Origin of the sequence: Bacillus sp. CR71 (genome assembly GCF_003429245.1) — a bacterium.
GTDB classification, from domain to species: domain Bacteria; phylum Bacillota; class Bacilli; order Bacillales; family Bacillaceae_G; genus Bacillus_A; species Bacillus_A thuringiensis_S.
This window is the reverse complement of the sequence record NZ_CP031748.1, coordinates 1757805-1815475: the sequence shown is the minus strand read 5'-3', so window position 1 is coordinate 1815475 and position 57671 is coordinate 1757805. Positions and strand designations below refer to the sequence as shown.

Here is a 57671-nt window from a genome sequence, read left to right as displayed (position 1 = left end):
TTCGTCGATTTCAATTCCATTCTGAGTACAAAAATAAAATTCAGGAAAAACCTCAACTGCAACTGTAGGTGCATTATATTCATTTATGATAATACGACCTTCACTCTTTTCCCAATGCATTATAGGAGACCAAAAATAAATATTGTTTTCTTGCATATTAATTCTCCTTTTATTAAAAATTAAACTCTGCCACGATATGTCTTTTTGATTTATTAAAGTTTTCTACTATTCTCATTCTCTCTAATTTAGTTAAAAGTTCAATTTCTTCAAGCTTTAACTTCGGATTTCCTATAATTTGTTCTATAATATTAACTAATCTTTCTAGCATAAGTTTTACTGTTTCTTTTTTATACAAATCCGTACTATATTCCATAGTAAGCCTGTATTCTTTTCTTTTTTCATTAATTATTAGATTTAAATCAAACATAGAAATATTATTGTTTATATCATATAAATTACAACTAACATCTAGGTTATCCATCAATTCATTTTCTAGAGTTAAATAATTTATCATCACATCAAACAGAGGCATTCTTGATGGATCTCTATTTATATCGAGCTGTTCCACTAACTTCTCAAATGGATAATCTGAATTCCCATACATTTTTATATTTTTTTCTTTAACTTCATTTAAAAACTCATCAAATTGCTTATTTCCTTTAGGATAATTCCTTAATGGAAGACTATTTACAAACATCCCTACTACTGAAAATAAATCTGGTTGTTTCCTACCATCTACGGGCACGCCAATAACAATATCTTCTTGATGTGAGTATTTCGACAGTAATACATTATACGCTGCAAGAAAAAACATAAATGGTGTTACTTGTTGTGCTCTTGAAAACATTCTTATCTGCTGTGTCATCTCCTCAGTGAGAAATAAGTCAACTTTTTCACCTGTTATTTTTTTTACAGGACTCCGATTAAAATCAGTAGGTAAATTCAATACGGGAACTGAATTTAAAAACTCTTCTTTCCAAAAGTTTAATTGTGAAGACGTTTTCTTTTTCTGATCAGGTGAGTTTCTCCATTCTAAATAATCATAGTATTGCAGCATATCTTGCTTTAATTTATTTCCTTTATATAGCTGTATTCCTTCTGTAATTAGATTTTTTATTGCTGTTCCGTCAGCAATCATATGATGAATATCAAAAAGTATTAAATACTTATTCGTATTAATTTTAATCAATTTTATACGCATTAATGGCGCGCATTTTAAATCGAACTCTTGAACAAAGTCTGCAATTAAATTATCTACTTCAGCCTCTTTGATTTCACAATATTCCACATATAAATCTAACTTGTCATTAATTATTTGAAACAGATTTTGATTTTCCCATAAAAATGATGTTCTTAATGAAACATGTCTTGCTATTAATTTTTCGCACACTTGTTGAAACTTATCATAATTTATCTTTCCTTCTATAAAGATTCCATGCGGTAAATTATATAAAAGTTTGTTGTCATACAACTGACTATGCATGTAAATCTGCTTTTGAGCAAATGAAGCTTCATATTTTTTTGCTCCCTTGTTAACTGTTATTCCCTTTGGAGAAATCACATCGCCCATACTTAACTTTATTACCTTCGACATCCCAATAATTGTAGGAGCCTCAAATAGTTTATTTATAGGGATATAGAGATTAAACGATTCCTCTATCATACTATTTAATAAATTTGCCTTTAAAGAATCTCCACCTATTTCAAAAAAATTATCTGTAGGTCTTAAAATAGTTTTATCGAAAACCTTTTCCCACAATGATTGCATTTTTCTTTCAACATAATCAATAGAATCAACTTGTATATTATCTATCAATTCTAACCCATTTTGCTCTTTTTTAATTTCTTCCAATAATAAAGTGTACATACCTTCACGATAACATTGTGCCAAAAAGAGTCTTCTTACTTTCCCACTAGTCGTCTTAGGTATTTTTTTTATGGGAATAATATTTTTTACAGGTATCGCAAACGTTTCTTGTATAATTTGTTTTACTTGGTGAAGTAATGGAATAAAACTTCTTATCTTTCCTTTATACAAAATAAATAGAATTAATTCATCTGTATGTTTTTGTTCATTAAACACTCCACAAGCTACAACTTTTCCCAATTCCATAGAAGGTAGTGATTCAATCATTCTTTCAATATCATGTGGATATATGTTCTGTCCATTTATAATTATTATTTCCTTAGCTCTACCAGTAATGACGATTTCACCATTCATCATAAAACCCAAATCCCCTGTTTTTAACCAACCATCACTAGTTATTGTTTCATTTGTTGCTTCTATATTGTTATAATATCCCTGCGTTACATTATCCCCTCTAATTTGAATATTACCAATATACATATCTTCCATAACATTATTTTTATTATCACAAATTCTAACCTGACAAGAATCTACAGGAAATCCTACTGCAACAAATGGAGCCGCATCTTCACTTTCACTACCCACTTCTTTTACTTTTTTACCAAAATTCAAATTTTGACGTTGTAAATAGATTGGATTGATTTCTTTATCTATTTTTGGGCCAGAAATACCGACAGTAGCTTCCGCCATTCCATATACTGGATACATAGATGTAGTTTTTAAATCATATGGTATCATACGTTTCAAAAATTCATTAACTGTATTAATAGCGATAGGCTCAGCGCCATTTAAAATTAATCGTATACATGAAAGATTCCAATTCTCTGCATATTTTTCTTTAAAATATTTTAAGAAATAATGATACCCAAAGTTTGGTGAGCTTAATATTGTAGTTCTATATTCATTTGCCTTCTTTAACCATAAAATCGGGTTGCGAATAAACAGCCATGGATTCATATTCACTTGGTTAATCCCCTTAAATATAGGCATAAGATGGCAACAAATTAATCCCATATCATGGGTCAAAGGCATCCAACTTAACATTGAATCCAATTCACCAACTTCTATTCTTTTAACAATATCTCTAATGTTTGTAAGTAAGTTATGGTGAGTAAGAATAACTCCTTTAGGTGCCCCTGTAGAACCCGAAGAAAACTGTATAAAAGCAATATCTTGTTGCTTAGAAGAATAAATTACCCCCTCCTTTACTACATTTATTAATTCTTCTATAAAGATAACCTTTTCACCAATCATCTTTTCTTCATTTTTTATATCGGAATTTCGTAAAAATAAACTTAACTTTTGGTGTGTTTTTTTATCGGTTACAATATAAGGATTCGAAAGGTTCCCCCATACATTTACTACCTTCATTTTATGCAAATCATTGTTCCCTACGGTAATAGGTACAGGAATCATCCCTCCTAAAATACATGCCCAAAACAAGTACATAAATTGTTCATTATCATCTATTTGAAAAATCACTTCATCCTGGGGCTTTAAACCTTTTTTTTGTAAATTATATAAAACGCCTTTTGACTTTTTGTATAAATTTTCAAACGATATAAATTTTTCTGTATTACTATTCATTATTATGGTAATACCTTTATTCTTAATCTCTCTCTTAGATTCTAGCATCTCTATTAATGTTTTCATTCGATTACCCCTAGATTATTTTTAATTGATGATAATTTTTTTCATCAATTAATGTGTTATTTATAATTTTGGTAATGTCCCCAACATGCTTATTTATAAAAAAGTGGTCATCATTAAACAAATGAAAAGAACATTGTTCAGTAGAAAATTCTCTCCATTCCTCTAATTCTTTAATATCAATTAACTGGTCTTGAATACCATTAAGAATAGTCATAGGAACTCTGACTTTTTCATTTCCATATATAAATCTATGTTCATAATTTTCAACAATTTTGAAATCTGATTTCAAAATCGGCATAAAAATCTCCATTAATTCTTCACAAGCCAACACTTCTTTAGGTGTTCCTCCCAAAAGAAGAACCTCATTTTTAAATTCCTCATCGGGTAATTTGTGCATAGAAGTTATAGATTTTTTATTAGGTGAATTTCTTCCTGAACAAAAGAGATGTACAGGAAGATTATTATCTTTCTGCTGTATAACTCTTGTTAACTCATATGTAATTAAACTTCCCATACTATGCCCAAATAAGGCATATGGTTTTTCTAGTAGCTGATTTCTAATTTTCATATATACATCATCAATTAACTCTTCAAATTCTTCATATAACGGTTCAGTGATTCTATTTCCTCTACCAGATAACTCTATTATTTTCAAATCAATCCCAGGATGCAAATACTTCTGCCATCGCATATAATAAGTTGATGATCCTCCCGCAAATGGGAAACAAAATAAATTTATTCCTCCCATCTCAACCCTCCTTTACACTTTACTTTGACTCTTTAAGATAGTTATTGTACATTGATGCGCAGGTAGCAACAAAATGCTCACTTGTAACATTGTTCATCTCATCATTTCCAATTGCCACCATATTGATTAAGTAGGTAAATAATTGACCATAAAACATAGCAGAAATCAATTTAAAATCCTTCAATGGGATTTCACCTTTACCATGTAATTTATTTAAATAGGTAACTAAGTGATCTATCAAGCGCATATTAATTTCATTAAATAACCCTTTCATTTCTTCATTTTGTCTAGCTTCAATAAGAACAGCCCAAATTTGACTAACCTTTGGTATATTAATTTCCATATAAATATTCCCTAATAAATTTAGGTCATGTTCTACATCTCCAGTTAGTTTGGTTGTTAAATCAGCTAGTATTGCAACAGGTGTAGTTTTCAAAATAATACCCTCTTTAAATAACTTCTCCTTGTTACCAAAATGTCTAAAAATAGTTACTTCACTTACTTTTGCTTTTTCTGCAATTTCACGGGTTGTCGTCGAACTATACCCTTTCTCACCAAACAAGGAAATTGCTGCTTCTAATATTCTTTCTTTTGCTGATATTTTTGTCATTTTAGTTTTTTATCCCTCCTTATTAGTATTATAAAACAATTATGTTAGTTAGTGTTTACTTACTTTCATTTTAGCACATTTTTTTCCAAAAACAAGATAAAAATGTAAAATAACTTTAGATCAATTTAATAATTACAAAAGCATAAATTTCATTTTTTATATAATTCTTTTTAAAAAGAACCCCCCAACAAAATCAAACTTCTCTTTGCTTACATCTATGAAATTGTGCAGATAATATGCAGATATAAATTATCATAAGTACACATATGATGAAATGAACGATAGGACAAGGAGGTATCATAATGTTTGCTTATACGTTAACTACCTTAACACTTTGCTGTACCTCAATTCTTATTGCATCCAATATTTCTAAACGTAAGGGTACCCTAATGGAGTATATGGTATTTATTATGTCTTTTAGTATGAGTATCGGTTTAAGTATTGGTTCTTATTTAGGCATTCTCTTTAAGGGGGAATTACTATATTCTACTTTACTTGCTATTTTAATTAGTGGTTTTATCGGTTTTTTAGTGGGTCTACGTTTTCACCTATATACTGCTTTAGAAGGAATGTTCTCTGGATTAATGGCAAGTATGATGGGAGCAATGATTACAGAAATGTTAAACGCTCAACAAGCTCATAGTATATTGTTCATTAGCCTTTTACTTACTATAACGATTACTATGTCCTGTGCGATTCAATTGTTATCGGAGAACTTTTCTACTTTTATCCAACAGCGTTTTTTGTTATTACTTTCAATTAGTGTAGTAATTATCGTTGCCGTATTCGCGACATTCCCAGATCATACTCCTGCACCTGGGCATAATCAACATATACATTAGTACTTGCAACAAAAATGAATAAGCAGCTATCCATAGGATAACTGCTTCCTATTATTCTGGCTTATTAGGAATATTTTGGTTTGGAACATAGTCAGATTTATAATCTGTATAGTTCACTTCCGTTACCATCCCTGCTGAAGCATGATGTAGGTCGTGACAGTGGAACATCCACTCACCGGGATTGTCTGCTACAAAGGCTACTTCATATTCTTCTCCTGGTTTTAAGTTCAATGTATCTTTTACAATTGGAGAACCTTTTATCGGTTTTCCATCTTTACTCAACACCTGAAAGAAGTGCCCGTGTAAATGCATTGGGTGATCATCCATTTTAGAACGATTTACCAACTTCACTTTTACTAAATCACCCTTTTTTACTTGAATTGGGTCAATATCCGGAAATACCTTTCCGTTAATTGTATATACCATTTCATTTCCATTCATTTGCGTATTTAAGTCCATATTATATGTGGCAGTATACTCTTGATTTAACGTGAAACCACCTAATTTTTTAGTACCATATTTCATTATATCTACTTTCGGTAATTTTTCTTTTTCGTCTGCTTTATCTTTCATCTCTTTGCTGCCATCATATTCAATAACAGCTTTCATTCCTTTTGCACCTTTATTTTTCGAATGGTCTTCAACATACCATTTCCCAGTTTTATTAGCAGTAAATTCAATATCATAACGTTCGCCCGGTGCGATTGAAATTACTTTATCCTTTATAACTTTTGGATCGTTTATTGGTTGACCATCTGTCGCAATTACTTTTATATCATGACCGTGAACATGTATATCATGTGATAGATAACCAGCATTAACGAGTCGAAAACGAACTTTATCTCCCTTATTCACTTTCAATGGCACTACTAAATCACCGCTTTTTCCATTAATTGTGAATAAATCATACATACTCATATCATGACCTTCCATCTTCATATTTCCATGGTCCATTCCTGTCATATTACTAGAGTCTTTTTGATCACTGTCCATGTCCATACCGGAATGATCCATGCCGTTCTTATCGTCATTCTTTTTCGTATTTTCATCACCTTTAGATTTATTACCTATTTGCCCTTTTGTCATTTCTTTTAACTGCTTTTTAATTTCTTCTTTATCTGTAACCCATTCATCCAACATTAATGTGTAATCTTTATCATATTTTTCCTTTGCATCTTCTACAATGAGCGCTCCATACAAACCTCTATCTAATTGATTTACAGAATCTTGATGCGAGTGATACCAGTACGTTCCTGGTACGTTCGCTTCAAATTCGTAAGTGAAACTTTTTCCTGGTTCAACTGCATCTTGTGTCACGCCTGGAATTCCATCCATGTTATTTGGGACAGGATATCCATGCCAATGAATAGATACTGGTACAGATAATTCATTTTTTAATGTCACTTTCACCTTTTCACCTTTTTTCACCCGAATTTCTGGACCAGGAGATGAGCCATTAAATGTCCAGACTGGAACAATAACACCGTTACTTAATTTTTGCTTTTCTTCTTTCGCTATTAAAGTAACTTCTGGTCCTTTTTCAACCTTCAATGGTGTTGTAGCTGTTTCAGTCTGTATTGTTTTTTTATCATTCATATTTTTATGATCATTTGTTGTATTTGTCGTCACAGAACAGGCAGCAATTAAAAATATTACATAGACTGTAACGGCTGCTAATACAAATCGCTTCATGGAAAATCCCCCCTTTTTCTTTTTCAAAATCATTATAGAAGTTGATTTTCAAGAAAATAAGGAGATGTAATTAGATCTTACGTAAGCTAATTGGAAGATTACTAAAAGCGGAGACATTACAAGAGGCGAATATTTTAGAAATACAAAATGCTTTCCTTGTAGCGACTATATTAGCCGTTCTCGTATTTGTTTTGACGTTATTTCTTAAGAAACAATAACACTGCTATTATTAAATAAGAAAAATGTAGCTAAAATGCTCTTCACAAAAGAACTTACATTTTTGTATAATAAGAACTAATGTTCCTTACAAGAAGACAATAGACTCAAATTACACAAATATATCAAATAGAAGAGGATTGATATACGATGAAAATTGATAGACCAAAAATTTCACCAGAGTTATCTTCAAAGAATTTTCAAGATATTTTTTATGAAGAAGATCCAACATTAGAAGTGTGTGAAATTATAGACTCCACTTTCGAAAATGAATCTGTAGATAGAGTGCGATTGTATGATGCAGTGATAAAGAATTGTAAATTCACTAATACAGACTTTAGCAATATCGATATTACAGATGTTTGTTTTGAAAACTGCGATTTATCAAATGTTAATTTAAGCAATTCTTCTGTTCATAGAGTCGAATTTAAAAACAGTAAATTAATCGGGGTTAATTTTGCAGAATCTAGCTTAGGAAATGTTAAATTTGAGAATTCAATTTTGAATTTAGCAGCATTTGGGAATTCTAAACTAGAAAAAATTATATTTAATGAAACTTCATTAAATAATGCAGATTTTTTTGACTGTAAACTTAAAAAAGTTGAATTCCAATTATGTAGTCTTGATGAAGCTAATTTTGATCAGACATCACTGAAGGGGATAGATATTAGTTCTTCTACCTTTGATACACTTACAGTTTCAGTGAACGATTTAAGAGGATGTAAAGTATCAACATATCAAGCTGTTCAGTTTGCAACTTTATTAGGATTAATAATTAAAGATTAGTATTTCGAAGATAAAAAGAACCCTATCCCGAATCCTGGATTTTTTAATTGTCCACGATTCGAGATAAAGTTCAAATAAATTAGTGATGACTTTTTTATTATTTAACTACAGCTTGGTTTCCTTTTACATGTTCATTATTTACACTCATAAATTCTTCAATTTCTTCAACTTCTCTAATGATATCTTTTGATAAGTTTTCATACCCGTCTTTCGTTACAAGAATATCATCTTCTATTCGAATACCAATCGACTCTTCCTCAATATAAAGACCAGGTTCAATTGTTATAACCATACCTTCTTCTAACACTCTATCTTTATATGTTCCTACATCATGTGTATCTAAACCAAGGAAATGGCTGACACCATGATAATAGTATTTTGATAACTCTTCATCTTCTTGAATTAAACCAATTGCTTTACACTCTTCTGCCAGTACCTTTTTTGTATGCTCATTTAATGCAGCGAACTTTAATCCTGGCTTAATAATCTCTGTTGTTTCTTTTAATGCTTTTAATACAATATTATAAATTTGTTTTTGGCGACTAGAGAATGTTCCATTTGCCGGGAATGTATAACTAATATCAGCGTTATAGTAGTCTTTTTGAGCGCCTAAATCTAGCAATACTAAATCACCATTTTGAATTTGTGCATCATTATCTTCATAATGAAGAACTGTAGCATTTTTCCCACTCGCCAAAATTGTATTGAATGCATGGTGCTTAATGCCAGATGATTTCAGTGTAAAATCAAATTGTGCTTCTAATTCATACTCCATCATGCCTGCTTTTGCATGCTTAAGTACGTTGTAAATACCGTCTTTCGTTATAGCAATCGCTTCTTTAATAATTTCAATTTCTTCTTCTGTTTTAAATACTCGTAATTCACAAATGTTCGGATATACATTACCAATTGTTACGTGTGGGAATTTTTCTCTTACATGTTTAGCAAATGCTAATGTTTTTGTCTCCATACCATTCCACTCACGACTTTCTATATCTAAATATAGATGCTTCGCATTTTCTGTAAAAAGTATATTTGACATTGTCTTTTCAAAGCTATCTAAATATACAACTTTCTTTATACCTGAAATTCCCTCTGCTTCTTCGCTAGAAACTGTTTTCCCAACCCATTTTTCCATTACTGGATCTGATTTTTCAATGAAAAGTGTCTCTTCTACACTATTCCCAAACTTTTTCAGCATAAAAATAACATTTGGTTCACCGATTCCCGTTAAGTAGTAAAAATTACGATTCGGTACAAATTTATAATGTGCATCGGCTGACATATGAGGTGCTTGTCCAGCAAATAAAATCGTAATGGATTCCTCTGGTAATGTGTTTGCTAATCGTTCTCTATTTTGAGCAAAAAATGTTGATTTCATAATAATCCCCCTAGCGTTTTATGTATAATTGTGAAACTAATTATTCAATACACTTCATTTTATTATTGTTATAATTTTTCGTCAATTTTTAACTAAATTTTAGATAGTATTGACACAGACAACTAAACAAGTTACAATAACTATAAATTAGTAAGTTACTAATTTAAATTTAAATAAGAGGTGAACAAAATGCAAAACATTTTATTCCGTATTAACGAATTGTCAAAAAAAGAAAAAGCAACTGGATTAACAGTTGATGAAAAACAAGAACAACAAATGTTGCGTCAAAACTATACACAAACATTTCGTGGAAGCTTAGATTCCATTTTATTAAACACAAAAATTGTTGATTCGAATGGTCTTAACGTTACACCAGCCGCATTACAAGATGCTCAAATACGTTTAAAATTAAGCAAATGAGTTCCGCGCTAAAGAATTTTAATAAAACATAAACAGAGCTGGATTTCCTATATAGAAATTCCAGCTCTGTTTATTGTCTTTTCTAATTTAGTAAACGAGCGATACATCGCAATTCTCCACGACACAATCATCGCAAATGCAAGTAAGAAAAACATTCCGCTTAACTCTGCCAAATCAATTGATTGGCTTAAATATGACTTTAATGCCACGCGTACAGCTAATAAGCCTACTAAAATGAATATGAATGCTTTTGACGGTTTCATAAATATATGTTCGCCTTTTATTTCGAACTTAGTTGTTTTAATAAGAAAAATAGAGAAAATAAGCCCTATACTAATTGCCTCGACTATTTCTAACGATGTTAATCGAAACTCTGGTAAAAAGTACATCATCGCGCCTGTACTCATAAAAATTGGCGGCAATATAATTTTCTTTTTCGTTACCGGCTTTTTCGCTGCTTTAAAACGTAGAAACATTACCCCAACAGCCATACAAACTGCTACGACACTTGATAAAAGTGCTATCATACTTTCCACTCCTATCTATTTAAATGACTTTTTTAACAAAACCATAAACCAAATGAGCCCTACACTTATAATAACGTGACCTACCCCAGCCATATGGCTTAAACCGTTAAAGTCAGTTCCGTTTACTTGTAATAGACCTCTAAATAGCATTGTTGCAATATTAAAAATTAATCCTACATTATAAACAATAAACCATGCACGAAAGCTCTTTGTTTCTTGTACATGAAACACTTTACATAAAGCGAAAGCAATTAAAAAAAATAAGAAACCAAGCACTAGTACATGTGTATGTACTAATTGCAACATTGTGGATCCTTTAATTCCTTGTGCTTTCGAATACTCTCTTGCAAATACTCCTGATAATAAACCGATAATTAAGTAAATGAATGATGCATTATATAAATTCTTCATTTTATTCCTCCTATTGTAAACTTTCCATATTCGCTACAATCATTTTACGGAAAGTTTATGAACGGAATATGAATAAAATATTACATCCTATTTTCAAATAAAAAACCATTTTGTTTATATTGGTTTACCCATTTCAAAATTACGGTGTCTCTTATATCAATAGCTTTACTAATTTCTCGGTAACTTTCATTTCCGTTCAAATAACGTTGAACGATGTATATTTTTTCATCAGTTGTGAATTTAACCATAGAAAAACTGCACCTCCAATTGTTAGACTGTGTCTAACAATTGGAGGTGCAATTTTTAATGGTGGGATGCTCTTTTATAATTTATTCATTATTGATTATTTTCCATCCTGTAAGTTTCTAGTTTAATTTAAACCATTGCTTCAGTTTCTATAATTACTAAAATTACCCTTTTCTCATAACCGTCTAATATTCCTAGAATTTCCGGGATTTTTGAGTTCATGCGGTTAAGCCCTCTCAATTATTTTAGAACTTAACTAATCTCAGTTTGCAACTCCATTCCAAACATCGACATCATTATCATCTAAAATGGCTTTGATTTTATCTTTCTCAAAAACTACCAGATATTCATAAGGTAAGGCTAAAACTTGAATAATTGAAGGTCTAATTTTTAGTAGCTGATATGCGTAATATGCTTCTAATTCACCGTCAGTTTCTTCTGTTTCATCGACAGGACCGATATACCAACCAGAATCACCTTTATCACAATCCCTAGCTCTTTGTAAATAAACCTCATCTAGTTGTAACACATTTTTTGAAGTCACTATTTTATCGCTAAACTTTATTGTTTCACCGTCAATATTTAACTGACGTAAACAATGTACTTGTTCTAATTGCACCCATAAAGCAATTGTTAGATCATCTGTAGTATCCTTAAATGGATTTTTTGTATAATCTGGGGCAATAATGTGATACCCATCTTCACGTTTGGATAGAACAAAAATAGACCAACCAACTTGCATAGAAAATCTATCAACTAATTTATTATCTTCTACTTTAGTTAGCAAATACAATAACTTTTCTATCTGGGGGCCTAAATGTTCTTCTGCTGTAGCTATTATCTTTTTACCACCTATATTTTTAACTATTGTTTTCAATGGGTTGTAACCTCTCTTTTATTGATTTTTTCAAAGCTTCTCTAGCCACTGCTTCACGTTCTAACATTTCTAGTCTTATAATTTCCGGAACCTTACCGTATTTAGGGTGCCCCGGCCATGTACTCCAATCTTTTGCATTCTTAGAAGCATTTGTTGGTAGGGTGTTTTTTAGAGTACGAAAGGTAATTCAATTATAAAAATAGCCTATCATCTTTTAATATTAATTGGGAATTTATATTGTACTTACACTACATTAATATTTAATTTTTAAAATTTCACATGTGGTAAAATAATAAATTGATGAAAAAGGGGACGAAATATCAGTAAATAATTCACCGCAATATAAAGTAAAAAAACTGCCCCTCCAATTGTTATGCGTTTCTAACAACTGGAGGGGCAGTTCACTTTTCAACTTATTTTAGATTTTCTATTGTGAAAGCACCTGGAAGTAATTGCTCAACAGTCACTTCTTTTTCATCACCTTTTACATTCGTTAGTAATACAGGCATTTTCGGATCACAGAATTCAACAATTACTTGTCTACACGCACCACATGGTGAAATCGGTCCATCAGTTTCTCCTGTAATAACTAAGTAACTAAAATCGCGCTCACCTTCTGATACTGCTTTAAATATTGCTGTTCTTTCTGCACAGTTACATAAACCGTAAGAAGCATTTTCTATATTACAACCAGTATAGATTTTCCCTTCTTTCGTAACTAACGCTGCGCCAACAGGAAATTTAGAATACGGAATATACGCTTTCGATAACATCTTGTTTGCTTCTTCAATATATTTTTTCTTATCCATATTATTTCCCCCTCAAAGTAAATGAAATAATGATTAGTCAGTAATAACTGTATGAACTAATTTAGGAGCCACTGCTGTTTCAGCGATAGAGATGTTCTCATAAATTTTTGCTTTTACATCTTCTACATTTTCACGATTTGCGTAGATTGTTACGAACGGCTCGCCTTCTTTTACTGCATCGCCAACTTTTTTGCGTAACATTAAACCTACTGCTAAATCAATTTCATCTTCTTTTGTTGCGCGGCCAGCACCAAGTAACATAGCTGCGATACCGATTTCATCTGCAACAATGTTAGAAATAACACCTGAAGTTTTTGCAGGTACATCAATTACATACTTCGCTTGTGGCATTTTTTCTGGATTGTCTACAATTGAGCTATCTCCGCCTTGATTGCTTAAGAACTCTTTAAATTTCTCAGTTGCTTTTCCGTTTTTCATCACTTCAATTAGCATTTCACGAGCTTCTTCTAACGTATTTGCTTTTTTCGCAAGTACGACCATTTGACTTCCTAATACAAGTACTAATTCTGTTAAATCTTCTGGACCTTCACCTTTTAACGTATCAATTGCTTCTTTCACTTCTAGAGCATTACCAATCGCAAATCCAAGAGGTTGTGACATATCTGAAATAACTGCCATTGTTTGACGTCCTACATTATTTCCGATACGTACCATTGCATGTGCTAATTCTTTTGCATCTTCTTCTGTTTTCATAAATGCACCAGCACCTGTTTTTACATCAAGTACGATTGCGTCAGCACCAGCTGCAATTTTTTTACTCATAATTGAACTTGCGATTAAAGGAATTGAGTTAACAGTTCCTGTTACGTCGCGTAATGCATAAATCTTTTTATCTGCAGGTGTTAAGTTTCCTGTTTGTCCAATAACAGCTACTTTGTCACGGTTTACAATATCAATGAATTGTTCTTTCGTAATTTCAACGTGGAATCCTTCTACCGCTTCTAATTTATCAATTGTTCCGCCTGTATGCCCTAAACCACGACCAGACATTTTTGCTACTGGTACGTCTAAAGCAGCAACTAATGGTCCTAATACTAAAGTTGTTGTATCACCAACACCGCCAGTTGAATGTTTGTCTACTTTAATTCCTTCAATTGCTGATAAGTCGATCGTTTCTCCAGACTCAACCATCGCCATCGTTAAATCTGCACGTTCGCGATCTGTCATATCTTTAAAGAAGATTGCCATTGCAAGTGCACTCACTTGATAATCAGGAATACTTCCGTCTGTATATCCATTAATAAAGAATTTGATTTCTTCAGTCGTTAATTCTTTGCCGTCACGTTTTTTCGCGATAATATCTACCATTCTCATTACAATCACCATTCCTTTTTATATTATATGAATCTATTAAAATAATAAGCCAACGATTGTTGCTGATAAGAAACTTACTAACGTTGCACCGAATAGTAATTTCAAACCAAATCTTGCGACTACATTCCCTTGCTTTTCATTTAAGCTCTTAACTGCACCTGCAATAATTCCAATTGAAGAGAAGTTTGCAAATGAAACTAAGAATACAGATATAATTGCTGTCGTTCTATCTGAGAAATTAAAGTTTCCTTGTGCTAAATCTGTCATTGCGACAAATTCATTTGATACTAATTTTGTTGCCATAATATTTCCGGCATTAACTGCTTCATGCCAAGGTACACCCATAATAAATGCAAATGGTGCAAATGCATAACCAAGAATTTCTTGGAATGAAATACCGATTACACCTTTAAATACTGCATTAATGAATGCGATAAGAGCAACGAAACCGACTAACATAGCTGCTACTGTAATCGCAACTTTAAATCCATCAATAATGTATTCCCCTAATACTTCAAAGAAGGTCTTTTTCTCTTCTTCTTGTACTTCTAACATATCTTCTTCCTCAGTAACTTCATACGGGTTAATGATAGAAGCGATGATGAAGCCACCGAATAAGTTAAGCACTAAAGCGGTTACAACATATTGTGGTTTTAATAACACCATATATGATCCAACGATAGACATAGAAACTGTAGACATTGCCGATGCACATAATGTATACATTCTTTTCTCTGGCAATAACCCTAGTTGTTTCTTAACTGATATAAATACTTCAGATTGTCCTAAAATCGCAGAAGCAACAGCATTATATGATTCTAGTTTCCCCATTCCATTTACTTTACTTAATGCTAGACCGATAGATTTCACAATAATAGGTAATACTTTAATATGTTGCAAAATACCGATTAAGGCTGATATAAATACGATTGGCATTAATACACTTAAAAAGAACGAAAACTCTTTTTGATTTACTAATCCACCAAATACGAAATTCACACCGTCAGCGGCATATTTTAATAACTCTCCAAAACCATCTGCTATTCCGCTAATTAATATATTCCCTATACTTGTATTTAATAATAGAAACCCCAAAATGAATTGTAATATAACCATCGTTATGATTGGACGATATTTGACTTTCTTTCTATCATTACTAGCAAGCCAAGCGATACCTAAAATCAATACGAGGCCAAAAACACCGATTAAGTATTTCATAAGCCGTTTCCTCCCATTCGTATCCGCTTACATTTTCTTTAATTGTTAAAGCAATAGATATACTTTAAACGTATATCTATTGCTTTAACCTTTTATCGATTAGTAGTTATCTGTAGCACCTTTTGCATCATTTAATACGATTGCAACACTAGCACTTGCTCCAACGCGAGAAGCTCCAGCAGCTACCATTTTATCTGCATCTTCACGTGTACGAACACCGCCAGATGCTTTTACACCAACGTTTGGTCCTACTGTTTTACGCATTAATGCGATATCTTCAGCAGTTGCTCCGCCAGTTGAGAATCCAGTTGAAGTTTTTACGAAGTCAGCACCAGCTTTTACTGATAATTCACAAGCGCGTACTTTTTCTTCATCTGTTAATAGACAAGTTTCAATGATTACTTTTACAAGAGCTTTTCCTTTTGCTGCTTGTACTACTTCATAAATATCTTTTTCAACAAGTTCGTTGTCGCCATCTTTTAAAGCGCCTACGTTGATTACCATATCAACTTCAGTTGCACCTTTTGCGATAGCATCTTTTGTTTCAAATGCTTTTGTTTCAGTAGTGCTTGCTCCTAATGGGAAACCGATTACAGTACAAACGTCTACATCATGTCCAGCTAGTTCATCAGCCGCTAATTTTACCCATGTTGGGTTAATACAAACAGAAGCGAATTTATATTCCTTTGCTTCTTCGATTACTTTCATAACATCTTCTTTAGTAGTATTAGCTTTTAAAATTGTATGGTCAATTAACTTTGCAATGTTCATTATCTTCACTCCTCATATCTTTTAACAACTTCATTCTAACTCTTAGTTGAACAAATGTAAATACACTTTTGAAATTTTGTTCATTCTTTTTTAAAAGGAATTTTCTTGTAGTAAATAAAGCGCATTCTAACTAAGAAACAATTCCTATTTAAAATCAAAACTTTTATATTAACAATGGTAGTATGTATCTCCATATCCATAATTATTTTTAAAAAGGCAATTTGTGTTCAAAAAAACACCTATCATTCATACATAACAAAATAAAAGGCGTTCTCAAAATTAACATTTTGAGAACGCCTTTTATTTCTAATCTTTTTGATAATGTAACAATTCTTTTGCTGTATGCTGATCGATAATTAATACATTTGCATACCCGCCACGTAACGCACCATCAATTGCTTTTATTTTTCTATTACCACCTGCAACTAAAATAGAGCGTTTCTTTAATTTCAGTTCCTCTAACTCAATTCCAATGGTCCGCTTATTAATTTCTTCACTACTAATATTTCCGTCTCCATCAAAGAAACGTGAACAAATGTCACCGACCGATTGTTTTTTGAGTAAACTTGTTTCCTCCTTATCGAAATAACCTAATCGGAATAATAGCGCTTCATCTCGCACTGTTCCTACAGTAAAAATTGCAATATTCGCTTGCTTCCCCATTTCGATAATGTGATGAATATGTCGATCCTGCTCTACTAATTCTTTTGTCACTGCATTATCAAATATAACTGGAAGAGGTAGATTTCTTGGCGTCGTTTGAAAAGCATCTGCAAATAAAGCTATCGTCTCATTCGCATATGTATTTACACTCGAGTGACTAATGCCACCTTTTAGCTGGACAACCTCTATCCCTTTTACATGTTGCGGTACGATTTTTCTAGCGATTTCATACATTGTCATTCCCCAGCTTACACCAACGATATCACCATTTTTAACCGTCTTTTCCATATACTCAGCTGCATATTTACTAATATACTCTGTAATCGTTGCATATTCTGGCACTGGAGAAAACACAACATGTGCCTCTAACAAGTTGTACTTTTCTTTTAGTAAATTCCCAACGTTATCTAAATCCGCAAATGGATCGGCGATGCTAATTTGAACAAACCCTTTTTCTTTCGCGTACTTTAACAATCTAGAAATCGTCGGTCTTGAAATATTTAATTTGTTAGCAATTTCTTGCTGACTATAATCTGATTGATAATATAATCTTGCAACTTCAACGCTTAATTGTTGTTTATCTTTTTCCATAGTAACTCATTACAAATCCCTTCCTGTATTTCCCTTTCGTTACAAGCATTATACAGCTTTATGCAAAAAAATTCGACTACCGAATTTTATCTAACTGAACTTATATTCCACTTATTATATACAATGAAACCGTTCAATAAGAAACATAAACCATCGTCTAAAAACTATTCAAATACCCCTTATAAACAGAAGATACTGGTTATAAGGGGTATGTATTCAATTTAATTTTATAAAAATTGGATGAAAACAATGCAAGTTCCCACTTATTTAGAATAAGTGAAAAGATGATGTTTTATTTGTTCAATAAAATAATGATGGTGTATATTATCGTTAGATACTCGACTTGCCATAATAGCCCCCTCCATTGAAGATGCAAGAAAGGAAGCAAGTGATATAACCTCTATATCTTCTTTAAGTTCTTGTTTCTCTATTCCTTCTTTTATGAGAGAAGCCATTAACATTACTGTATCATCATAACCTTTTGCTGCTGCTTTTTGTAATTCTGGAAATACTCCAGTACTTTCAATTGCGCTATTAAGTAATGGACAGCCTCCAGCAATAGGAGGATTATTAGCTGCATCTTGATATACAAGGAAAATTGCAAGGATTTTATCGATTGCTGTCTTTTTATTTTCCATTGCTTTATGAAAATGACTCCACATAATCTCACCACTTTTGTCGTAGGCAGCAAGGACAATTTCTTCTTTACTTTTGAATCTACGATAAATAGATCCTTTAGGTAGTTCAGTAGCTGTCATTATATCCTGGATGGATGTGCGAGTTATCCCATTAGTATTAAATAAATATAAAGATGTTTCAATAATTTTTTCTTTAACCTTATCAACTTTAGTCATGCTTTGTAATCCTCCTAATAAAAACGAGCTTAATATTCCAGGTGATATTTACCATCTATTTTCTTGAATTTTTTTGTAAGTATAAAGAAGTTTGAAGCGAAAATATCTTATCAACCCCTATATTATGTGAACCTCAAACAATACAGTTTGAAAAGAGATTAATCAAATTGTATTATCTATATCATTCAAATGAATTTTCTGTCAAAATTAACATGACCAATTATTTAATTCAGTCATGTTATACAACTAATTTCACCTAACTTCGTAGTAGGTGTAAAAATATATAGTTAAATTTAACGTATAGACATATGATTATTATATATAATTTTGATTAATATGTTTAGCTAAAGTGTTTGAACTATCCCCACTTTCACTTCATTCTATAAAAGGGTAATCATTAATGATTACTGGAATTAAATTGTACCAAAGAAACTGAGATATAAATATATTTGCTTTTTTTCCATTTGGATTTTGTTAATACTTTATAAAAAGGGTTTAAAAAACTAGAAACTTATAGTATCATTAGGTTCCGGACCGAACCGTCCGGTTTATAATCTTATATAAATATATTTAGAAGGAGAACGTTATGCAGAGAGAAAAATCAAAAATTATAGGTAATTTAATTATGGGGGCAATACAGTGAACTTTATAAAAATGAATAAAAAAGAAATCATTATGCTCATAATCTTTACAATGTTTGTACCATTTCAAATTGGCTTGTACATATTATTTGGCATATCACTTTTAGCTAATGTCAATTTAGTTGAATCAGAATTTGTTCTTAGTGCCATCGGTTTTACTGTACCTGCTATTGTAGGAATCATTTTCTTTAGGAAAGAAATTATTGAAAGTTTTACTTATTTTAAAGAGAAGACAATTTTGAAAATAGTAAGTATTCCTATGGTAGTTTTATTTACGGTAATTGTGGAACAGTGTGTTATGCGTTTTCTAGCAACTGGTCAACCAGAGAACCAAGAGCAGCTCCTTGAAACGGGTGCGGAGGTACCTCTTGTATTTACATTGCTTGTATTTGGTATTCTGGGTCCAATACTTGAAGAAATTGTGTTTCGTCACATATTAATAAATCGTTTTTCTTACCATATTGGTACTGCTATTGCATCTATCATTTCGATTATGATTTTTACACTTCTTCATACGAACCAACTTTCGGATATTGCTATTTATTTACCTGGATCGTTGATACTTACTGCGGCTTATCTTATTTCTAAAAGATCCATTGCATATGTTATAGCGATACACATGTTAAACAATTGCCTTGGTTTCATTCTGTAAGAAACTAGACTTGTTTCTGGTGCCAAAAATACTTTTTCTATGGCATAAGAAAGCTAATCAAAAATTATAAGATATTAGGAGAGTGTCAGTCATGATTGTAACAACAACTTCTGGAATTCAAGGTAAAGAGATTATTGAGTATATTGATATTGTAAATGGTGAAGCTATTATGGGTGCAAATATTGTCCGCGATGTATTCGCTTCCGTTCGTGATGTTGTCGGTGGCCGTGTTGGTGCTTATGAAAGTAAGCTAAAAGACGCTCGTGATATTGCAATGGGCGAAATGAAAGAACTTGCAAAAGAAAAAGGTGCGAACGCTATCGTTGGTATTGACGTAGATTACGAAGTTGTTCGTGATGGAATGTTAATGGTTGCTGTCAGTGGTACAGCTGTACGTATATAAGTAAATAAAAAAACGGTTCCCCTTGGAATTTATACTTTGAGGGGAAATCCTGGTTCTGTTGCAGATTTTAAAGAATAATAAGAGATGTTGATAAATCATTGTACGTCGAAAAACACAGTTTGAGTGTAAACTGTGTTTTTTTATATAGAGGCCCCATCCCATCACTATCAAGCTAAAATTTTTTAGTGCCTCTAGAACGAAATTTTGTATTAACTTGTAACAAAAAGTTCATTTTTATTTTGTTGATAATTCAGAATATTTCGGTTGATAGGTATGTGGCGGTACCCTGATACGGTACAAATTTTTTATAAACGGTTGTAAGATTCTACGTTTTTGACCATTCTGTACAACGATAACTTTGGTTTATTAATTTCGCCTGTAATCTGGTAGCCTATCCTCTGATACAATTTAATGGCAAGTTGATTCTCTTTCTTTACCGTCAGAGAGCATTTGGCAAAGCCTTGCAGGGAAGCTTGTTCCTCGGCAAACTTAAGTAGTCTGGTACCTATCCCTAGTCCTCGACTTTCGGGCAATAAGGCAATTGTTCCGATGTGAAACTCGTCATCTTCTCCCTCCTTCAAGGTAAACATGGAATAAAGCATTTTGATATTCAAAATGTTATAAATAACAAAACCCAGCTTTCGGAATGAAAGCAGCTGTTTAAAAGTGGACCAGGCAAGACGGTTTAAAACGGGTATGGGATAGCAAGTAATCATCCCTAAAGTTTTCCCGTCCATTTGAGCTTCATAAGCGTATTGATGACTAAAACGGTTGTTCTCCTGCCGCCAGAGCTTACAAAATGTCCCTTCGACTGTGTTCTTCTCCTCAGATCCTGCAAGTGGAAACGCCATGTATTCCAATGCCATTACATTTAACTGGGCGCCGACCATGGATTGATGAACAGCCTTTACAATAGAGATTTGATTCATTTCCCAGTCCTCCTTTTCGCTTTCTGTATTATTGATATTAATTATCATGGATTTGAATCAGTTCACTTACCTCTCAAATCATCCTTAGCTTTAAAACCATAATAAAATGTATTTAAAACAAGCTCTGCAGCAGATTTTTTAGCCACATTTCCTTCATGTACCTGTTCCCAAGTATGGAAAAGCAGAGCATAAAGCGTATTCAAAATCCATTCGCTGCTAACCGTTTGCTGAAAATAACCTCTTTGTTGTAACAGCTCAATAACGCGTCGTAAGGGTTCCCTCAGCTTCTCTTCTGCTTTACCTAATTCTTTGTTGTTAAATACAGATGCATCATGACCTAGAAAATAGATTTTGTCACCTAAAGGGATTAACGCTTCAATGAGTTCCGGGATATAGTTTTCGCTTCTTTCCTCATCCAGTGGAATCTGGTTTACAGTATCACTTACCAGTTGTATAGCCCGATGGCCTAAGAACAGCATCAATTTCTCCCTGCTTTCGACGTAGCGATGGAGTGTAGCAATTCCAATTCCCGCATATTCCGCAATTTCATTCATCGAAGCAGTAGGATTTTCAACAAGCAATATAGTAGCCGAATCAAGAATTGCATTAAATCTCGCTTCCTTCAACGCTGACAAGTCTTTCTTCATCGTCAATCTCTCCCTTTTTCTGTATAAATTCGTCATTTTTGATAGAAAAATATATCATTTGATATTATAATAAACAATCTCAAATAAAGTGTCCAGATGCTGAATGTAGCTTTTCAAAAAGAATTATATTACTGAAACTGATAGTACTTTGAATGTTTCATTTTTAGCATTTCATTATTTAGATAACGATGAAGAAATTAAATTATTTAATGTAATAAATACAAGAACCAAAGGAAATGGTTCGAATCGCTTTCTTAGTAGAGAAATTGATTACCTTATCTAGGTTTTTTAAACTATTTTTCATGACGCATTAATACTTATAGTAATTTTTCTACTTTTATTAAATCCGGTTGCACTTCATTTAATTACTGAATGTTTTATAATGAAGCTTCTTTCTGCATAAAGTTATCGGTTTACTTTAAAATTCACTTCCGGGTATTTGGTCATCAGCCTTTTAAGGGTTGAGCCGTCATCCTTCTGTTTTACATACTGGTCAAAAAATGCCAGGCTGAATTCGTTGATAATACGATGAACTTCCTTTGGATTTTCACCTGGGCTCTGCAACAGAGGGGAGAACAAATGTAAATCAGTGAGGCTTGTATGATCCGTATGAGGTATGACCATTGACATACCACCACCAGCTAACCCACGTCCATATCGCTCCCTCACTTCATAGGGATCTGCTTCATCAGGCTCTTCTGCACTCATGAGTAGAAATGGTTTTCCAATTCCACTTTCAGGAAAGATTTCTCCATACAATGTACCATCCATATTGATAGCTGCTTTGACACGAGAATCTTTTGCAAGTATTTGTGCTGCGGTAGCTCCACCGTAAGAGTGACCAAACATTCCAATTCGCGAAGTATCCATTCTTCCTGTAAAGAAGCCGGTCTCATCGTTTTGATTAAGTTTCTCTATCTGATTAAGGACAAAGCTGACATCTTCCTCCCATAATTTTATGTGGCTATCCCCTTCATCAGTTAAATTGATGGGCTGTACGTAAGCAGTTCGACCATCTGGAAAGACGGTAGCTGCAGCATCAAAGGTATGATCGATACTTAGAACAATATATCCTTGACTAGCCAACTCCTCAACTTGAAACGTGTTTTGATTACGAAAACCATTAAAACCATGAGAGAAAAGTAATATGGGATAATGATTCTCTGAATCTGAGAGTTGTAAATCCATAAACGAATGAGATTTTACCAATTCCATGTGGCTGAATGCAAATGCAGGAATGGACAATGTTTTTTCCAATCCCTTGGAAAGCTCATTTATGTTACGAATATAAGGTTCTGGATCCCCCTTACTTTTTTCAGCTGTAGGATACCAAATTTGCACCATCAGTTCGCGCCGATCGGTTGGATTTTTCGAATATGGTTCATTTCTCTGATGATCAATCCAATGATATACCTTCGTACCGATCCTATGTGGGCCGGTTGGTTCTTCAAATGAAAATACTGGCATAAGTAAGGGTAGCGCCACTGCTACAGACAAATAGATACATAGCAACGAGGTCTTAACTATGAATATCCCCCAACTTCTACAGCCCTTTTTCCGCCCAGTTAATAAATAGCATAAAATTAAGATAACTGGGGATACATATGCCGGAATCATCTGCCACCTAAAACCTTCTGCCAATAACTGAACTGTAACCATTACAACGGCAATCAAAGTAGCTAATTTAGACCACTTTTTCGTTTCTCTGCCTATTAACAGTATCCAACTCAATAGACTAAAATTCACTACTATCAAAACAACTTCCCAGAAATTCATTGGCCTATCTCCTTTGAATGTATTTTACTTCTAATTAAAGAGGTAGTTTTCAGCCTAAGCAAAAGCAGATGAACCCCCTATATAGTTGCACCAATTATGCTTAGTAACCGTTTCATCCACTCTACTCCTTTCTTCAAATTAAAAACTTAAAATGCCCAGCTACCTTTACGGAAAATTGGTTCTACAGTTCCATCTGGTAGAATACCGTCGATGTCCATCTCACTGCTGCCAATCATAAAATCCTCATGTGTTACTGAAATATTTGCACCTAACGTTTCAAGCTGATCGTTTTCTAAATCTCTTCCATCCTCTAAGCAAGTTGGATAAGCTTTACCAATCGCTAAATGGTTCGATGCATTTTCATCAAACAATGTATTAAAATATAAAATTCCCGATGCTGAAATTGGTGATTCATTTGGTACAAGTGCTATCTCACCTAAATAGCACGAGCCTTCATCCACATTAATAAGCTCCTGTAATAAATCATGTCCTACCTGTGCTTCAGCTTTAACAATTTTTCCTTCTTCAAATGTCAGTTTAAAGCCGTCGATAATATTCCCTTGATAAACTAATGGTTTTGTATTGCTTACATAGCCATTTACACTTTGTTTCATCGGTAACGTATAAACCTCTTCGGTCGGCATATTAGCCATAAAGATAGTATCATCAGGAGTTTTACCACCTCCAGTAATCCATTTATGCTGTGGTGCTAATGCAATTGTTAAATCAGTACCTGGCGCTGTATAGTGAAGCTTTATATATTTTTTATTGTTCAGTAGGACCGCACGAGATTCTAAATTTTTTACATGTTCACGCCATTTTTCAATAGCACTGCCTTCACCAATACGAACAGCTTTAAAAATAGCCTCCCATAATGCTGGTACTTGATCCTCAGCTGCTAAATCCGGGAACACCTTCGATGCCCACTTTGGTGAAGGAACTGCTACCATAGACCAAGCTACTGAATCCTTCATTACGGCGTTGCGATTGTTGCTCAGAGCAGCTCCTGCTACCTTTTGATAGGTAGCTAGACGATTAGATGAAATACCTGTAAATTTATCAGGATCTGTAGCATCTATCATTAATAATGCTCCTTTACATTCGATCAGCTCATCATTCATTTTGACTATCCACTCTGGGAAGCGATTAAATTCTTCATCTGAGGCATAATCAAAGTAAGCACGTTCCATTTCTTCATCCGAGAAATTAACATGAACACGCCCTGCCCCAGCCTTATAAGCCTCTTTCACAACTATACGGGCGAAATCCAATGCATCCACTGATGTATTGACTAATAAGTATTGCCCTGGTTGAATATTCACACCGATTTTCACCGTAAGTTCTGCATATGCTTGTAATTTTTCTTCAAAAGTCATATTATTTACCTCACTTTTATCAAATTGGTTTTGAATTCCCATCACTAACTTGCTTTCATACCATACTTTCTGAACAGGTTTTCTCAGAATTTTTCTTGCCTATTTTTTATGTTTTTCATCAAGACATGATAACAACTAATGGCTTTTTTCTACTACTCATATATTTAATTTCTAAACTTTGATTCAATTAATATTGGTTTGTTTTTTAAAAAAATCTAATCAAAGGGCATCAAACACTACATAAAGTTATAGAGTTCTTTATTGTGAAAGCTCACTCATTTCTTCCCAATCTTTTCAATGTGGTTGCACCTAAAGGCTTACCATCAATGGGGCGTTTAACATTCTCAATCACTCCTTTATCTTTACAAAAGCATTTTTGATAGATAAATATATCATTTGACATAAGATTAAATCATTTTAAACGAATTATCAAGCCGTAAAATTTAATTTTTAAAAAATTCGGTAAAAAACCTATGTGAAAATGGATTCTATCAAAGGGAGCGATAACAAAAAGATTTTTTATACACACATGGATAAAACACATGAAAACTTATATATAAAATTACAAGTTCAACTCTCACAAAAAAACGGAATAAAAATAAACAGCGGAACTAGCCCACTGTTTACTTTGCCACACCTTCATGTAATTTTTCTGTATAATCCTTTACATCTTTCCAGCTATCTTTCGCTGTATGTAAATCTTCTTTTATAAACGTAAACTCTTCCGGACTAATTCCTTTTACGTTTTGTAGTAAATTATTATATTTTGCACCTACTGTATACCATTGGTTTGATATGTTTTGTAGTGCTGTAATTGCTGCATCAATTGTTTCCGCCATGTTTGTTGTTTTATTTTTTACATCAGTCAAAATTACGATTTCTGCTTGTGCTCCTGAAATTCTATCTTTTAAATTAGCTATCTCTCTTTCTGCATTTGCGATATCTTTTTTTGCAACCGCAATCATCGGCCCGCCAGCAAGACATGTTATTAGCGCTACGCAAAGTACGCCACCAGCAATGACCATATCATTACTCTTTTTAATCGAATCGTTATATGTATTTATTTGTTGCTCTAGAGCTGGAATACCAGCATTCGTACTTGCCAATATCGCTGTTAACTGATTTGTATCCTCTTTGAAACTATTTGTATCTTTCGCCATTCTATCGCGAAAACTTTTCAAATTTCCTAATAATCCATCTACCTCATTTTGATTCTTTACAATATCCGCATACAACTTTTCTAAATCCGCTTTTAATTTTCCGCTATCCTTTTGATCAATCGCTATTAACATGTCGTTATAATACGATTGAAAAGTATTATTGTAATTTATAATATTTTGATCCGTTTTCATAATTTGAGGCTTCATATTATTTAACCAATATGCTGCATTAATTTTTGCATCTCTTTGATGCTGAATCATATTCCCTTTAAATTCACTATTAATCGAACTTATTTTACTTAAATCCGTCTCTTGTTGATTTTGAATTAATTTTGCATATGAATCCATTGCAAATATACTCGATGTCGTTTGTGCCATTACATCTTGGAATCCAGCTGGTCCAAGAGAATAGTTTTTCACATTTTCTTGTAGTACCTTTACATTTTGTTCTGCTGCAAAAGGATGTAAAGGAGATACGTTACTCGTTGCCACCCCAGCAATCATTACCGCTAAAAGACATTTTTTATAAAATCTTTTCTGCATACTTTTCACCTATTTTCTTTATAAGAGTATAAAAAGCTCCTGCTCACAACTGAACAGGAGCTTCAAATCATTCATCAACACTTAACGCTCTAACGATTCGTATTCAATTATGCTTTTTTCGTATCTACTACTTTAATATCTTCAGCATAAATCTTTTCTGCATAGTCTTTAATATTTTTCCAGCTATCTTTCGCAATGTTTAAATCTTCTTTAATGAAAACAAGGTCGTTTGGACTAATTGAATCCACATTTTGAAGTAAAGAATTATATTTTGATCCCATTGTGTACCATTGGTTTGAAATATTTTGTAACGCTGTAATTGCAGTATCAATTGTATTTGTTAAATACTCTGTTTGTGTTTTAATGTTCGTTAATCCAGCTACTTCTAATTGCGCAGTTGTAACTTGTCCTGTTATCTTTTGAATTTCTGCTTGTGCATTATCAAGCTCTTTCTTCGCTAATACGATTCCAGCTGTACCACCGCCTACAGCTGCTGCACCACCTGCAATTAATGCTACTCCTAGCGGTGTTCCTGCGCCCGTAGCAATAACTACTGCACCACCGATAATTGCAATTGGTCCTAGAGCTGTCGCAACAGATGAACCGATAATAATTGCATTATATTTACTAATTGCTTCATTGTACGTTGTAATTTGATTTTGTAATAGCGGAATTCCTGCATCTTGACTAGCTAATATAGATGTAATTTGATTTGCATCACCCTTGAAGTTTTGCGTATCCGAAGTCATTTTATTTCGGAATTTCTTCAAGTCTTCTACTAACTGATCCACTTGTGCTTTATTTTCATTAATACTACTTGATAATCTAGTTAAGCCTTTCGTAAGAGTCGCTTTATCCTTTGCATCAACTGCAGCAACTAAAGTATCATAATAGTTTTGGAATTTCGTATTGTAATTAATGATATTTTGATTCGTTGAAATAAGCTGTGGTTTTAATACATCTAACCATTGCTTCGCATTTCCTCTAGCTGTATCTTGGTGCTGAATTACTTTCCCTTTTAAAGCCGCATCAACAGACGATACATTTCCAAAGTTAACATTACCTTGTTTAATAATTGTTAAAGCGTACAGATCCATTACTAAAGCATTTGAACCTGTTCTTTCCATTGCATCTTTTAGGCCTTCTGGTCCTAATGAATATTCTTCATAGTCATTATAAGCTTTTGCTACCGCATGAACTGGAGCTTGTTTCACTGTACTTTCAGCTGCATACGTATGAGCCGGCATAATATTTCCTGCTGCAAATACTGCCATAAGTGCTGATAGAGCCATTACTTTATAAGGTTTTTTTGTCATTTTTCTTCTCTCCCTATATCGCTAATTATTTTTCTGTTTAATGTACTTCAACGTTTGTAACGTAATCTTCAAATTGATTTGTTTGCTTATTCATTTCATCACTTACTTTTTTAATTTGATTGAAATGTTTTTGAAGTAAACTACTGTCTGTATACGTGCCTTCTTCGACATTTGTTTGAATTTGAATCATATTATTATTTAAAACTTTCCAATCCGTTAATAACGTTTCTAAAGTTGTAATTTGACGATCAATTAATTCTGTAAAGCTATTTACTTGATCTTCAACGAATGTAATTTGAGTCGCCTCTGCTTCAGTTTGTGATAACTTTTGAATAAGTGGCAATAACTCCTTTTGCTTTTGTTGAATGCGAAGAGCTGCTTCCCTCGTTTGACTATCTGCAGCATTTACAATTTCATTACTTAAAGTACCGATAGAAACAAAATCGATTGTTTTCGTTTGTGCAGTTTGATTTGTGATTGTAAATACTTGTTTACCAATATTAATAGAACCTTTAATGATTTCTTGAGGTCTATTCAAAATAGTAGTTAATTCAGCTTGAATTTCACCTTGAATTCTTTTAATATCTTCTCTTAATTTCACAATATCTCCACTTGATCCTTGCAGTGTTTTTATTGCTTCATCGGCTTTAATTGATAAGTTGTTACTATCTTTGTCTAATACTGTTTTAAATCGATTTAACTCTAATAAATCTTGCTCCATACTCTCTTGGATGCTTTGTACTTGCAATTGTAATTTTCCATATGCACTCATAAAATCTGCTTTTGCTTGCTGATCTTCATTTACGTTTCCTGCTAATTCATAGAGCTTACTATAATAGCTATTAAATCTAGTGCTGTATCTCATCATCTCTTGATTTAAGTCAATTAGCTTCGGATTATATTCATCAATCCATTCTCGTACATTCGCCTTTGCAAACTTTTGATGATTCGTTAAGCTACTCATCGCATTTACCTTAATATCTGGCTGTTGTAAAATAATTAATCCATATGCTTGAATAAGCGGTGATTGTGATCCTAACATTCTAATTGAATTGGATAATGTATTTGGAGCAATTACATTTTGTGCATATACTGTTTTCACTTCCGTTTGCCCCTCCTTAGCGTAAGCGCTTACAGGAATGAAGCAACTCGTAGATACTGCTGTAACCAATAACCCTGTAATTAAAGTCTTTTTCACTTTAACTCCTCCTATGTATTAGCAACTATTACTATCGCATTTTATTATTCTATTTTCTTACCTATAATTTGAGATGGTTAAAATAGAGAACGTTCTCACCGCGATCCATGTACGAACCACCTCTCTCGTATTGCTACAGTACTTACTTATCGTCACAAAACATTTTATTATTTTTCATATGTGTTTAGTATGAATAATATTGTATAAATTTTCTATTTCATCGAAATCCCCACATTCACACAGTGAATATATTACATAAAAATATTATTCATTTTAAACTAAACAATATACGTAAATATGAAATTTCGTTTTGTTTTCATATATGTTTTGTACTGTAAGGTCATTTAAACACAGCTGTTTATATAACGTAAAGAAGTATTTTCATTCCCTTTATTTTCAAGCTTTCGTGTCCTTATTTCAAAATATAATCCGATTCACTTTATAGATTGAAATATCTACATATCACAACAGAAAACACTACTTGAAAATAACTGATAAAATTATATAAATATAATTTTCGAGCCCGTATGCAATTATGCATAGCATATACACAAAAAGGATAGCTTCATTTTCACGAAGCTATCCTTAAAAAATCTTCTTATTTTTTCAAATGATATGGAACTGTCGTAATAACAACATTTCTTTTATAAAGTAAATACGCACGTATGAGTAAACTGGATTGATTATGAAGAATGTTATGCCAACCTTTTTTCGGAATGAACTGTGGTATAACGACCGTAACGCGGTAATTCGATTCACTTGCCTTATATTGCACTGTATCGATGAACTTCGTTAGCGGCTGGATAATACTTCTATAATGAGAATGTAATGTAACAAGCCTAACTTCAGGTTGCCACTTTTTCCATTTCTCTTCAAATTTCTTTTCCTCTTCCCTGTCAAAAGCAACATATACAGCAATAACTTGATCTGCCGAAAGAGCCTTAGCATAGTTCAATGAATTTTCTACTACGTGAGTCATACCAGCTACCGGAACGACGATTACATTTCCCTTAATCGGAACAAGTGGTTCACAAGTTTTTAAACTTAACTGATCACCTACCGCATCATAGTGCTTCTTAATTCTGTGGAATAAGAATATGATTGCAGGTAAGAAAATAAGTATCGACCAAACTTGTGCAAATTTAGTTAAAAAGAACATACTCATTACGATAAAACTAATAACTGCACCAATTAAATTAACCGTTAATCTTAAAGCCCATCCTTCAGGTTTTTCCCGAAGCCATTTTAATACCATCCCTGTTTGAGAAAGTGTAAATGGAATAAATACACCTACTGCATATAGTGGAATTAAATGTTCTGTTTGTCCTTGGAAAGCTACAATTAAAATAATCGAAGCAACTCCAAGTATAATAATACCGTTTGAGTAACCTAAACGGTCTCCTCTAATCGTAAACATTCTCGGTATGAATTTATCTTTTGCAAGGTTAACCGCTAATAAAGGAAATGCAGAATAGCCTGTATTAGCAGCGAGAATTAATATTAAAGCTGTTGTACCTTGTATGAAATAGTACATGAAATTACGTCCAAATGTTTGTTCAGCAATTTGAGAAACAACTGTTACTTCTTTACTCGGAGTCACTCCGTAATAATAAGCTAAAAATACAATTCCTGAAAATAACACAGCAAGTAATGCACCCATTGCAAGCAATGTTTTTGCAGCATTGTTTGGCGCAGGATCTTTAAAGTTCGGAATTGCATTTGAAATTGCTTCAACACCTGTTAAAGCAGAACTACCTGATGCAAATGCTCTTAGTAATAAAAATAAACTAATTCCTGCAACTGGTGTTCCAATCGGCGCATGTAAAGTAGGTGAAACATGACCAGTTAAAATATTATATATGCCCACACCAATTAATATAAATAGTGCTAAAACGAATAAATAAACAGGATATGCTAGCACGGAAGCTGATTCCGTTACTCCTCTTAAATTTAATATCGTAATTAATATAACAAATATAACCGCAATAATTACGTTATGTGCATGTAAGCTAGGAAACGCAGAAGTAATTGCATCTGTACCCGCGGACACACTTACCGCAACAGTTAAAATATAGTCAACTAATAAAGATCCTCCAGCAATTAAGCCTGGATTCATCCCTAAATTTTCTTTTGATACAACATACGCTCCCCCGCCATGCGGATAAGCAAAAATAATTTGACGATAAGATAAAATAAGGGCTGTCAATAATACTAATACCCCAACAGCGATCGGAATGGAATACCAATAGGCGATCGCTCCAACACCTGCTAAAGCAATTAAAATTTGCTCTGGACCGTAAGCAACTGATGACAATGCGTCAGAAGATAAAATAGCTAAAGCTTTCGTTTTATTAAGCTTTTGTTCTCCAAGCTCCGTTGATTTTAACGGTCTTCCAATTAAAAATCTTTTAATAGATGAAACCAATGCTGTCCACTCTCCAATAATTTTGTACGAACTTTTCTGCTTGTTACAGCCAGTAAACTATTTCTTCAGAAAACAAAAAATGTCTACAAGCCATAGCGAAATAGACTTGTAGACATTATTTTTTTTGTCGCACAAGCTCCACCTTCCTTCTCAATATAACGCTTACGAGGTTAGCTGTCGGATTCGGGCCTATGAGTAGCCCTACCTTTTTCAAGGATTCACCCCATCGGATTATGTACTAATCCGTAAAAACGGGTCCCCCGTACCATGCGGTTTCAGCGATTTAGAAAATTGAAACTGTGGATTATAATACTCCTTTATTTTCAAAAAGTAAACAAAAATTTTTAATAAGAAAAAAATTAAAATGATTGCGCATAATCCGCTGAGAAATATACATAATGAATACTAAAAAATCCACAAAGGAGACCCATATGTCTAAAGAAAAGAAGCCTATTTTTTCCGATTCATATTTAGATGCAGTAGCAAATGAAATTAATCAGTTATATGGTAAACGTGAACAGGAAATAAATTTGACAGATAGAACGAAAAGAAATAAATGATTTGTCATACAAAAAAAATAAAAAAGATAGCAATACACTTATATATTGCTATCTTTTTTATTTTTTCATACATCTAATTCTATTACAGATTTGTTAAAGGTCATCTCTTCATACACCTTTAAATTTTGATATATAGTTCCTAATAATGGTGCCGCTATAGAAAATTTCTCTGCTACATCCAGTAAATATCCTTGCAAGTGCTTCCCTTCAATAAATGAACCCTTTTCCATATCACGCTGCATCGATGACTTCATATCATACGAAATTTTATCAATCGTTTTCATATGTTCCTGGGCAATATTTTCCTTTACTGGAGCTCCTAATACTCTCATGATTTGTACAGATTCCTCAAACACATTACGGATAAAATCACGGCCGCCTTCACTTTCACGGATTGGTCCAATTGGTGCACGCATTAACGTTGTCACACCTGACATTACAGTAATAAATAAATATTTATGCCACATATCTTGCGTAATATTTTCACTTAAAACAAAACTAGACTTCGTACCTGCAAATGCTTTAGAAATATGCTTTACTCTTTCTGAATTTTGAGACTTAATTTCTCCAAACACAAGTCTGTTGGCAGCACTAGTTTGTACAATTTCTCCTTGATCGTTTAACGTCGTCTCGATAAAGCATAAACCGCCAATTACTTTTTCTTCGCCGAATTCTTTTTGTAGTAGTGATAAATGAGCGATACCATTTAACAATGGAATGATTACAGTATTTTCGCCAACAAACGGCTTCAAATCTTGAATAGCCTCGTTTAAGTGATACGCTTTTGTTGAAAATAAAATGACATCAAATGGAGAAGTTCTCTCTTCTTTCGTTATTAATTTCGGTTGGAAGGAAAAATCCCCGTTAACACTTCGGATTACAAGTCCTCTTTCCTCTAATTGTTTTTTCCGTTTACTACGAACAAGAAATGTAACATCTTCTCCCTTTTCGACTAATCTGCCACCAAAAAACCCTCCGACTCCACCAGCGCCTAATACTAAAATCCGCATACAGCATCCCCCTTTTCAAAATACAATTTTACAACTTTTAGTATACATAACATTATACATGTCCTCTGCTAAATAAGCTGAATTTTCACTCTCAATTGAGTATAAAACAGTGGTTATTTTCAAATAAATTTGGGCATGTTGTTTCTATAGCATATATGGAAAGGAAACAATGTAGATGGAGGCAATACAAACAATTGAGGAAAAAGGTGTAGCAACAGCTATATTCCAATTTATATTCCCGTTTTCGTTTAAAACTGGATATGAACAAAATATGTTCCCTTTCTTACAAAAAAACGATTTTCGTCCTTTTCGGCTCGATCATCTCGATGATGAAAATACATATTATGGGGAGTTTAAAGTTTCACATCAAAATATGGAAGCATACTATCTTTCATTTACAAATAAAATTCTCTTTCCTCACTCAGAGCATCAAAAGGGCTTGCAACGTTATTCAAAAGATCTTAACTTAACTGGACATTTAACAACAAACCTTATTTCAATTCCATTCAAGATACACTCTATTGATGTAACACTTTGTCCTTATGAACTTGGCTTCTTAACAATTCGAACAGAAGTAAACACTGCTCCAAACATGACTTTATCTGAAGCAATCGAATTCGCAGATCGCTTCCGTGTACTTGAAACTAAAACTGATACAAATGAGTCTATTTGTATTGAATGTAACGGAAAAAAGTATTCCCAAGTTGAAAAATTCATTTTTGGTTATTTATTTCATGGCGTAACTGATTTCTTTGAAAAGAAGAGATTAAGAAGTTCATACTTTCAAACCTTCCCTTTCTTTGAAGACCAGAGAATGTACGTCCAAACTTTATTGTCACTAAAAGAAGGTATGGAACTTAATGAAGTGGATGTTTATCGTACTTCCAGTCTTTCCGGATTAACAAGTGATGGTAAGCCATATGTGAGTGCAAGTAACCTTCCTTACATTCATAACTATTTAAAAAAACACGCTTACCAGAGATGGGCTCCAAATCGTTATTTCATTATGGAAGAACATATTTTTACATGTGTAACAAATGAAGGAGAACGCGAAATCGATAAACTTGCTAGTCAAATGTACGGAGAATTTTATTACGCTTTATTATTAAACCTATTCCATAAAATTGTTTTATTAAAAATGGCAAACGCCTATGCTGAGCTAAATATTGAACAAGATACTAATGAAATAGAGAAATTAATTTATTCGATTAATTCGTTCACTGCTAATTATTTTTCTTTAGAATTAGTATCTCAATCACAAAGTGAAGATATTTTCTTCCGCTTAAGAAAACTTTTTAATATTGAGGTTTTATACTCGAACGCGAAACAAAATCTTGATAGTTTGTTTAAATATCAAGAAAATGTCGCCTCAAAAAAAGATAGTCTCTTATTATTAATTTTAACGCTCTACTCTGTAGTTGGCCAAATGTTAGGGTTTACTATGATCGATCTTCTAAGAAACACCGATTCAAACAAAATATCGTCACCTCTTGAATTTTTCGCTCTATTAATTGCGATTAGCGGCATTGTCATTTCACTTATTTTAGGCGCTCAAGGGTTATACCAATGGGCTGTGCAGCACAAAAGAAGAAAAGCATGGGTAAAACAAACTGTACTGTCTGCTGTAAAAGAAAAAGAGGATAAAAATTAAAGAAGGTTATTTCCAAATATGTGGTACGCTGCAGTAAATGAAATTTTTATCAGCGATTTTTCAAATATATCGACTTACCGACAAATGACAGAACCGTATAACAAAAAAGGTACTCCAAAATAAAGCTTGGAGTACCTTTTTATTATACGAATTCAGCTTACTTCCCTGCTTCGATTTTCTCTAATGCAGCAGCTACTTGCTCTTCCGTTAATTCATGTTGTATTACGTAGCGGTTACGTGGACTTACACGACATTTATGAGAACATGCACGTAAATATTTCGCTTCGTTTTCTTCAGAACATAAAATTTTCTTATTACATTCTGGATTTGAACAGTTTACATAGCGCTCACATGGTTCACCTGTAAAGTGGTCTTTACCAACGATAACATGTTCTTTTTGATTTACTGGTACAGCGATACGCTCATCAAACACGTAACATTGTCCATCCCAAAGCTCACCTTGTACTTCTGGGTCTTTTCCGTACGTTACAATTCCGCCGTGAAGCTGACTTACATCTTCATAACCTTCACGAACTAACCAACCTGAGAATTTCTCACAACGAATTCCGCCTGTACAATAAGTTAAAATCTTTTTACCTTCAAGTGTTTCTTTGTTTTCTCTAATCCAATCTGGTAATTCACGGAATGATTCAATATCAGGTTTAATCGCACCTTTGAAGTGTCCTAAATCAAATTCATAATCATTTCGTGCATCAATGATAACTGTATCTTCTTGTTTCATTGCCTCATAAAAATCTTTTGGCTCTAAATACTTCCCAGTTATTTCGTGTGGGTTAATGTCATCTTCTAGACGAAGTGTAACTAATTCTGGACGAGGACGTACGTGCATTTTCTTGAATGCATGCCCTTCTTCTTCATCTATTTTAAATACGATACCATCAAAACGTGGATCATTGTTCATTGCTTCCATGTATTTTTCTGTTTGCTCTACAGTTCCAGAACAAGTTCCGTTAATACCTTCTTTTGCTACAAGAATTCTTCCTTTTAATTCAAGTGAATTACAAAATTCTAAATGCTCTGCCGCGAATTCTTCTGGATTTTCAATTGTTGTGTACATGTAATATAGTAATACTCTGTATGGTTTTGTAGTTGCCAATGTATTTCTACCACCTATCTAATTTTTAAAATCATGTATAAGTTAACGTTCATATCAAAACATATATAATAAGAAAATGAATCCCATTTTCTTTTCTTTATACTATTTTCTATCAGTTAACAAAAATAAAAAAACAAGATTACACATCAAAACACTATGGTTATGTTGTAATCCCAATATATTATATATCATACAAATGCAATTCCATCAATTAATATGCTGTATTATCGGCTTTATGTTCACATAAATTTCAAAAACAGCCCTTTAATTCACTATGTTTCCCCATGTCATCACACCATAAACTCCCAATTCATTTTACATTATCACACCATCCATTGCATAAAGGCATATAATTTGCATTAAGGAAACTTTCGTGTTCAAATGAAATTATCACATAACATATTTAAATGTATTGAAATAATGAGTAAGAATAAATACAATAATTTCATCAAGTTAACATTTTAAAGGGGAAAACTACTATGAATAAAGATATAACAAAAGATGAACATCTCCCTTCTGAAAGTACAACTGTACAATCAGCTCACTTAGCTTTAAGTGGAGAAACAAAAGGCTGGAAAAGACTGTTACCATTTTTAGGGCCCGCTTTTATCGCGTCCGTTGCTTATATTGATCCTGGCAACTTTGCTACAAATATCGCAGCTGGTTCACAATATGGATATTTACTATTATGGGTTATATTCGCTTCTAACTTAATGGCTGTATTAATCCAAACTTTATCGGCTAAATTAGGAATTGCTACAGGAAACAATTTACCCGAAATAGCTCGTGAAAACTTTCCAAAGCCTGTGTCTATCGGCTTATGGATACAAGGTGAACTCGTTATTATGGCTACAGATTTAGCTGAATTTATCGGGGCAGCACTCGGATTGTATTTATTATTTGGAATACCTATGTTACCAGCTGCTTTAATTACAGCAGTCGGATCATTTATTATTCTTGAGTTTCAACGCAGAGGATTTCGCTCACTAGAAGCTATTATTACAGGGATGATCTTTATTGTAGTAATAGCATTTGGGATCCAAGTTTTTTATGCAAAACCAGAATTAAGTCCCCTTCTTTCAGGACTATTTATTCCGAAATTCCAAGGTGTAGACAGTATATTACTTGCAGCAGGGATTTTAGGTGCGACAGTTATGCCGCATGCAATATACTTGCATTCTGCATTAACACAACGCCGCGTGGTTGGAACAACTGACGAACAAAAGAAAAAGATTTTTCGTTTCGAATTTATCGATATTATTATTGCAATGGTTATCGCTGGAGCAATTAATGCAAGTATGTTAATTGTAGCAGCTGCACTATTCTTTAAAAACGGTATGCACGTTGAAGATTTAGATGTTGCTTACACTCAATTTACCAACTTAGTAGGTCCTGTATCGGCTGCATTATTTGGGATTGGACTTTTATCAGCAGGTTTATCAAGCTCTTCTGTCGGTACAATGTCAGGTGATATTATTATGCAAGGATTCATTCGCATGCATATTCCGTTATATTTACGTCGATTTATTACAATGATTCCACCACTAGTTATTATCGCTTTAGGTGTAAATCCAACTTACGCTCTCGTTATGAGTCAAGTTGTCTTATCATTTGGTATTGCATTTGCACTAGTGCCACTTATTATGTTTACAAGTAATAAAAAGATTATGGGTGCACTCGTTAACCACCGTATAACAACATTTATCGCATGGATAATTGCAGCACTCGTTATCATTTTAAATATTTTCTTACTGTATCAAACGTTTGTAGGGTAATGAAAAAAGGGTATTCCAATTTTAATTTGGAATACCCTTTTTCAATTCATTATTTGTATTAATCCTATAAAGTCTTTTTAAAATAAATTATATAATTTATTTCCAGCCAATAATTTACATACAATTTGAATAATCTTTATTTTCAGATTAAATTATATAATAACAAATACATTCTATTTTCATGTGCAAAGGAGCGAAAATATGTTTCCTTTATTAAAAACTGAAAGACTTATTTTAAGAGAACTTACCGAAGAAGATGCACCGCGTATACTACAATGCTTTTCTAATACTAATGTACTGCGCTATTATGGCCAAAAACCGTTACAAGATGTTGATCAAGTGAAACAAATCATTCATAACTTTAAGCTCAGTTACAATGCAAGAAACGGTATAAAATGGGGAATCGAATTAAAAGACAAGAAAGAACTCATCGGTACCATTGGTTTTCACGATTGGTCTTCTGAGCATAAACGAGCCAATATAAGTTATGCCTTTTTACCTGAACACTGGGGAAAAGGATATGCGACTGAAGCTGTTTCTGAGGTTATATCATACGGTTTCCATACGATTCATTTAAAGCGGATCGGGGCAATTGTATTTCTTGAAAATGAAGCTTCCAATAAAGTACTATTAAAATTAGGCTTTGAAAAAGAAGGCGTTCTAAAAAATTATATGTATCAAGATGATATCCCATATGATACGAATTTTTACGCTTTATTAAAATCGGTTTAATAGAATTCATGTGTAAAAAACCTTACTTTTAAAAAGTAAGGTTTTTTGTATTTATTCATTAGCAATATAAGCATTCTTATAAGTATAAACACCACCAAATTGATGTTTTTCAATCCCTTTTACATACTCCTTTTGTACATACGCTGAGCCAATATGATAAAGCGGCGCCACCGCAGCATCTTCTAATAATACCTGCTCGGCTTCTCGCAACGCTTCCCATCGTTTTTCCCTATCTAGTACAAAATCCGTTTTCGCTTTCTTTATTAATTCATCGTAACGAACATTAGAATAATTCATTTTATTATTCGGATTCCCTGTCGTAAATAACTCTAAATAACTAATTGGGTCTTTATAGTCAGGTCCCCAATTTGCCATAGTTATATCGTAATCACCTGTTTGTTCTAACTGTAATTTTTGCTTAAATGGCTGTTGTTTAATTTGTATCGTTAATCCATGCAAATACTTTTCTAAGTCACCTTTTATATATTCTGCCATACGTTTTGCGTTATCTTGTTCAAATGTTAGAAACTCAAGGTTTACTTCGCCTACTCCAAGTTCTTTTTTCGCTTCTTCCCAAATCTTTTTCGCCTTTTGTAAGTCATATAGAGAAAGATCTCCGTTTTCTTTTCTAAAATCTTTGCCAGTCTCTTCATTTACATGACCAACTGGTACAAGTCCACTTGCAGGTTTTGCTCCGTTATTAATAAAGTGAGCAACGAAATCATCTTTATTTAACGCTAATGAAATAGATTGACGCACCTTTTTATTTGCTAACGCGGTATTTTTTTCATTAAAACGAAGCATAGCAATTCCAGGATCACTCGACATATGTAATTCCTTATTCCCCTTATACTTGTCTACAACTTGCGAATTAATAGGTACCCGGTCCAAATCTCCGGCTTCATATAAATTTACAGCTGTCATTGTATCCTTCACGATATGAAAGTTTATTTCGTCTAGTTTCACTTTCTTTTGATCCCAATATGTAGCATTTTTCTTTAATTGAAACTCTTGTTCATGCTTCCATTTTTCTAATACAAATGGACCGTTATATATGAGATTACTAGGTTCCAATGCATAATTGTTTCCTTGTTCTTTCAAAAATGATTCATGCTGTGGTAAATATATAGGTAATGCTAACAACTGTAAAAAATACGGAATTGGCTGTTCTAGTTCAACTTCTAACTTATAATCATTTATAACCGTAACTCCAAGTTCATCTAGAGACATTGCTCCCTTATTAATCTCTTTCGCATTTTTTACATAAAAGAGCATGGACGCATATTGAGATGCTGTTTCAGGGTTAATTGCACGTTTCCACGCAAACATAAAATCATTTGCTGTTACATTATCCCCATTTGACCATTTTGCATCTTTACGCAAGTCAAATGTATATTTCTTACCATCTTCACTTCTTTTAAACGATTTTGCTATGGCTGGAGTAGGCTGATCTTGATCATTTAATACATATAACCCTTCAAATATATTCTGCATAACGTGCGCTGATGTACCATCTGTTGTTTTCACAGTGTCCAGAGAAGGAATTTCTTCTGATACTGTTACATTTAACACTTGTTTTTTAACCTCTATGTCACTTTTATCCGCTTTATTATTACAAGCTGTTAATAATAAAGATGTAACAAGTGCCATTACCATTAAATGGCTCTTTTTTCGCTTCATGAGTTGTTCTCCTTAAATATAAAATATTATAAAGCGTAATATATTATAGCAGAAATATGAACAGAAAGATGCGACATTCTTTTGAATATTTATTCGTTCGAGAAAAAAGCTATCCTTTTAAAAAAGGATAGCTTTTTCAACTGCCACATAATTATCTATCTTTGTAAACCTCGTTTATAACGACTCGCTTCAAATATAATACGCTCTTCATCTAACGTTTTACATTCGCCATTCCAAACGACACGCTTTCCGTTAATAATTACATCGCTTATATCTTTTCCACTAGCTGCATATACCAGGTGCGATAACACTTCATCTGCTGGTTGTAAATGCGGCTTATTAGATGGGTCAATCGTAATAAAATCAGCACACTTTCCAACCTCAAGTGATCCTGTTTGTTTCATCCCGATTACTTCAGCAGCTCCTTTAGTCGCAAGTGTAAGAGCTGTTTCAACTGGTAACGCTGTTGCATCTTGGTGAATACCTTTTTGTAGTAAAGTCGCTATGCGCATTTCTTCAAACATATCTAAATTGTTGTTAGATGCCACACTATCTGTTGCAATTCCTACTTTCATTCCTGCCTCTAGCATCGCTTTTACATTTGCTATACCAGAACCTAGTTTTAAATTACTATTTGGGTTATGTGCTACTCGAACATCATGTTCTGCTAAAAATGCACGCTCATTTTCATTTAATACTACACCGTGTGCAATAACTGTTGGGCGTTTAAACAACCCGCAACTTGCTGCATATTCTACTGGACGTTTCCCGTACTGCGCTTCAATATCACGTACTTCACGCTCTGTTTCCGAAAGATGAATATGAACCATCGTTTGATTTTCTACTGCAATACGAGCGCACTCTTCTAACAGTTCTGCACTACATGTATATGGACTATGTGGTGCAACCATCGTAGTTAACATGCCACTTTCGTTATAGTAACGCTTCACATATTTCTCAGCTTCTTCGATTGCTTTCTTTTCATCGTCTTTCGTTCCGAAGCTAAATAAAGTTCTTGAAACAGCAGCTCGCATCCCACTCTTTGATACCGTTTCCATAATTGCATCTTGATCTACTCCAATTGGATTAAACATGTCAGAGAATGATGTTGTACCACTTTTCACCATTTCAAGTAATCCTAATTCCGTACTAGCAACCGCAAGCTCTGGAGTAAACTGACTTTCAAGTGGCCAAATTCTCGTCTCAAGCCATGGTTGTAATAACATATCATCGCCAATACCTCTTAAGAGACTCATTACAACGTGTGTATGTGTATTTACAAGCCCTGGTAAAACCCACTTTCCTTTCATGTCAATTACTTCATCTACTGCAAAATCATTAGCGAATTCTCCGCTCTTTACATCTATAATTTGATCATTTTCTACAATGATATATCCATTTTCTATCACTTCGTTTTGTTCATTCATCGTTACAATTGTAGCGTTTACATAAGTTGTTTTCAAAAGTATTTCCCCTTTCAACTCTATGAAGTTCCCTTTAATAAGTTACCACCATTATAGTAACTTATTAAAGATTAAGAGTCAAAAGATAATTTTAATTCTTTTGTTATTTTTTCCTTCAAAATGCTATATTGCTTTTCATTTGTATCTGCAAATGCTTCTTCCCGATTTGACTTTTCATCCATATAATTCAATTTCCCATTGAATTGAGTCTCTGTAAAATCAAATCTCTGCCCATCTATAAAGTTATAAAAGTGCCATACCTCTCTTACTTTTGTCTTTTTAATTTCTCCTCCGTATATGTCTTGAACGACAAGAGCTGTAACACCACATTGTCCCTTTGCTGGATTTTCAATTGTCCACTTTGAACTTGTTTCAATCGACCACGATTTTATTAGTGCTTCATATATTCTTTTTTCCTTTACATCATCCATTCTAATCTTCCCCTACTATTAATAGTTTTACACATCATATTTCAAAAGAGGCAGTAAACGACCCTTAAAGACAGTTGATGGTGTCTCTCCTATTAACTGTGCTCCCATTTTTAAGTAATATCCTTTTGCATTCGGATCACTATCAATTGTAAAGCTTTTTATTCCTAGTTCCTTTGCTTACTCTATTACAAACTTCCACATTATTTTTCCATACCCCTTTCCTTTGTAACGAGGATGAATGTATAAGAAATCGAGAGCTTTATCGTTATGTAAAAATGAGAAAAACCCAATCTTCGTATTATCGTTTTCTAAAACATATACAAAATTATTTTTTATGTACTCTTCCGTAATTGTTAAATCTTCCTTACAGGCAAGTATGAATTCTTCACTATAATTCCACGTTGCTTTTGAATGTAGTGCGAATTCACTTAATTCATTTGCTTCACTTAATAACGCTTCTCTTATCTTCATGATTCTTTTTCCTCACTTTCAATATGTAAACTACTAAATTGATTCGGAAAGCACTTCAAAAAACCTTTTATTTTCATAAATTAGAAATTACTTTTATAAATCTTTATTATAATCAGTACGATTTTTAACAATTTATTTAAAGAAAAAGAACGCCATCCCTAAAAGTCGGCGTTCTCTTTTTCTAAAATTTAATCTTCAAGCTCACTCATTCGTTTTACTATTTCGTACGATACACACCTATACAGTTTCTACTACCGCTTCAAGCATTGTTCCATTTTTAGCATAGTTCGTATGCCAAGAAAAAGCTTTTTCTAAAATATGAGGAGTTTGTCCACCTCTTGTTTTTGCTTCTTCGTAATAAGCTCGTAGCTGGGCACGATACATTGGATGTACGCAATTCTCAATAATAAGTTCCACTCTTTCTCTTGGCGCAAGTCCCCTTAAGTCAGCATACCCCTGTTCAGTGACGATAACATCTACATCATGTTCAGTATGGTCTACATGAGAAATAAAAGGAACGATGCTTGAAATGTTACCACCTTTCGCAATCGATTTAGTAACAAAGATAGCTAAGCGAGCATTTCTTGCAAAATCACCAGACCCACCAATACCATTCATCATTTTTGTACCTAAAACGTGAGTAGAGTTAACATTTCCGTATATATCTAATTCTAATGCAGTATTAATTGAGATTAATCCAAGGCGACGAATAATTTCAGGATGATTGGAAATCTCTTGTGGACGCATCATTAATTTGTCACGATATTTTTCAAAGTTAGAAAATACTTGTTGCATTTTCTCTTCAGAAAGCGTGATAGAACAACAAGAAGCAAAATTGACTTTTCCAGCATCCATAAGATCAAAAACTGCATCTTGTAAAACCTCGGAATATACTTCTAAATCTTCAAATTCTGAATCTAACATTCCGTGCAATACTGCATTAGCCACTGAACCAATTCCTGATTGTAACGGCGCTAAACGATTTGTTAATCGGCCTACTTTGACTTCTTCTCGAAGGAATTCTATTAAATGCTGTGCCATAATAACAGTTTCTTCATCCGGAGGAACAATTGTCGATGGCGAATCCAATTGATTCGTAAACACAATTCCCTTTACTTTTTCAGGATCAATTTGAATACCGATTGTTCCAATTCGGTCATCTGTTTTCACAAGCGGAATTGGCAGCCTCTCTCCTTGTTTACCTGGTTCATATAGATCATGTAGCCCCTCTAATTGCGCGGATTGAGCCATATTCATTTCAATAATAATAGACTTAGCATTTAAGGAAAACGCTAAGGAATTTCCAATTGAAGTGGTTGGAATAATCATTCCGTCCTCTGTAATCGCAACCGCTTCCAAAATAGCGAAATCTATATCCAGAACGTCAGCGCGGAGTAACTCTGCTGTATGAGACAAATGTTGATCCACAAATAAAAAGTCTCCGTTATTAATTCCTTTTCGCATAGTCGCGTCAGCTTGGAAAGGTAATCTTTTCCCTAAAATTCCTGCCTCAGCAAATAATTTGTCTACATCCGAGCCTAAAGAAGCCCCAGTATAAACATTTACTTTAAAAGATTCATCATTCTTAACTCGGTTTACAAGCGCAAATGGGACTGCTTTTACATCACCTGCACGTGTAAACCCACTTAAGCCTAAAGTCATTCCACTTTGAATCCAGGAAGCTGCTTCCTCAGGTGTAACTACCCGATCTTTTAGACGTTGATCTCTGATTCTATCTAAGTTATTCTCCATATGTAATCCCTCTCTCATTGAATATTCATAATTATTTTACACATTAACACTATCAAAATAGGGATTTTAGTATACAATGCCGAAAATTCAGACAGAACAGCAAATCTAGGTTCTAAAGCAGAAAAACTTAGAATCCTAGAAGCTTACGGAAATAACTAGCGTACGATTGACTAACTGGTACTCTCTCACCATTATCCATTGAAAGTACAAAAGTAGAATGGGTATCAGGATAAATCGCTTTAATATGATTAACATTTACAATAAACGAACGATGACATCTAATAAATGAATCTTTCGGAAGCAAGTATTCGAATTCTTGCAGAGAGTATTTATGTGTTCCTGATAACTCTTCTGAATTCACATACGTCTTTTTATCTTTAGCCTCTAAATACATAACCTTTGAAAAAGGAACCGGAATCCAGCCGTCTGTTGTTTTTAAAGTAACAACTGACTTTCCATCCGTTAAAGCTGGATAAATTGCCGTTACGCACCCTTCAAGCTTTCCATTGTTTGAAAATGGTACAGCCATTCCATGATAAGGAATACCAAAAACATCCCGATTAATAAACTCAGAGGTTTTTTGGTTCATCACCATCGCTTTATGAGCAATCGTTCCTTCCTTTATAGGATCCCCGACACTAATCTTTAAATCAATTCGTTTACTTGGCCGATAGTAAATATATTCTTTCGTATTCGAAACAGCAATTGAAATTTCATCTGAAAATAATTCCCCAACAACATCTAGTAATAAACCTAACGTTCTATCTTCCATTCTATTAACACCTCATTCACTATTATACTACTATTATGAACAGGCATCTGTTGCTTTATAAAAAGGTTGATTTTAAGTTACTTTTAAAATTAGTTTTATTCACTATTACTTCGTTACTACAAAAAACCTCACTTCAGAAAAGTGAGGTTTCCTCTCATACAATATTTCTTTATTTTTTGAACGACTATAGAATAAGATTTATTTTTTATTAAGTAAAGTGAATTTAAGAATTTATTGCCCCTATTTCTGTATAATAAATAATCCCAAACTACAAACAGTTTGGGATTATCTTTCTCATTTATTATGCGCATCTAACCACGAAATTAAATCTTTAAATACTTCATCCTTATTTACTTCATGAAACATTTCATGTCTACCATTTTCATATAAACGTAGTGTCACGTCTTTCACACCACATTTTTTATAGTTTTCATATACTTCTTTTACACCTTTCCCCATATCCCCAACAGGATCACGATCTCCTGAAAAAATATGTATCGGAAGGTTTTTCGGTGTTTTTTTGAACTCTTCTAGTTTATTTACTTCTAATACACCAGAAAATAATTCTCGATAAAAACTCGTTGTACAAATGAATCCACATAATGGGTCCGCAATATATTTATCTACTTGACTGTTATCTGAAGATAACCAATCAAATTTTGTACGATTTGGTTTAAAGTGTGAATTGAAGTTTCCGAAAGATAAAAAATTTAACATTGGACTTTTCGTTTTTTCCCCGCGTAATTTCATCTCAATTGTCGCTACTTTATGACCGATACTTCCTAAAATCCCTGGATTTCCACCAGTTCCTGAAATAAGGAATCCATCATATAATTCACCTTTCAGTTGTACAGCACGTCTTGATAAAAAAGAACCCATACTATGTCCAAGTAAAAATAACGGGCATGTCTGCTCTTTTCTTATCGTTTCTGATACAAAAATAACATCAGAAACAGCCTCATTCCAACCTACATTTGGTTTAAAATGACCATAATCTTCTTCTCTTTTCACTGTTTTCCCATGACCTTTATGATCATGTGCATAAACACCATACCCTGCTTTTAATAACGCAGCAATAAAGTCTGTATAAACACCTGCATGTTCTGTCATACCATGTGCAATTTGAATAATTCCTCGCGGATCTCTTTCTGGTAGCCACTTACGTAAATAAATTTCCGATCCATCCAATGCCGTAACGAAACTTTCCTGTACGTTCATTTCGTCAGCCCCCAACTCTATTATGTATATCAAAAAATGAATATCCATTCATTATTCTTATTATGTATTATATGCAATTGCTTTCATTATGACAAATGCCGCACTTTTCCAATTAGCTCAATAACTATTATGTTGACGAATTTGAAATAAGATTATATAGTTACTTACATAAAGTAATTATTATATTTTTTGGGAGGTTTCTATTATGATGCCATCATTATTTTTAGCACACGGATCACCGATGCTTGCTATTCAAGATACAGACTATACAAGGTTTTTAAAAACACTTGGAGCAACATATAAACCGAAAGCGATTATTATTTTCACTGCTCATTGGGAAAGTGAAGCATTAACGATTTCTTCATCAGATAACGAATATGAAACAATTTATGATTTTGGAGGTTTTCCTCCTGAGTTATACGAAATCAAATATCGTGCGAAAGGTTCTTCTAACATTGCATCTATGTTAGAAACAAAATTTAAAAACAAAGGTATTCCAGTCCATCATAATATGACGAGAGGTTTAGATCATGGCTCATGGACTCTTCTGCACCGCATGTATCCAGAAGCAAATATTCCTGTCGTCCAAATTTCAGTCAATCCATTCCTTCCTGCAAAAGAGCAATTTAAGATTGGAGAAGCACTTAAAGGGCTTGGACAAGAAGATATTTTAATAATCGGTAGCGGTGTTACTGTTCATAACTTACGAGCTTTGAAATGGAATCAAACGACACCCGAACAATGGGCAATTGAATTTGATGATTGGATTATTAAACATATGCAGACTACTGATAAAGATGCATTATTTAATTGGGAGAACAATGCCCCTCATGCACAATTAGCAGTACCAAGAGCAGAGCATTTTGTTCCTTTATTTATCGCTATGGGAAGCGGTGAAAATAACGGTGAAGTCATTCACCGCAGTTATGAGATGGGTACATTAAGTTATCTTTGTCTTCAATTTTAAAGAAAAGGATGAAGCAATCGTTGCTTCATCCTCTTCTTTTTCATTCACTTAGTTAACTAACTTCCAAATGTCGTTTCTCTGATACCTCTTCGTTCTTATTATGAAAATAAACCCAAATGCACGCAATAAATAATAGTGATGATGTAGAGAAGAAAACATATTGGAAGCCCGCATGTGCTGCAATTTGTCCACCAAGTACTGGTCCAATCATATTTCCTAAAAACTGAAACGATTGATTATATCCAAATATTCGTCCCGTTACATGGGTTGGTGTATGTTGTTTTAGTAGAGTTTGTACGGAAGGTAATAATCCTGCTTGTGCGATACCTAATAAAAATCGAAGAATTAATAGTTGCCAAGCTGAGGTTACAAATGCTTGCGGGATAAAAATAATTCCTGCAGCAAACAACGCTACAACTAACGTTTTTTGAGGACCAATTTGATCTGATAATCTACCTAGCTTAGGAGCTGCCATAATAATAGCTAAACCTGTCGCAGACATGACTGCACCTGCAATCATTTCAATATGAGCTGTTCCTGGGCCTTCTAAATTCTTTACATACAATGTAATAATAGGTTGAATTGACATGTTCGCAAGTTGAATAATAAATGTTGTTACAAATAAACTAATAATTAAATGCTTTGCTGGAACCATCGTCCATACTTTTTTCTGTTGTACTTTTTTTGCTTGAGCGGAGTGATTCTCTTCATGTAGGAAGAAAAAAACGATGAGAAAAGAAAGGAATAAAAAAGCTCCTGTAACAAGAAAAACATGGCGCATTCCAATTAACTCCGACAAATAACCACCAAGTAATGGGCCAAGTAAAGAACCGCTCACGCCCCCAGTTGAAATTGTAGAAATTGCCCAACCTGAATGCTCTTTCGGAGTTTCTGCTGCAATAAATGTCATCGCCGTTGAAAGGAAACCAGATACCGCTCCCATCAAAAATCTTAGTGCGACTAGTTGATACACATCCGTTACAAACCCCATAAGCGTCATAATAATCGCCATACCAAGGCTCGCACGAATAAGCATCAATTTCCGTCCATGTATATCACCAAGCTTTCCCCATATTGGTGATACGATCGCACCCATTAAAAATGTTATACCAAATGCAAGTCCCGACCACTGTGCAATACTAGAAGTGCCAGTTACTCCTAATTCCTCAATATAAAAAGATAAAAAAGGAATTACTAAACTCATACCGGCTGCAGTGGTAAAACAACCTAGCCAACAAATCATCAAATTTCGTTTCCAGCTGGCCATTTTCACACCTTCTTTCTTTAGATACCCATTCTACACCCTTTCTTGTAAAAAGTTTAGTAATTTGCTTTATTTGTAAAATCCACTACAAAACCCGCTATTTTCTAGTGAAAATCACTACATCTCTACATTATTTTCATAAAAAAACCAACTCCCATATATGGAGTTGGTTAATTACTCTCTACCGGTATTAAACGTGCATTACAACATCGCTCATAAAACTCAACCGGACCTGCTTGTCCAATAATTGCGTATTCATATCCTTCTTTCTTCATACTATGTAAACAACGATATAACAATTGCTTCCCTACACCATTCACACGATTTTTTTTCGCTGTGCCCATTGGACCAAACAATCCCTTCTTTCCTCTCACTACATCATAACAAGCGAAACCTACTATCACTTCTTCTTGTTCTGCTATATAAATAGGTAAATTATCTTTATATGTACGAAATCCATACTCTATTGAATGTAACCAACGTTCACCAAATTCCTCTTTAACAAAACTTGCTAATTTTTCAAAATCAGAAGGGCTAGCCTTTCTAACAGTACAAATTAAATGATTATAAGTAGGAACAAAACATTTTAGATCGACCGCTAAATCTCTTGGCTCAGCTATAATACGTAATATATCTTTTTTTATTTGTACATTTCCAATAAACGTATCTACATGAAATAGTGCATATATAACATGTCCTTCATTCATTATTACTTGCTGGAAACGTTCCATACGTTTCTTCGCTATTTGTAAAATTTCTAGCACCTTATAAGATACCTTATATTGTCCTATTTTTTCATACTCTTGATACGGTGAGTCGTATTGTTTTCGTATTGAAAGTTTTTCTGAAAACTCTATCCCCACTTTACGGAACAAATACATATACAACTCGCTACAAACTCCAGTACCTTCTTTACACATACCGATAAACAGATGAGCTGGTTGAATGATATTACTTTCTGCCTCTTCTGCTGCAATCTTCAATATGTTATGAACACGTTTTGTAAATTTATACTCCTCCATATGTATCTCCATCCTCTATTACTTTACTAGTAAACCGTAACCATAAATAAGTGAAACGATTATTCCAACTACCAATATACCTGGCAATAAATTTGCCACCTTAATTTTAATAACACCAAGTAAGTTCAATCCAATAGCGGCTATCATAATACCACCTGTAGCTGTCATTTCCACTATAAATTGATTCATTAATTCTTTCGGGACCAAACTATTAATTTGTGTTGCAAAAACCGCAATCCCTCCTTCGTATAAAATAACTGGAATCGCCGAAAATACTACACCAATTCCTAAAGTTGTCGTTAATATAATAGAAATAAATCCATCGATAATCGCCTTTGTAAATAAAATATCATGATTGCCACGAATCCCGCTGTCGAGTGCACCAAGTATGCCCATCGCACCTATTGCAAAAATTAAAGTAGCAGTTACAAAGCCTTCTGATATGCTCCCTTTCCCTTTTGATCCAACTTTATTTTCTAGCCAATCCCCTAAATGTTTTAACTTTCTCTCTAATTGTAGCCATTCCCCGATGACGGTACCAATCACTAAACTTAGTATGACAACAAGAAAATTTTCACTTTTCAATGCCATTTGAAGCCCAAGCACAGTAACCGCTAAACCGATTGCATGCATAATTGTTCCCTTCATACTTTCTGGAATCCTACTAAATAATTTACCTAGTAAAGTACCAAATATAATACAAATCCCATTTACAACTGCTCCTAATATAACCATTTCTTATTCTTCACCCTTCGAATTCTTTATTTCTATATTTTGGTTTATACATTGATTTACAGGTTATCTATATGTTAACTTAATATTAAGAATATTAACAAATGTTTTCCACAACATAAACCGCAATTTTTTTTGTAGTAATACATAATGTGAAACTTTAATTAACGTGAGTTTTATTGCCCACAAATTGCGGTATAAATTCAAAAGGGACGGTATTTATGAAAACTTTACTAAAACGATTTCTGTTAATAGCCTTTTGCATTACACCAATTGTTTTATTAATTAACTACTCTTTTACTTCAAAAGCGAAAGACAAACCCGATTTGCAAAACAAATCTAGTAAAACCGCTTCAACAAGTGAAAAGAAAATAGAAGACCCGGAAATTACACTCACTTTCTCTGGTGATACAATGTTCGATTGGCAATTACGTCCTGTAATCGAAAAAAATGGGGCTGATTATCCATTCCAACATGTAAAAGAAGAAATAACAAAAGCTGATATTTCTTTCGTTAATTTAGAGTCAGCATTTACAACGAGAGAAAAGAAAGCTCCTGGACAACTGTTTTGGATTAAAAGTGATCCATCCACGCTACAAGCTATAAAAAACACTGGATATGACATCGTAAATATCGGAAATAACCATACACTTGATTATGGGCAAGATGGATTATTAGACACGATTTCTCACGTAGAAAAATTAAAATTCCCTTATATCGGAGCCGGAAAAAATGCAAAAGATGCATATACAGCACGAGAAATGACTGTAAAAGGGAAAAAGTTCAAATTTCTTTCCTTCGTTCGATTTATGCCTGATACGAACTGGGTAGCTGGTAACAATAAACCTGGTGTTGCAAACGGATATGATTTAAATCTCGTAACAAAAACAATTAAAGAGCAAAAACAAGATGCAGACTATTTAATCGTCTATATGCATTGGGGCGTTGAAAAATCAAATCGTCCGGTAGAATACCAAAAACAATATGTACCTAAAATGGTTGAAGCAGGAGCTGACGCGATTGTCGGGAGTCACCCGCATTGGTTACAAGGATTTGAGTATTATAATAAAGTTCCTATCGCTTATTCATTAGGTAACTTTTTATTCCCAAGTTATGTGAGTGGGAAAAGCGCCGAAACTGGCGTATTAACTTTAACTTTTAAAGGAAAGGATGTACAAATGTCATTCAATCCTTACATCATTCGTAACAACCAAGTTTCCCCTGTAAATGAGGAAGAAAAGAAAAAAGCTCTTCAATATTTACAAACAATTTCAACTGATGTAGAAATTGATGCTACAGGGAAAATAAAAAACAAACGAAACTAGACAGCTCAAGATCTATTTCTCTGTAACATACATTACAGAATAGGTAATGAACATGCTGAAAGACTTAATAGAAAATGTAAGTTTGTTAGAGAATATTTATAAAATATCTATAGCCGTTCTACTTTTATGTTCAATTTTCTCTGTTAGACTTCTAAAAAAAATAAAACGCAAACGAAAACTTACTACCTTTGAATTTACTATGTATGTAATCATTCGTATTGCGATACTCTTTTGGTTAACTAGCTTTATCCTTCTTGAATATGGAAAATATTTAGTTTAACTATAAAAAGATAGATACAAGTAGCGTTTCTACTGCTTATATCTATCTTTTTTATTTCTAGTAAAACCGTATGTTATCCCTTTCCTTCTATTAAATAAGTAAATCAAACAAGATGGGATTTTTATTAAGCTCCATAAATTGAATATTATTTTCTTTAAAGCGAGTAATTAATTGCTCATAATCTTCTTTATGTTTCAACTCTACGCCGACTAACGCTGGACCATTTTCTTTATTATGTTTCTTAATGTATTCAAAGCGCGTAATATCATCTTCTGGTCCTAATCCTTTATCAAGAAATTCTCTTAGCGCACCTGAACGTTGCGGGAATTCAATAATGAAGTAATGTTTTAATCCTTCGTAAATGAGCGAACGTTCTTTCATTTCTTGCATTCTATCAATATCGTTATTTCCACCACTTAGCGTGCATACAACTGTTTTACCCTTTATTTCATCTCTATATAAATCAAGCGCTGCAATAGATAGTGCACCAGCCGGTTCAGCTACAATTGCATTTTTCTTATACAGTTCTAAAATCGTCGTACAAACTTTTCCCTCTGGTACTAAAACAATGTCATCAATTACATCTTTACAAGTTTCAAATGTTAACTTTCCTACTTTTTTAACAGCTGCTCCATCAACAAAACTATCTATTTTCTCTAATGCGACATTTTCATTTTGAAGAAAAGCCTCTTTCATAGATGCAGCTCCCATCGGCTCTACACCAATAACCTTTGTAGCAGGACTAACACCTTTCACATATGTACCAACACCTGATGCTAACCCACCACCGCCGATTGCCGTAAAGATATAGTCAACCGATTTCTCCATATCATGCATAATTTCAACTGCAACTGTCCCTTGACCAGCAACTACATACGGATCATCAAACGGATGAACGAACGTCATTCTATTTTCTTCACAATAGCGCTGTGCTTCTTGGAAAGAGCTATCAAATGTATCACCAACTAATACGATTTCCGCAAAATCACCACCGAAAAATTGTACTTGTGATACTTTTTGTTTAGGTGTTGTCGTCGGCATGAAGATTTTTGACGCAATCTTCAATAAATTACACGTATAAGCAACTCCTTGCGCATGATTACCAGCGCTCGCGCATACAACACCGTTTTGTAATTGTTCTTTTGATAAACTTTGAATTAAATTGTACGCACCACGAATTTTGAAAGAGCGAATCAATTGTAAGTCTTCTCGTTTTACATAAACGTCACAATCATATTTCTCAGATAAAACTGTATCACGTTGTAACGGTGTTTTAATAACGATATCTTTCATGCAATTATGAGCCATTAAGATATCTTCAATTTTCACTCTCTCCTTTACCTTCTGCACCATTATATATCATCCTTATCTCTTTTAAATTGGCTCAATCAAAATCCGGGATTTTTAGAACTGCACCTGTATTCGCCGATGTTACCATCTGTGCATAACGTCCAAGCCAGCCAGTTTTCACTTTCGCTTCTGGTCGTTTCCATTCTTTTTTACGCTTATCTAATTCTTCATCACTAACTCTTACTTCTAGCAAGCGTTCTTCAACATCAATACATACAATATCCCCTTGTTCAAGAAGTGCAATCGTTCCACCCGCAGCTGCTTCTGGTGAAATATGTCCTACTGAAATACCACGTGAAGCACCCGAGAAACGACCATCCGTTAATAGCGCAACATCTGCACCTAATCCCATTCCAGCAATCGCTGAAGTTGGCGCTAACATCTCTGGCATACCAGGGCCACCTCTTGGTCCTTCATAGCGAATAACAACTACATCGCCTTTCTTCACTTTTCCAAGCATAATGCCCGCAAGCGCCTCATCTTGTGAATTAAAAATAACGCAAGGTCCTTCAAAACGCTTTACCTCTGTTGCACCGCTTTTAATAACCGCTCCATCTTTCGCAAGGTTTCCTTTTAATATACGTAATCCCCCTTCTTCACTATGAGGGTTTTCGAGAGAATGAATAACTTCCTTATCTTTAATCTCTGCATGAGCAATGTTTTCTCTTAACGTCTGCCCGGTAGCCGTTATTCGGTCTAGATGAAGCACCCCTTCTTTTCGGCTCATCTCTTTCAAAATTGCACTAATCCCGCCCGCTCGATCAATATCTTCCATGTGCCAATTGGAAGCAGGGCTTACTTTACATAAATGTGGTACACGTCTTGAAACGGCATCAATGCGATTCATATCGTAATCTAAACCCGCTTCTTGTGCGAGAGCTAATGTGTGCAATACTGTATTCGTTGATCCACCCATTGCCATATCAAGCGCGAACGCATCATCAATCGCTTCTTCCGTTACGATGTCTCTTGGTTTAATATCTCTTTCAATTAAAATTTTTAATTTCTCTGCTGCTTGTTTAATTAACTCTTCACGTCTTGGATCAATTGCTAAAATACTCCCGTTACCAGGAAGAGCTAAACCTAACACTTCACATAAACAGTTCATAGAGTTCGCCGTAAACATTCCGGAACAAGAACCACAAGATGGACAGCCATGATCTTCAATATCCTTTAATTCTTCTTCTGAAATTTTCCCAGATTGATAAGCTCCTACTCCTTCAAAAACAGAACTTAAATCGACAACTTCTCCTTTAGATGTTTTTCCTGCTGCCATCGGGCCGCCTGAAACAAACACAGTCGGAATGTTAATACGTAGTGCAGCCATCATCATACCAGGTGTAATTTTGTCACAATTTGGGATACAAATCATACCGTCAAACCAGTGTGCATTTACAACCGTTTCTACTGAATCTGCAATAATTTCACGACTCGGAAGAGAATAACGCATACCGATATGTCCCATCGCAATACCATCGTCAACTCCAATCGTATTGAATTCGAATGGTACCATACCTGCCGCGCGAACTGCCTCTTTTACAAGTTTCCCAAACTCGTTCAAGTGCTTATGCCCTGGAATAATTTCAATAAAAGAATTACAAATCGCTATGAAAGGTTTATCAAAATCTTCATCTTTCAAACCAGTTGCTTTTAATAAACTACGGTGCGGCGCTTTATCAAAACCTTTTTTAATCATGTCACTTCTCATCTTGTCAAATCCCCTCTTACGTATTTTTCACTTACAATCACTTACTCTATTTTTTCACTAATTCTTTCGGTGCATGAATCCAGCTCATCATTTCACGAAGCTCTGCCCCTACTTTTTCTAACTGATGATTTCGCTCTGCTTTTTTCATCGCATTATACGTTGGACGCCCTGCTTGATTTTCTAAAATCCATTTCTTCGCAAATTCACCTTGCTGAATTTCTGTCAAAACACGCTTCATTTCCTTCTTCGTTTCATCTGTAACAATTCTCGATCCTGTTACATAATCTCCGAACTCTGCCGTATCTGAAATAGAATGGCGCATATTCGTTAAACCGCCTTCGTACATTAAATCAACAATTAACTTTAATTCATGCAAACATTCAAAGTATGCAATTTCAGGTCGATATCCACCTTCTGTTAATGTTTCAAAACCAGCTTTCACAAGCGCAGTTACCCCGCCGCAAAGCACTGCTTGCTCTCCGAATAAATCCGTCTCTGTTTCTTCTTGGAATGTCGTTTCAATTACGCCTGCACGTGTACAGCCTACACCTTTTGCATACGCAAGAGCTAAACTTAATGCTGTTCCTGTTGCATCTTGATGTACTGCCACTAATGCCGGAACACCATTTCCTTCTTGAAATACACGACGAACGAGGTGACCTGGACTTTTTGGCGCGACCATCGCTACATCTACGTAACTTGGCGGGTTAATTTGTCCGAAGTGAATATTAAATCCATGTGAGAAAAGTAACATTTGTCCTTCACGAAGATTCTCTTCTACCTCTGCTTTATACACATAAGCTTGCTGTTCATCTGGCAATAACATTTGTACAACTTGTGCGGTTCGAACCGCTTCTGAAACAGACATTACTTCAAATCCATCTGCTTTCGCTACTTCATACGACTTACCAGGACGAACACCAACTACAACTTCTACACCAGAATCACGTAAATTTTGTGCTTGCGCATGACCTTGTGATCCATAACCAACTACTGCAACAGTTTTTCCTTGTAATAACTCTACATTTGCATCTTTCTCATAATATGTTTTCATATTCCATACACTCCTTATAATTTATTTACTTGCAGTACATCAATTAATTTTTTCAACTGACTAACAAGTAATGTCGCTTCATTTTCAGTACAAACTGCTGTGAGTTTCATTTCAGAAACACCACTTGTATCTCTTTCATTTAAATGTAAAGAAGAAATATAATAACCACGCCGAGCAAAAATCCCACTTATACGTAATAAGACGCTTGGCTCGTTATGAATAACGAGTGAAAAAGTATGACTCATTCTTCCCACCTCTTCATAATCATTTCGTTATTCCCTTTGTTTGGCGGAACCATCGGAAATACGTTTTCACCTTCTTCTACACAAAAATCAACTACGGCAGGACCTTCATGAGCAAATGCTTCTAACATCACTTGTTTCGCCTCTGTTGAATTTGTCGCTCTTAATCCCTTCACTCCATAAGCTTCTGCCACTTTCACAAAATCTGGCGATCCAATTTTTGATTCTGATAAACGATTTTCATAAAACATTTCTTGCCATTGCCTTACCATCCCTAAAAATTTGTTATTTATGATAAATACTTTTACAGGGATGTTATTTTCAGCAATTGTTTGTAGTTCTTGAATGTTCATTTGAAAAGAAGCATCACCTGCAATACAAATGACAAGTTCTTCTTTTTTAGCTAGCTGAGCACCAATTGCTGCTGGAAAACCAAACCCCATTGTTCCTAATCCTCCAGAGGTAAGGAACGTCCGAGGTTTTCTTGCTTTATAGAAGTGAGCAGCCCACATTTGATGCTGTCCTACTTCTGTTGTGACAATCGCTTCACCATTCGTTAATTCACTTACTAAGTTGATCACATGCTGTGGTTTTAACTCAGATTCTTTTTGCTTATAAGAAAGTGGATATTCTTCTTTCCATGCCTTTACTTTCTGAAGCCATTCGTCTGTTTGTGTATAAATAGACATATGTAACAACATGTGTAACGCTTTTTTCACATCACCAACAATGGGATGCTCTACAGTTACATTTTTATGAAACTCAGAAGGATCAATATCAATATGTACTTTTTTCGAGTGCGGAGAAAAAAGTTCTAATTTTCCTGTTACACGATCATCGAAGCGAACACCTAATGCAAGTAGTAAATCACATTCTGCTACCGCCATATTAGCAGCGTATGTCCCATGCATACCAAGCATCCCTAAAAACAATGGATCTCCCGGTGGATATGCACCAAGTCCCATTAAAGTTGAAACGACTGGAATACGGTTCTCCCTTGCGAATTCAAAAAGTTCATCGGATCCACCTGAATGAATGACACCTCCCCCAATATAAAGAAGCGGACGCTTTGATTTTGAAATTGCTTTAGCTACCTCTCTAAGTTTCATGCTGTCTGGTACAAGTTCTGGTTTGTACCCCGGAATATCAACTTCTTCATTAAAGAAACTGGTGACTTTTGCATTTTGAACATCTTTTGGAATATCGATTAATACTGGTCCCGGGCGTCCGCTTTCGGCGATGTAAAAAGCTTCTTGCACAATTCGTGATACATGATTTACATCACGAACTTGGTAATTATGCTTCGTAACAGGTACTGTAATTCCGACAACATCCGCTTCTTGAAATCCATCTTTACCAATTAAAGGCGTTGCAACTTGGCCGGTAATGACAACTAAAGGAATCGAATCCATATAAGCGTCTGCTAAGCCGGTAACTAAATTTGTCGCCCCTGGGCCAGAGGTAGCAAAGACTACCCCGACCTTTCCAGAAGCTCTCGCATATCCTTCAGCC

General features: G+C 34.0%; 51 protein-coding genes, 2 pseudogenes and 1 riboswitch (2 of these 54 cut by a window edge). Of the genes and pseudogenes, 12 read left to right on the top strand and 41 right to left on the bottom strand.

From position 1 onward, the window contains the following. The 4 genes in view from DOS87_RS09390 to DOS87_RS09375 are tightly spaced (at most 19 nt apart) and all read right to left on the bottom strand, a layout consistent with a single transcriptional unit that may run on beyond the window. Positions 1-156, bottom strand: partial view of a SagB/ThcOx family dehydrogenase gene (locus tag DOS87_RS09390; RefSeq protein WP_086409913.1) — the start only. It extends 825 nt beyond the left edge of the window; 156 of the gene's 981 nt are visible here — the first part of the coding sequence; the start codon lies at positions 154-156; its stop codon lies beyond the left edge, outside the window. A gap of 16 nt (positions 157-172) precedes the next feature. Then, positions 173-3520: a condensation domain-containing protein gene (locus DOS87_RS09385; RefSeq protein ID WP_098506786.1), complete on the bottom strand. Its 3348-nt coding sequence runs from the start codon at positions 3518-3520 to the stop codon at positions 173-175. 10 nt (positions 3521-3530) lie between these two features. Further along, positions 3531-4268 carry a thioesterase II family protein gene (locus tag DOS87_RS09380; protein WP_016122309.1) on the bottom strand — a complete coding sequence of 246 codons (738 nt, stop codon included), beginning with the start codon at positions 4266-4268 and terminating at the stop codon, positions 3531-3533. A gap of 19 nt (positions 4269-4287) precedes the next feature. Further along, positions 4288-4878, bottom strand: a complete 591-nt coding sequence (locus DOS87_RS09375; protein WP_016122308.1) for a TetR/AcrR family transcriptional regulator — start codon at positions 4876-4878, stop codon at positions 4288-4290. A 302-nt stretch (positions 4879-5180) separates the two neighbouring features. On the opposite strand from DOS87_RS09375, the gene DOS87_RS09370 reads away from it, so the two are divergent. Further along, entirely contained in the window at positions 5181-5720 is a 540-nt protein-coding gene (locus DOS87_RS09370) for a hypothetical protein (RefSeq protein WP_000458532.1), read from the top strand. Positions 5721-5771: 51 nt separating this feature from the next. Here the strand turns inward: DOS87_RS09370 and DOS87_RS09365 are convergent, their stop codons facing one another. Then, positions 5772-7412: a multicopper oxidase family protein gene (locus DOS87_RS09365; RefSeq protein ID WP_000819879.1), complete on the bottom strand. Its 1641-nt coding sequence runs from the start codon at positions 7410-7412 to the stop codon at positions 5772-5774. A 366-nt stretch (positions 7413-7778) separates the two neighbouring features. Between DOS87_RS09365 and DOS87_RS09360 the strand changes: the two genes are divergently transcribed. Further along, entirely contained in the window at positions 7779-8414 is a 636-nt protein-coding gene (locus DOS87_RS09360) for a pentapeptide repeat-containing protein (RefSeq protein WP_000687268.1), read from the top strand. A gap of 97 nt (positions 8415-8511) precedes the next feature. On the opposite strand, the gene DOS87_RS09355 is transcribed toward DOS87_RS09360, so the two are convergent. Further along, positions 8512-9795 carry an aminopeptidase P family protein gene (locus DOS87_RS09355; RefSeq protein ID WP_000842960.1) on the bottom strand — a complete coding sequence of 428 codons (1284 nt, stop codon included), beginning with the start codon at positions 9793-9795 and terminating at the stop codon, positions 8512-8514. A gap of 189 nt (positions 9796-9984) precedes the next feature. On the opposite strand from DOS87_RS09355, the gene DOS87_RS09350 reads away from it, so the two are divergent. Further along, a complete protein-coding gene (locus tag DOS87_RS09350; RefSeq protein ID WP_001179615.1) occupies positions 9985-10215 on the top strand; it encodes a DUF896 domain-containing protein in 231 nt (76 codons plus the stop codon). Positions 10216-10262: 47 nt separating this feature from the next. Here DOS87_RS09350 and DOS87_RS09345 read toward each other — a convergent pair whose 3' ends face one another. The 10 genes and pseudogenes from DOS87_RS09345 to DOS87_RS09300 form a co-directional block, all read right to left on the bottom strand. Beyond that, on the bottom strand, positions 10263-10742 hold the full coding sequence (locus DOS87_RS09345; RefSeq protein WP_000561074.1) for a CcdC family protein: 480 nt from the start codon (positions 10740-10742) through the stop codon (positions 10263-10265). A gap of 15 nt (positions 10743-10757) precedes the next feature. Continuing rightward, on the bottom strand, positions 10758-11153 hold the full coding sequence (locus DOS87_RS09340) for a DUF2871 domain-containing protein (RefSeq protein WP_000794056.1): 396 nt from the start codon (positions 11151-11153) through the stop codon (positions 10758-10760). 104 nt (positions 11154-11257) lie between these two features. After that, a pseudogene (locus DOS87_RS09335) lies at positions 11258-11401 on the bottom strand (transposase); the annotation flags it as partial. A gap of 260 nt (positions 11402-11661) precedes the next feature. After that, entirely contained in the window at positions 11662-12276 is a 615-nt protein-coding gene (locus DOS87_RS09330; RefSeq protein WP_000849723.1) for an immunity protein Imm33 domain-containing protein, read from the bottom strand. A 413-nt stretch (positions 12277-12689) separates the two neighbouring features. Further along, a complete protein-coding gene (locus DOS87_RS09325) occupies positions 12690-13085 on the bottom strand; it encodes a cytidine deaminase (RefSeq protein ID WP_000358540.1) in 396 nt (131 codons plus the stop codon). 33 nt (positions 13086-13118) lie between these two features. Continuing rightward, a complete protein-coding gene (locus tag DOS87_RS09320) occupies positions 13119-14420 on the bottom strand; it encodes a pyrimidine-nucleoside phosphorylase (RefSeq protein ID WP_001983022.1) in 1302 nt (433 codons plus the stop codon). Between the two features lie 36 nt (positions 14421-14456). Next, positions 14457-15638, bottom strand: a complete 1182-nt coding sequence (locus tag DOS87_RS09315; protein ID WP_000876177.1) for a NupC/NupG family nucleoside CNT transporter — start codon at positions 15636-15638, stop codon at positions 14457-14459. Positions 15639-15737: 99 nt separating this feature from the next. Beyond that, positions 15738-16409 (bottom strand): deoxyribose-phosphate aldolase, encoded by a 672-nt coding sequence (deoC, locus tag DOS87_RS09310; RefSeq protein ID WP_001017441.1) that lies wholly within the window; start codon positions 16407-16409, stop codon positions 15738-15740. A gap of 306 nt (positions 16410-16715) precedes the next feature. Next, the gene (locus tag DOS87_RS09305; RefSeq protein WP_000409779.1) at positions 16716-17663 is read right to left on the bottom strand and encodes a DNA-binding transcriptional repressor DeoR; all 948 of its coding nucleotides are present in this window, start codon (positions 17661-17663) and stop codon (positions 16716-16718) included. 263 nt (positions 17664-17926) lie between these two features. Further along, on the bottom strand, positions 17927-18517 hold the full coding sequence (locus DOS87_RS09300) for a TetR/AcrR family transcriptional regulator (protein WP_000169651.1): 591 nt from the start codon (positions 18515-18517) through the stop codon (positions 17927-17929). A 639-nt stretch (positions 18518-19156) separates the two neighbouring features. On the opposite strand from DOS87_RS09300, the gene DOS87_RS09295 reads away from it, so the two are divergent. Beyond that, positions 19157-19810, top strand: a complete 654-nt coding sequence (locus DOS87_RS09295) for a CPBP family intramembrane glutamic endopeptidase (protein WP_001009305.1) — start codon at positions 19157-19159, stop codon at positions 19808-19810. Positions 19811-19901: 91 nt separating this feature from the next. Next, positions 19902-20213, top strand: coding sequence for a heavy metal-binding domain-containing protein (locus DOS87_RS09290; RefSeq protein WP_000637518.1), 312 nt, complete (start codon positions 19902-19904; stop codon positions 20211-20213). A gap of 305 nt (positions 20214-20518) precedes the next feature. On the opposite strand, the gene DOS87_RS09285 is transcribed toward DOS87_RS09290, so the two are convergent. The 8 genes from DOS87_RS09285 to DOS87_RS09250 form a co-directional block, all read right to left on the bottom strand. Beyond that, positions 20519-21142, bottom strand: a complete 624-nt coding sequence (locus DOS87_RS09285) for a GNAT family N-acetyltransferase (RefSeq protein WP_001071938.1) — start codon at positions 21140-21142, stop codon at positions 20519-20521. Between the two features lie 62 nt (positions 21143-21204). After that, the gene (locus DOS87_RS09280; RefSeq protein ID WP_000710982.1) at positions 21205-21789 is read right to left on the bottom strand and encodes a TetR/AcrR family transcriptional regulator; all 585 of its coding nucleotides are present in this window, start codon (positions 21787-21789) and stop codon (positions 21205-21207) included. Positions 21790-22194: 405 nt separating this feature from the next. Then, entirely contained in the window at positions 22195-23565 is a 1371-nt protein-coding gene (locus DOS87_RS09275) for an alpha/beta hydrolase family protein (RefSeq protein ID WP_001012300.1), read from the bottom strand. A gap of 146 nt (positions 23566-23711) precedes the next feature. Continuing rightward, a complete protein-coding gene (locus DOS87_RS09270; RefSeq protein WP_208730243.1) occupies positions 23712-24941 on the bottom strand; it encodes an aminopeptidase in 1230 nt (409 codons plus the stop codon). Between the two features lie 623 nt (positions 24942-25564). Beyond that, positions 25565-26644: a non-hemolytic enterotoxin subunit C gene (locus tag DOS87_RS09265; protein ID WP_208730242.1), complete on the bottom strand. Its 1080-nt coding sequence runs from the start codon at positions 26642-26644 to the stop codon at positions 25565-25567. A 107-nt stretch (positions 26645-26751) separates the two neighbouring features. Continuing rightward, a complete protein-coding gene (gene nheB, locus DOS87_RS09260; protein WP_000162968.1) occupies positions 26752-27960 on the bottom strand; it encodes a non-hemolytic enterotoxin NHE subunit B in 1209 nt (402 codons plus the stop codon). 37 nt (positions 27961-27997) lie between these two features. Beyond that, positions 27998-29158, bottom strand: coding sequence for a non-hemolytic enterotoxin NHE subunit A (gene nheA, locus DOS87_RS09255; RefSeq protein ID WP_000751828.1), 1161 nt, complete (start codon positions 29156-29158; stop codon positions 27998-28000). 598 nt (positions 29159-29756) lie between these two features. Beyond that, entirely contained in the window at positions 29757-31583 is a 1827-nt protein-coding gene (locus tag DOS87_RS09250) for an APC family permease (protein WP_000254886.1), read from the bottom strand. 144 nt (positions 31584-31727) lie between these two features. Further along, a riboswitch (cyclic di-AMP (ydaO/yuaA leader) is annotated at positions 31728-31874 on the bottom strand. Between the two features lie 140 nt (positions 31875-32014). Here DOS87_RS09250 and DOS87_RS30070 point away from each other — a divergent pair. Beyond that, a complete protein-coding gene (locus DOS87_RS30070) occupies positions 32015-32143 on the top strand; it encodes a hypothetical protein (protein ID WP_000031873.1) in 129 nt (42 codons plus the stop codon). Positions 32144-32208: 65 nt separating this feature from the next. Here DOS87_RS30070 and panE read toward each other — a convergent pair whose 3' ends face one another. Next, the gene (panE, locus tag DOS87_RS09245) at positions 32209-33153 is read right to left on the bottom strand and encodes a 2-dehydropantoate 2-reductase (protein ID WP_001221905.1); all 945 of its coding nucleotides are present in this window, start codon (positions 33151-33153) and stop codon (positions 32209-32211) included. Between the two features lie 175 nt (positions 33154-33328). Between panE and DOS87_RS09240 the strand changes: the two genes are divergently transcribed. Next, complete coding sequence (locus tag DOS87_RS09240; protein WP_000387459.1) at positions 33329-34804, top strand: hypothetical protein; 1476 nt, start codon at positions 33329-33331, stop codon at positions 34802-34804. A 157-nt stretch (positions 34805-34961) separates the two neighbouring features. Here the strand turns inward: DOS87_RS09240 and DOS87_RS09235 are convergent, their stop codons facing one another. Continuing rightward, on the bottom strand, positions 34962-35921 hold the full coding sequence (locus tag DOS87_RS09235) for an oxygen-dependent tRNA uridine(34) hydroxylase TrhO (RefSeq protein ID WP_000246235.1): 960 nt from the start codon (positions 35919-35921) through the stop codon (positions 34962-34964). 479 nt (positions 35922-36400) lie between these two features. Between DOS87_RS09235 and DOS87_RS09230 the strand changes: the two genes are divergently transcribed. After that, a complete protein-coding gene (locus tag DOS87_RS09230; RefSeq protein WP_001030674.1) occupies positions 36401-37696 on the top strand; it encodes an Nramp family divalent metal transporter in 1296 nt (431 codons plus the stop codon). Positions 37697-37897: 201 nt separating this feature from the next. Continuing rightward, on the top strand, positions 37898-38428 hold the full coding sequence (locus DOS87_RS09225; protein WP_000484220.1) for a GNAT family N-acetyltransferase: 531 nt from the start codon (positions 37898-37900) through the stop codon (positions 38426-38428). 51 nt (positions 38429-38479) lie between these two features. On the opposite strand, the gene DOS87_RS09220 is transcribed toward DOS87_RS09225, so the two are convergent. The 7 genes and pseudogenes from DOS87_RS09220 to DOS87_RS09190 all read right to left on the bottom strand — a co-directional run bounded on the left by DOS87_RS09220 (position 38480) and on the right by DOS87_RS09190 (position 46215). Next, positions 38480-40108: a peptide ABC transporter substrate-binding protein gene (locus tag DOS87_RS09220; RefSeq protein WP_000823502.1), complete on the bottom strand. Its 1629-nt coding sequence runs from the start codon at positions 40106-40108 to the stop codon at positions 38480-38482. Positions 40109-40263: 155 nt separating this feature from the next. After that, a complete protein-coding gene (locus DOS87_RS09215) occupies positions 40264-41589 on the bottom strand; it encodes a bifunctional S-methyl-5'-thioadenosine deaminase/S-adenosylhomocysteine deaminase (RefSeq protein WP_002083246.1) in 1326 nt (441 codons plus the stop codon). A gap of 53 nt (positions 41590-41642) precedes the next feature. After that, positions 41643-42002 carry a YunG family protein gene (locus tag DOS87_RS09210; RefSeq protein ID WP_000342908.1) on the bottom strand — a complete coding sequence of 120 codons (360 nt, stop codon included), beginning with the start codon at positions 42000-42002 and terminating at the stop codon, positions 41643-41645. A 27-nt stretch (positions 42003-42029) separates the two neighbouring features. Continuing rightward, positions 42030-42473, bottom strand: a pseudogene (locus DOS87_RS09205) (GNAT family N-acetyltransferase). A 237-nt stretch (positions 42474-42710) separates the two neighbouring features. Continuing rightward, positions 42711-44225, bottom strand: a complete 1515-nt coding sequence (locus tag DOS87_RS09200; protein WP_000429818.1) for a succinyl-CoA:acetate CoA-transferase ScpC — start codon at positions 44223-44225, stop codon at positions 42711-42713. A 127-nt stretch (positions 44226-44352) separates the two neighbouring features. Next, positions 44353-44997, bottom strand: coding sequence for a LytTR family DNA-binding domain-containing protein (locus tag DOS87_RS09195; protein ID WP_000390209.1), 645 nt, complete (start codon positions 44995-44997; stop codon positions 44353-44355). 294 nt (positions 44998-45291) lie between these two features. Further along, positions 45292-46215, bottom strand: coding sequence for an alpha/beta hydrolase (locus DOS87_RS09190; RefSeq protein ID WP_001102604.1), 924 nt, complete (start codon positions 46213-46215; stop codon positions 45292-45294). 205 nt (positions 46216-46420) lie between these two features. On the opposite strand from DOS87_RS09190, the gene DOS87_RS09185 reads away from it, so the two are divergent. Then, positions 46421-47182, top strand: a complete 762-nt coding sequence (locus tag DOS87_RS09185) for a DODA-type extradiol aromatic ring-opening family dioxygenase (RefSeq protein WP_000982885.1) — start codon at positions 46421-46423, stop codon at positions 47180-47182. A gap of 52 nt (positions 47183-47234) precedes the next feature. On the opposite strand, the gene DOS87_RS09180 is transcribed toward DOS87_RS09185, so the two are convergent. The 3 genes from DOS87_RS09180 to DOS87_RS09170 form a co-directional block, all read right to left on the bottom strand. Beyond that, on the bottom strand, positions 47235-48449 hold the full coding sequence (locus DOS87_RS09180; RefSeq protein WP_000179292.1) for a multidrug efflux MFS transporter: 1215 nt from the start codon (positions 48447-48449) through the stop codon (positions 47235-47237). 167 nt (positions 48450-48616) lie between these two features. Then, the gene (locus tag DOS87_RS09175) at positions 48617-49468 is read right to left on the bottom strand and encodes a GNAT family N-acetyltransferase (protein WP_000393444.1); all 852 of its coding nucleotides are present in this window, start codon (positions 49466-49468) and stop codon (positions 48617-48619) included. A gap of 18 nt (positions 49469-49486) precedes the next feature. After that, entirely contained in the window at positions 49487-50203 is a 717-nt protein-coding gene (locus tag DOS87_RS09170) for a DUF554 domain-containing protein (RefSeq protein WP_000236049.1), read from the bottom strand. Positions 50204-50421: 218 nt separating this feature from the next. Here DOS87_RS09170 and DOS87_RS09165 point away from each other — a divergent pair, with 218 nt between their 5' ends. Then, on the top strand, positions 50422-51525 hold the full coding sequence (locus DOS87_RS09165; protein WP_000854495.1) for a CapA family protein: 1104 nt from the start codon (positions 50422-50424) through the stop codon (positions 51523-51525). A 52-nt stretch (positions 51526-51577) separates the two neighbouring features. After that, positions 51578-51805, top strand: coding sequence for a hypothetical protein (locus DOS87_RS09160; RefSeq protein ID WP_098424570.1), 228 nt, complete (start codon positions 51578-51580; stop codon positions 51803-51805). Between the two features lie 90 nt (positions 51806-51895). Here DOS87_RS09160 and ilvA read toward each other — a convergent pair whose 3' ends face one another. The 5 genes in view from ilvA to ilvB are tightly spaced (at most 46 nt apart) and all read right to left on the bottom strand, a layout consistent with a single transcriptional unit that may run on beyond the window. Continuing rightward, complete coding sequence (gene ilvA / locus DOS87_RS09155) at positions 51896-53158, bottom strand: threonine ammonia-lyase IlvA (protein ID WP_000250342.1); 1263 nt, start codon at positions 53156-53158, stop codon at positions 51896-51898. A 31-nt stretch (positions 53159-53189) separates the two neighbouring features. Beyond that, a complete protein-coding gene (ilvD, locus tag DOS87_RS09150) occupies positions 53190-54863 on the bottom strand; it encodes a dihydroxy-acid dehydratase (protein ID WP_001255822.1) in 1674 nt (557 codons plus the stop codon). Positions 54864-54909: 46 nt separating this feature from the next. Beyond that, a complete protein-coding gene (ilvC, locus tag DOS87_RS09145; protein ID WP_000861150.1) occupies positions 54910-55917 on the bottom strand; it encodes a ketol-acid reductoisomerase in 1008 nt (335 codons plus the stop codon). A 14-nt stretch (positions 55918-55931) separates the two neighbouring features. Then, positions 55932-56162, bottom strand: coding sequence for an ACT domain-containing protein (locus DOS87_RS09140; protein ID WP_000019916.1), 231 nt, complete (start codon positions 56160-56162; stop codon positions 55932-55934). Continuing rightward, a protein-coding gene (gene ilvB / locus DOS87_RS09135) for an acetolactate synthase large subunit (RefSeq protein ID WP_098578043.1) crosses the window boundary here: on the bottom strand, positions 56159-57671 show its 3' portion. The gene runs 203 nt beyond the window's last position; the window shows 1513 of its 1716 coding nt (coding positions 204-1716); the start codon falls outside the window, past its right edge — the gene reads right to left on this strand; the stop codon is at positions 56159-56161. Before ilvB ends, DOS87_RS09140 begins: the two co-directional genes overlap by 4 nt.

Excerpts from the sequence above, each read along its gene's own strand:
- DOS87_RS09385 (WP_098506786.1), bottom strand. The coding sequence starts at position 3,520 with ATGAAAACATTAATAGAGATGCTAGAATCTAAGAGAGAGATTAAGAAT.
- DOS87_RS09380 (WP_016122309.1), bottom strand. The coding sequence starts at position 4,268 with ATGGGAGGAATAAATTTATTTTGTTTCCCATTTGCGGGAGGATCATCA.
- DOS87_RS09375 (WP_016122308.1), bottom strand. The coding sequence starts at position 4,878 with ATGACAAAAATATCAGCAAAAGAAAGAATATTAGAAGCAGCAATTTCC.
- DOS87_RS09370 (WP_000458532.1), top strand. The coding sequence starts at position 5,181 with ATGTTTGCTTATACGTTAACTACCTTAACACTTTGCTGTACCTCAATT.
- DOS87_RS09365 (WP_000819879.1), bottom strand. The coding sequence starts at position 7,412 with ATGAAGCGATTTGTATTAGCAGCCGTTACAGTCTATGTAATATTTTTA.
- DOS87_RS09360 (WP_000687268.1), top strand. The coding sequence starts at position 7,779 with ATGAAAATTGATAGACCAAAAATTTCACCAGAGTTATCTTCAAAGAAT.
- DOS87_RS09355 (WP_000842960.1), bottom strand. The coding sequence starts at position 9,795 with ATGAAATCAACATTTTTTGCTCAAAATAGAGAACGATTAGCAAACACA.
- DOS87_RS09350 (WP_001179615.1), top strand. The coding sequence starts at position 9,985 with ATGCAAAACATTTTATTCCGTATTAACGAATTGTCAAAAAAAGAAAAA.
- DOS87_RS09345 (WP_000561074.1), bottom strand. The coding sequence starts at position 10,742 with ATGATAGCACTTTTATCAAGTGTCGTAGCAGTTTGTATGGCTGTTGGG.
- DOS87_RS09340 (WP_000794056.1), bottom strand. The coding sequence starts at position 11,153 with ATGAAGAATTTATATAATGCATCATTCATTTACTTAATTATCGGTTTA.
- DOS87_RS09325 (WP_000358540.1), bottom strand. The coding sequence starts at position 13,085 with ATGGATAAGAAAAAATATATTGAAGAAGCAAACAAGATGTTATCGAAA.
- DOS87_RS09320 (WP_001983022.1), bottom strand. The coding sequence starts at position 14,420 with ATGAGAATGGTAGATATTATCGCGAAAAAACGTGACGGCAAAGAATTA.
- DOS87_RS09315 (WP_000876177.1), bottom strand. The coding sequence starts at position 15,638 with ATGAAATACTTAATCGGTGTTTTTGGCCTCGTATTGATTTTAGGTATC.
- deoC (WP_001017441.1), bottom strand. The coding sequence starts at position 16,409 with ATGAACATTGCAAAGTTAATTGACCATACAATTTTAAAAGCTAATACT.
- DOS87_RS09305 (WP_000409779.1), bottom strand. The coding sequence starts at position 17,663 with ATGGAAAAAGATAAACAACAATTAAGCGTTGAAGTTGCAAGATTATAT.
- DOS87_RS09300 (WP_000169651.1), bottom strand. The coding sequence starts at position 18,517 with ATGACTAAAGTTGATAAGGTTAAAGAAAAAATTATTGAAACATCTTTA.
- DOS87_RS09290 (WP_000637518.1), top strand. The coding sequence starts at position 19,902 with ATGATTGTAACAACAACTTCTGGAATTCAAGGTAAAGAGATTATTGAG.
- DOS87_RS09285 (WP_001071938.1), bottom strand. The coding sequence starts at position 21,142 with ATGAATCAAATCTCTATTGTAAAGGCTGTTCATCAATCCATGGTCGGC.
- DOS87_RS09280 (WP_000710982.1), bottom strand. The coding sequence starts at position 21,789 with ATGAAGAAAGACTTGTCAGCGTTGAAGGAAGCGAGATTTAATGCAATT.
- DOS87_RS09275 (WP_001012300.1), bottom strand. The coding sequence starts at position 23,565 with ATGAATTTCTGGGAAGTTGTTTTGATAGTAGTGAATTTTAGTCTATTG.
- DOS87_RS09270 (WP_208730243.1), bottom strand. The coding sequence starts at position 24,941 with ATGACTTTTGAAGAAAAATTACAAGCATATGCAGAACTTACGGTGAAA.
- DOS87_RS09265 (WP_208730242.1), bottom strand. The coding sequence starts at position 26,644 with ATGCAGAAAAGATTTTATAAAAAATGTCTTTTAGCGGTAATGATTGCT.
- nheB (WP_000162968.1), bottom strand. The coding sequence starts at position 27,960 with ATGACAAAAAAACCTTATAAAGTAATGGCTCTATCAGCACTTATGGCA.
- DOS87_RS30070 (WP_000031873.1), top strand. The coding sequence starts at position 32,015 with ATGTCTAAAGAAAAGAAGCCTATTTTTTCCGATTCATATTTAGATGCA.
- panE (WP_001221905.1), bottom strand. The coding sequence starts at position 33,153 with ATGCGGATTTTAGTATTAGGCGCTGGTGGAGTCGGAGGGTTTTTTGGT.
- DOS87_RS09240 (WP_000387459.1), top strand. The coding sequence starts at position 33,329 with ATGGAGGCAATACAAACAATTGAGGAAAAAGGTGTAGCAACAGCTATA.
- DOS87_RS09230 (WP_001030674.1), top strand. The coding sequence starts at position 36,401 with ATGAATAAAGATATAACAAAAGATGAACATCTCCCTTCTGAAAGTACA.
- DOS87_RS09225 (WP_000484220.1), top strand. The coding sequence starts at position 37,898 with ATGTTTCCTTTATTAAAAACTGAAAGACTTATTTTAAGAGAACTTACC.
- DOS87_RS09220 (WP_000823502.1), bottom strand. The coding sequence starts at position 40,108 with ATGAAGCGAAAAAAGAGCCATTTAATGGTAATGGCACTTGTTACATCT.
- DOS87_RS09210 (WP_000342908.1), bottom strand. The coding sequence starts at position 42,002 with ATGGATGATGTAAAGGAAAAAAGAATATATGAAGCACTAATAAAATCG.
- DOS87_RS09200 (WP_000429818.1), bottom strand. The coding sequence starts at position 44,225 with ATGGAGAATAACTTAGATAGAATCAGAGATCAACGTCTAAAAGATCGG.
- DOS87_RS09195 (WP_000390209.1), bottom strand. The coding sequence starts at position 44,997 with ATGGAAGATAGAACGTTAGGTTTATTACTAGATGTTGTTGGGGAATTA.
- DOS87_RS09190 (WP_001102604.1), bottom strand. The coding sequence starts at position 46,215 with ATGAACGTACAGGAAAGTTTCGTTACGGCATTGGATGGATCGGAAATT.
- DOS87_RS09185 (WP_000982885.1), top strand. The coding sequence starts at position 46,421 with ATGATGCCATCATTATTTTTAGCACACGGATCACCGATGCTTGCTATT.
- DOS87_RS09180 (WP_000179292.1), bottom strand. The coding sequence starts at position 48,449 with ATGGCCAGCTGGAAACGAAATTTGATGATTTGTTGGCTAGGTTGTTTT.
- DOS87_RS09175 (WP_000393444.1), bottom strand. The coding sequence starts at position 49,468 with ATGGAGGAGTATAAATTTACAAAACGTGTTCATAACATATTGAAGATT.
- DOS87_RS09170 (WP_000236049.1), bottom strand. The coding sequence starts at position 50,203 with ATGGTTATATTAGGAGCAGTTGTAAATGGGATTTGTATTATATTTGGT.
- DOS87_RS09165 (WP_000854495.1), top strand. The coding sequence starts at position 50,422 with ATGAAAACTTTACTAAAACGATTTCTGTTAATAGCCTTTTGCATTACA.
- DOS87_RS09160 (WP_098424570.1), top strand. The coding sequence starts at position 51,578 with ATGCTGAAAGACTTAATAGAAAATGTAAGTTTGTTAGAGAATATTTAT.
- ilvA (WP_000250342.1), bottom strand. The coding sequence starts at position 53,158 with ATGGTGCAGAAGGTAAAGGAGAGAGTGAAAATTGAAGATATCTTAATG.
- ilvD (WP_001255822.1), bottom strand. The coding sequence starts at position 54,863 with ATGAGAAGTGACATGATTAAAAAAGGTTTTGATAAAGCGCCGCACCGT.
- ilvC (WP_000861150.1), bottom strand. The coding sequence starts at position 55,917 with ATGAAAACATATTATGAGAAAGATGCAAATGTAGAGTTATTACAAGGA.
- DOS87_RS09140 (WP_000019916.1), bottom strand. The coding sequence starts at position 56,162 with ATGAGTCATACTTTTTCACTCGTTATTCATAACGAGCCAAGCGTCTTA.